44 protein-coding genes, 2 tRNA genes, 1 rRNA gene, 1 other RNA gene and 1 riboswitch are annotated in these 43,344 nt (G+C 36.0%); of the genes, 38 read left to right on the plus strand and 10 right to left on the minus strand.

The features are described 5' to 3' along the window. The first annotated feature begins 59 nt into the window (after positions 1–59). Positions 60–176: ribosomal RNA gene (rrf, locus tag L323_RS22950) — 5S ribosomal RNA — on the plus strand. 109 nt (positions 177–285) lie between these two features. On the opposite strand, the gene L323_RS22955 is transcribed toward rrf, so the two are convergent. Genes L323_RS22955 through dapA form a run of 3 tightly spaced genes read right to left on the minus strand, consistent with a single transcriptional unit; the run spans position 286 to position 2,466 of the window. Further along, the gene (locus L323_RS22955) at positions 286–756 is read right to left on the minus strand and encodes an ACT domain-containing protein (protein ID WP_020813985.1); all 471 of its coding nucleotides are present in this window, start codon (positions 754–756) and stop codon (positions 286–288) included. A gap of 30 nt (positions 757–786) precedes the next feature. After that, positions 787–1,551 (minus strand): 4-hydroxy-tetrahydrodipicolinate reductase, encoded by a 765-nt coding sequence (gene dapB / locus L323_RS22960; RefSeq protein ID WP_020813986.1) that lies wholly within the window; start codon positions 1,549–1,551, stop codon positions 787–789. A gap of 33 nt (positions 1,552–1,584) precedes the next feature. Next, positions 1,585–2,466, minus strand: a complete 882-nt coding sequence (dapA, locus tag L323_RS22965) for a 4-hydroxy-tetrahydrodipicolinate synthase (RefSeq protein ID WP_020813987.1) — start codon at positions 2,464–2,466, stop codon at positions 1,585–1,587. A 92-nt stretch (positions 2,467–2,558) separates the two neighbouring features. After that, positions 2,559–2,741: riboswitch (Lysine riboswitch) on the minus strand. Positions 2,742–2,918: 177 nt separating this feature from the next. Here dapA and L323_RS22970 point away from each other — a divergent pair. Further along, on the plus strand, positions 2,919–4,559 hold the full coding sequence (locus tag L323_RS22970; protein ID WP_020813988.1) for a SpoIID/LytB domain-containing protein: 1,641 nt from the start codon (positions 2,919–2,921) through the stop codon (positions 4,557–4,559). Between the two features lie 53 nt (positions 4,560–4,612). Here the strand turns inward: L323_RS22970 and L323_RS22975 are convergent, their stop codons facing one another. Beyond that, positions 4,613–5,977 carry an aspartate kinase gene (locus tag L323_RS22975; RefSeq protein WP_020813989.1) on the minus strand — a complete coding sequence of 455 codons (1,365 nt, stop codon included), beginning with the start codon at positions 5,975–5,977 and terminating at the stop codon, positions 4,613–4,615. 320 nt (positions 5,978–6,297) lie between these two features. Here L323_RS22975 and queA point away from each other — a divergent pair, with 320 nt between their 5' ends. The 9 genes from queA (at position 6,298) to secF (ending at position 14,002) form a co-directional block, all read left to right on the plus strand. Continuing rightward, the gene (gene queA / locus L323_RS22980) at positions 6,298–7,263 is read left to right on the plus strand and encodes a tRNA preQ1(34) S-adenosylmethionine ribosyltransferase-isomerase QueA (RefSeq protein WP_431602526.1); all 966 of its coding nucleotides are present in this window, start codon (positions 6,298–6,300) and stop codon (positions 7,261–7,263) included. 25 nt (positions 7,264–7,288) lie between these two features. Further along, positions 7,289–8,410, plus strand: a complete 1,122-nt coding sequence (tgt, locus tag L323_RS22985) for a tRNA guanosine(34) transglycosylase Tgt (RefSeq protein ID WP_020813991.1) — start codon at positions 7,289–7,291, stop codon at positions 8,408–8,410. A gap of 56 nt (positions 8,411–8,466) precedes the next feature. Further along, a complete protein-coding gene (gene yajC, locus L323_RS22990; RefSeq protein ID WP_020813992.1) occupies positions 8,467–8,748 on the plus strand; it encodes a preprotein translocase subunit YajC in 282 nt (93 codons plus the stop codon). Between the two features lie 101 nt (positions 8,749–8,849). Next, on the plus strand, positions 8,850–9,254 hold the full coding sequence (locus L323_RS22995; protein ID WP_020813993.1) for a TIGR04086 family membrane protein: 405 nt from the start codon (positions 8,850–8,852) through the stop codon (positions 9,252–9,254). Between the two features lie 81 nt (positions 9,255–9,335). Next, positions 9,336–9,476 carry a six-cysteine ranthipeptide SCIFF gene (gene scfA / locus L323_RS40715; RefSeq protein WP_004621760.1) on the plus strand — a complete coding sequence of 47 codons (141 nt, stop codon included), beginning with the start codon at positions 9,336–9,338 and terminating at the stop codon, positions 9,474–9,476. A gap of 139 nt (positions 9,477–9,615) precedes the next feature. After that, entirely contained in the window at positions 9,616–10,959 is a 1,344-nt protein-coding gene (gene scfB / locus L323_RS23000; RefSeq protein ID WP_020813994.1) for a thioether cross-link-forming SCIFF peptide maturase, read from the plus strand. Between the two features lie 11 nt (positions 10,960–10,970). Beyond that, positions 10,971–11,471 carry a gamma carbonic anhydrase family protein gene (locus L323_RS23005; protein WP_020813995.1) on the plus strand — a complete coding sequence of 167 codons (501 nt, stop codon included), beginning with the start codon at positions 10,971–10,973 and terminating at the stop codon, positions 11,469–11,471. A gap of 229 nt (positions 11,472–11,700) precedes the next feature. Further along, positions 11,701–13,029, plus strand: coding sequence for a protein translocase subunit SecD (gene secD, locus L323_RS23010; protein WP_020813996.1), 1,329 nt, complete (start codon positions 11,701–11,703; stop codon positions 13,027–13,029). Then, a complete protein-coding gene (gene secF / locus L323_RS23015) occupies positions 13,022–14,002 on the plus strand; it encodes a protein translocase subunit SecF (protein WP_020813997.1) in 981 nt (326 codons plus the stop codon). Before secD ends, secF begins: the two co-directional genes overlap by 8 nt. A 118-nt stretch (positions 14,003–14,120) precedes the next feature. Here the strand turns inward: secF and L323_RS23020 are convergent, their stop codons facing one another. Further along, the gene (locus tag L323_RS23020) at positions 14,121–14,405 is read right to left on the minus strand and encodes a hypothetical protein (protein ID WP_020813998.1); all 285 of its coding nucleotides are present in this window, start codon (positions 14,403–14,405) and stop codon (positions 14,121–14,123) included. Between the two features lie 305 nt (positions 14,406–14,710). On the opposite strand from L323_RS23020, the gene L323_RS23025 reads away from it, so the two are divergent. The 5 genes from L323_RS23025 to L323_RS23045 all read left to right on the plus strand — a co-directional run bounded on the left by L323_RS23025 (position 14,711) and on the right by L323_RS23045 (position 18,565). Then, entirely contained in the window at positions 14,711–15,001 is a 291-nt protein-coding gene (locus L323_RS23025) for a DUF6514 family protein (protein ID WP_020813999.1), read from the plus strand. 238 nt (positions 15,002–15,239) lie between these two features. Next, entirely contained in the window at positions 15,240–17,057 is a 1,818-nt protein-coding gene (dnaG, locus tag L323_RS23030; RefSeq protein WP_020814000.1) for a DNA primase, read from the plus strand. 25 nt (positions 17,058–17,082) lie between these two features. Continuing rightward, entirely contained in the window at positions 17,083–18,162 is a 1,080-nt protein-coding gene (gene rpoD, locus L323_RS23035; protein WP_020814001.1) for an RNA polymerase sigma factor RpoD, read from the plus strand. A gap of 246 nt (positions 18,163–18,408) precedes the next feature. After that, positions 18,409–18,484: transfer RNA gene (locus tag L323_RS23040), tRNA-Asn, on the plus strand. A 4-nt stretch (positions 18,485–18,488) separates the two neighbouring features. Beyond that, positions 18,489–18,565, plus strand: a tRNA-Ile gene (locus tag L323_RS23045). A 36-nt stretch (positions 18,566–18,601) separates the two neighbouring features. On the opposite strand, the gene L323_RS41235 is transcribed toward L323_RS23045, so the two are convergent. Then, positions 18,602–18,775, minus strand: a complete 174-nt coding sequence (locus L323_RS41235; protein WP_020814002.1) for a hypothetical protein — start codon at positions 18,773–18,775, stop codon at positions 18,602–18,604. Between the two features lie 131 nt (positions 18,776–18,906). Between L323_RS41235 and L323_RS23050 the strand changes: the two genes are divergently transcribed. The 4 genes from L323_RS23050 (at position 18,907) to zapA (ending at position 21,676) form a co-directional block, all read left to right on the plus strand. Continuing rightward, entirely contained in the window at positions 18,907–19,599 is a 693-nt protein-coding gene (locus L323_RS23050; protein WP_020814003.1) for a tRNA (adenine(22)-N(1))-methyltransferase, read from the plus strand. A gap of 26 nt (positions 19,600–19,625) precedes the next feature. Continuing rightward, on the plus strand, positions 19,626–20,420 hold the full coding sequence (locus L323_RS23055) for a Nif3-like dinuclear metal center hexameric protein (protein ID WP_020814004.1): 795 nt from the start codon (positions 19,626–19,628) through the stop codon (positions 20,418–20,420). A 61-nt stretch (positions 20,421–20,481) separates the two neighbouring features. Beyond that, positions 20,482–20,836, plus strand: an RNA gene (gene rnpB / locus L323_RS40520) — RNase P RNA component class A. Between the two features lie 183 nt (positions 20,837–21,019). Then, positions 21,020–21,676: a cell division protein ZapA gene (zapA, locus tag L323_RS23060; protein ID WP_020814005.1), complete on the plus strand. Its 657-nt coding sequence runs from the start codon at positions 21,020–21,022 to the stop codon at positions 21,674–21,676. A gap of 54 nt (positions 21,677–21,730) precedes the next feature. On the opposite strand, the gene L323_RS23065 is transcribed toward zapA, so the two are convergent. Next, positions 21,731–21,922, minus strand: coding sequence for a ferredoxin (locus L323_RS23065; protein ID WP_020814006.1), 192 nt, complete (start codon positions 21,920–21,922; stop codon positions 21,731–21,733). 176 nt (positions 21,923–22,098) lie between these two features. Between L323_RS23065 and L323_RS23070 the strand changes: the two genes are divergently transcribed. The 14 genes from L323_RS23070 (at position 22,099) to L323_RS23135 (ending at position 35,908) form a co-directional block, all read left to right on the plus strand. Next, positions 22,099–22,956: an amidohydrolase family protein gene (locus L323_RS23070; protein ID WP_020814007.1), complete on the plus strand. Its 858-nt coding sequence runs from the start codon at positions 22,099–22,101 to the stop codon at positions 22,954–22,956. Positions 22,957–23,103: 147 nt separating this feature from the next. Continuing rightward, positions 23,104–23,961 (plus strand): hypothetical protein, encoded by an 858-nt coding sequence (locus L323_RS23075; RefSeq protein WP_020814008.1) that lies wholly within the window; start codon positions 23,104–23,106, stop codon positions 23,959–23,961. 140 nt (positions 23,962–24,101) lie between these two features. Beyond that, complete coding sequence (locus tag L323_RS23080; protein ID WP_020814009.1) at positions 24,102–24,701, plus strand: flavodoxin family protein; 600 nt, start codon at positions 24,102–24,104, stop codon at positions 24,699–24,701. A gap of 53 nt (positions 24,702–24,754) precedes the next feature. Further along, a complete protein-coding gene (locus L323_RS23085) occupies positions 24,755–25,531 on the plus strand; it encodes a tRNA threonylcarbamoyladenosine dehydratase (protein ID WP_020814010.1) in 777 nt (258 codons plus the stop codon). 19 nt (positions 25,532–25,550) lie between these two features. Continuing rightward, positions 25,551–26,231: a P-loop NTPase gene (locus L323_RS23090; RefSeq protein ID WP_020814011.1), complete on the plus strand. Its 681-nt coding sequence runs from the start codon at positions 25,551–25,553 to the stop codon at positions 26,229–26,231. A gap of 59 nt (positions 26,232–26,290) precedes the next feature. After that, entirely contained in the window at positions 26,291–27,910 is a 1,620-nt protein-coding gene (locus L323_RS23095; protein WP_242835222.1) for a MutS-related protein, read from the plus strand. A gap of 131 nt (positions 27,911–28,041) precedes the next feature. After that, positions 28,042–28,248, plus strand: coding sequence for a 4Fe-4S dicluster domain-containing protein (locus L323_RS23100; RefSeq protein WP_004621910.1), 207 nt, complete (start codon positions 28,042–28,044; stop codon positions 28,246–28,248). Positions 28,249–28,476: 228 nt separating this feature from the next. Then, positions 28,477–29,535: a 3-methyl-2-oxobutanoate dehydrogenase subunit VorB gene (locus L323_RS23105; protein WP_014313185.1), complete on the plus strand. Its 1,059-nt coding sequence runs from the start codon at positions 28,477–28,479 to the stop codon at positions 29,533–29,535. A gap of 20 nt (positions 29,536–29,555) precedes the next feature. Then, entirely contained in the window at positions 29,556–30,302 is a 747-nt protein-coding gene (locus tag L323_RS23110; protein WP_020814013.1) for a thiamine pyrophosphate-dependent enzyme, read from the plus strand. Positions 30,303–30,306: 4 nt separating this feature from the next. Then, positions 30,307–30,840 carry a 2-oxoacid:acceptor oxidoreductase family protein gene (locus L323_RS23115; protein WP_020814014.1) on the plus strand — a complete coding sequence of 178 codons (534 nt, stop codon included), beginning with the start codon at positions 30,307–30,309 and terminating at the stop codon, positions 30,838–30,840. Between the two features lie 135 nt (positions 30,841–30,975). Then, positions 30,976–31,653 (plus strand): ABC transporter ATP-binding protein, encoded by a 678-nt coding sequence (locus L323_RS23120; protein WP_020814015.1) that lies wholly within the window; start codon positions 30,976–30,978, stop codon positions 31,651–31,653. Next, entirely contained in the window at positions 31,650–34,145 is a 2,496-nt protein-coding gene (locus L323_RS23125; RefSeq protein ID WP_020814016.1) for an ABC transporter permease, read from the plus strand. The genes L323_RS23120 and L323_RS23125 overlap by 4 nt, the downstream gene beginning before the upstream one ends. A 48-nt stretch (positions 34,146–34,193) precedes the next feature. Next, positions 34,194–34,880: a response regulator transcription factor gene (locus L323_RS23130; protein WP_020814017.1), complete on the plus strand. Its 687-nt coding sequence runs from the start codon at positions 34,194–34,196 to the stop codon at positions 34,878–34,880. After that, positions 34,880–35,908 (plus strand): sensor histidine kinase, encoded by a 1,029-nt coding sequence (locus tag L323_RS23135; RefSeq protein ID WP_020814018.1) that lies wholly within the window; start codon positions 34,880–34,882, stop codon positions 35,906–35,908. The genes L323_RS23130 and L323_RS23135 overlap by 1 nt, the downstream gene beginning before the upstream one ends. A 68-nt stretch (positions 35,909–35,976) precedes the next feature. Here L323_RS23135 and L323_RS23140 read toward each other — a convergent pair whose 3' ends face one another. Beyond that, positions 35,977–38,070 carry a glutamine synthetase III gene (locus tag L323_RS23140; protein WP_020814019.1) on the minus strand — a complete coding sequence of 698 codons (2,094 nt, stop codon included), beginning with the start codon at positions 38,068–38,070 and terminating at the stop codon, positions 35,977–35,979. A gap of 358 nt (positions 38,071–38,428) precedes the next feature. Between L323_RS23140 and L323_RS23145 the strand changes: the two genes are divergently transcribed. Further along, positions 38,429–39,634: a transglutaminase-like domain-containing protein gene (locus L323_RS23145; protein ID WP_020814020.1), complete on the plus strand. Its 1,206-nt coding sequence runs from the start codon at positions 38,429–38,431 to the stop codon at positions 39,632–39,634. 4 nt (positions 39,635–39,638) lie between these two features. On the opposite strand, the gene L323_RS23150 is transcribed toward L323_RS23145, so the two are convergent. Further along, a complete protein-coding gene (locus L323_RS23150; RefSeq protein WP_020814021.1) occupies positions 39,639–39,959 on the minus strand; it encodes a YmaF family protein in 321 nt (106 codons plus the stop codon). Between the two features lie 159 nt (positions 39,960–40,118). On the opposite strand from L323_RS23150, the gene L323_RS23155 reads away from it, so the two are divergent. The 3 genes from L323_RS23155 (at position 40,119) to L323_RS23165 (ending at position 42,588) form a co-directional block, all read left to right on the plus strand. Then, entirely contained in the window at positions 40,119–40,382 is a 264-nt protein-coding gene (locus L323_RS23155) for a hypothetical protein (RefSeq protein WP_020814022.1), read from the plus strand. A gap of 44 nt (positions 40,383–40,426) precedes the next feature. After that, positions 40,427–41,620, plus strand: coding sequence for a M24 family metallopeptidase (locus tag L323_RS23160; RefSeq protein ID WP_020814023.1), 1,194 nt, complete (start codon positions 40,427–40,429; stop codon positions 41,618–41,620). Positions 41,621–41,811: 191 nt separating this feature from the next. Next, positions 41,812–42,588 carry a polysaccharide deacetylase family protein gene (locus tag L323_RS23165; protein WP_020814024.1) on the plus strand — a complete coding sequence of 259 codons (777 nt, stop codon included), beginning with the start codon at positions 41,812–41,814 and terminating at the stop codon, positions 42,586–42,588. Between the two features lie 47 nt (positions 42,589–42,635). Here L323_RS23165 and L323_RS23170 read toward each other — a convergent pair whose 3' ends face one another. Next, the gene (locus L323_RS23170) at positions 42,636–43,124 is read right to left on the minus strand and encodes a restriction endonuclease (RefSeq protein ID WP_020814025.1); all 489 of its coding nucleotides are present in this window, start codon (positions 43,122–43,124) and stop codon (positions 42,636–42,638) included. Positions 43,125–43,344: the final 220 nt, after the last annotated feature.

Consider the following 43,344-nt stretch of genomic DNA (forward strand, 5'->3'; position numbering starts at 1 on the left):
ACATCTTCTTAAAAGGATAACATTAATCAGTTCTGAAGGTACAAAGTACCTAATAATTTTCTGGTGGAAATGACGAGATGGCCACACCCGTTCCCATACCGAACACGGCAGTTAAGCATCTCAGTGTCGATAATACTTGGCTGGAAACGGCCCGGGAAAGTAGATCTCTGCCAGATTTATATGAAAGCCTCAAGCTTATTGCTTGAGGCTTTGCTTATATTTTTACATATCAACAAACAAAAACCCCCATGTCGTTAAACAGGAGGGTTCTAGATATTGAACTCTTTACAGGTTAAATTCTTTTTTTAGCGCTTTAATAGCTTTATCAGCGTCCTTTTCATATATGAGATAGGATATGTCAACTTCAGAAGTTGTAATCAGCTTGATTTCAATTTCATTTTCAGCCATTAATGTAAATACTTTTGCAGCTACTCCGGGCTTATCCCTCATCCCTTCCCCAAAAACACTAATTTTAGTACTGTCTGAGTCTATTTCAATTCGCAGGTTGGGAACTTTTATTTTAAATGAGTTTAAAATGGCAATTACCTTTATTATATTTTCAGCAGGTATACTAAAGTAAATATTGATTTTTCCTTTATAGGGTGGACTTTGACTAATCATATCAATATTTATTTTTTCTTCTGCAATTTTATTAAAAATTCCCGCAATGAGAACCATATCATTTGGAAGATTATCTACTGCCACTAATGCTACATTGTATACTGTACTAATACTTGTAACTGGTAAAATGGTCATAATAATTCCTCCCTAAAATACTGACATAAACTAATTGGTTTCAGAAATAAGCTCTGACATTGAATACAATCCCGGTTTTTTTGATGCTATAAAGATTGATGCCTTTAATGCACCTACTGCAAATATTTCTTTTGATAATGCAGTGTGATTTATCTCTATTATTTCATCGTTTCCTGCAAAAATAACAGAGTGGTCACCTACTATTGTACCTCCGCGCACGGCATGTATACCAATTTCCTGTTTACTGCGTTTCTTCCTTCTGGAATGTCTGTCGTACATATATTCACATTTTTCATCAAGTGAATCATTAATAGCATCAGCAATGGCAAGTGCTGTACCACTTGGTGCATCGATTTTTTGATTATGATGTTTTTCAACTATTTCTATATCAAATTGGCCTTCAAGAACCTTAGCTGCTTTTTTCACCAAATCAATAAGTAAATTGACTCCGAGTGACATATTTGCAGAAAAGAAAACCGGTATTCTGCGGGAAACAGAAGTTTTTAGCATTGTCACCTGCTCTGTTGATAAACCAGTAGTAGCTAGTACCAGTGGTAAATGCTTTTCCTGAGCATACTCTACCAATGGTGTAAATGCTTTCGGGTTTGAAAAATCTATTATTACATCAACATTTACATTACAGTCTGTCAATGATGTAAAAACAGGGTATGGGTTATTCATATTATTATTAATATCAAACCCTGCCGCAATCTTTAATTCAGGAAAATTAACAGAAAGTCTAGTAATAACCTGCCCCATTTTTCCATTACATCCACTTAATAGTATATTAATCATTAGCTTTTCCACATCCTATTTTTTGTATTTTAATTATGGCAATAAACCATACTTTACAAGTTCCGTTTTAAGTATTTCCAGATTTTTATCTGACATTTGAACCAATGGCAGTCTGCATTCGCCTACATTCATTCCCATAAGGTTCATGGCAGCCTTAATTGGTATAGGGCTTACTTCACAGAATAATGCCTTAATAAGGTCAAGCGCTTTCAATTGCAGTTTTCTACTGCCTTCAATATTACCTGAAAGATATTTAGCTACAATATCGTGTGTATCCTTTGGTGCAATATTGGCTAAAACAGAGATAACACCTTTAGCACCCATAGACAAAAATGGCACTATTGCTCCATCCTCTCCGGAATAAACCGTTATATCATCCCCACACAGGTTGATGATATCTCCTATCTGAGAAAGATTACATTCCTTTAAAGCTACAATATTATCAATCTTTGAGAGGGCCTGTATAGTTTCAGGGGCTATATTAAGATTTGTTCTTGACGGAACATTATAAAGCACAACAGGAATTTTTATGCTGTCTGCAACCATCTTAAAATGTTCATATAAACCCTTTTGAGTGGTTTTATTATAATATGGGGTAACTGTGAGGATTGCATCAGCTCCGACATCCTCGGCATATTTACTAAGTGCTACGGCGTGAACAGTGTGGTTGCTTCCTGTTCCGGCAATAACCGGTATTCTTCCGTTAACCTTCTCAACTGTAAATTTGATTGCAGCCTTATGTTCATCATCATACATGGTGGATGCTTCACCTGTTGTACCGCAAATAATAATTGCATCAGTACCTTCTTTAATCTGATATTCAATCAGTTCTGATAATTTATTATAGTCAGTACCGTCATTTGTAAATGGGGTAATAATTGCTACACCTGAACCCGTAAAAATTGGCTTTTTCATTGTTCCCACCCTTTCATAAAACAATAATATAATTAAAAAACGTCGGCAGTCCCGCCGACGTCTGTTTAACCAATTATAGTAAAATATAATCAAAAACAGATAGCGCTCCACCATTTCTTAAATGATGACAGTCACAAGGCTATTGACCTTGAAACCAGGCATTACGATGCTCGGGGTACAGTACTGCCTTCGGCGTCTTTTCCTTTCAGAACAATTCATTAGACCCCAGAATCTTCATTGTCCATACTATTAAAAAACGCACCTCTATCTAGCATATATTCTTTTTTTCTATAATAACATTCTGTTATATCAAGTGTCAATTTATTTACATCTTATTTTTATATTATATGAACTATATTTCATTATTGTTACAATTCGGTAAACAAGGCAGGATGTACTTTTGAACTTGTCGAAGTTAAGAGAAAATGAAAAAGTGGGGGAGTTTAGTACGAATGAAAAAAATGTGTTTATTTTTATGCATTGTAATGATATTTATGATGCTGACCGGTTTCAACAACTTGAGTATATCAGCGGCTGAGGCAACGTCAGTAAAAATAGGTTTGTATTATGGGTCAACGGCCCAGAGCCAGATTAATATCAGTGGCGACAAGGGAGTATTATTCTTTGCTTATGATGTAAAAACAGGGAAGTACAATAATGTATACGAATCGGATGCTGGACAGACAATTACATTGAGAAAAGACAGCTACTTTATACAAAGTGGAACAAAGTTTACATCAGTCGCTTTAACCGGAAATCCAACAAGTGGTCCTTACCACATTCAGCTTAATGGTATATACAATACTTATAATGATACAGTTTCACTGATCCAAGGCTATAGTCAGAAAGGTGTTACCACATATCCTGTTTACACTGATTCAGGTTGGCAAATATGGACAGGTTTTTACGTTAGTAAATCTGCTGCTCAAGCAGCTGTGAATACTGTTAAATCAAAATTGGGAGAGAATACATATACCGTAATTGATGAGACTAATTCAAGAATTTACAGTACAGATCAAAATGGTAAAGTTTTATTTATGTACGCATCTTCAAATAGTCTTTTAAGAGGGCGATCAATATCATCAGTCAATCCAAATACGGTTAAAATTGGAACAACCTTATATCGAGGACAGGTTGAGTTTAATAGATTATCCGGTAGTGATATGACAATTATTAATGTACTGCCTTTTGAAGAATATTTATACGGTGTAGTTCCAAATGAAATGCCGGCATATTCAAATATTGAAGCATTAAAGGCTCAGGCTGTAGCAGCCAGAACCTATTCTTACAAATCAATTAACAAGCATTCAAAGTACGGTTTCAATTTGTGTGCTACAACCGACTGCCAGGTATATAAGGGCTATAGCTCTGAAAATGCCAATACAAACAAAGCCGTTGATGAAACACGTGATATGGTTGTAACTTATAACGGAACTCTTGCTGAAACTGTCTTTTCAGCGTCTACCGGAGGCAGAACTGAGGATGTTGTAAATGTTTGGGGGAACAGCATACCGTATCTTAAAAGTGTTGAAGACAATTATGAGTCAGGGAAATCCTATAACTACAATTGGACAATGAAGTTTACGGCAGATGAAATAAATACAAAATTAAAAAGTTATGGGTTGGGAACAGTAACGGGCATTGAAATTACCAAGTGCTCGGCGGCCGGAAGACCAATCGAGATGGTTATTACCGGAACATTGAAGCCTGAAGGTGTTATAATCACAAAAGACAAGTGCAGGACTTTTCTTAGTCTTCCAAGTCAAATGTATAACATTTCTTCTGACGCAAATATAAATGTTCAAGTCAATAATAAAATAGAAAATGTTTCGCTGAGCCAGATAAAGGTTATAACCAGTAGCGGAGAAAAATCTTATACTGATCCTAATCAGAAAGTAACTATTGTGGGTGCGGATGGTAAAGAATCCACTGTTTCTGCAAGTCCTGCCGAATATGTTTTTACAGGTAAGGGCTGGGGACATGCGGTAGGTATGAGTCAGGAAGGTGCCATGGGTATGGCAAAAGCCGGCTTTACTTTTGAACAAATACTGACTCACTATTATACCGGAACTAAAATTGAGATTAAGAAATAGGTGGTATATAAAAAAGGGACTCATAAAAATGGGTCCCTTTTTTATGTAATTTGTTATTTGTATTGAGTGTTAAGGAAAAATTCATTGTAGAGGGATATAACAGCTTTGTGTGCTTCATTTTCCCTTACAGCGAACATCATTGTTATTTCAGAAGAACCTTGATTAATCATTTCCAAACTGATGGATGCCTTGGCTAAAGCAGTTGTGGCCCTTGAAGCGGTTCCTACGGTATTCTTCATACCTTCGCCGACTATTATTATCATTGCAAGGTCGTGGTCAATAGAAACATCATCAACCTTCAATTCATTTTTAATACGGTCAATTATTTTTTGCTCCATACCTTCCTTCAGTTGGTTCTGTTTTAGTATTATGGATATGTTGTCAATGCCTGATGGAGTATGTTCATATGATATACCTTCATCTTCGAGAATTTCAAGGAGCTTTCTTCCAAAGCCTACTTCTCTGTTCATCATAAACTTGCTCACATAGATACAGCAGAAACCTGCATCACTTGCTATTCCGACAACATGGTTCGGGGAGTAATCTCTTACTAGGGATATTTTTGTTCCCGGAGCAGTTGGGTTATTTGTATTTTTTATACAAACCGGAACTCCGGCCATAAAAACAGGAACCAGTGTATCTTCGTGTAATACTGAGAAACCGGCATAAGATAGTTCCCTCATTTCACGGTAAGTCAGTTCAGGTACTGCAACCGGATTGTGAACTAACCCCGGATGAGCTGCATACACTGCATCAACATCTGTGAAATTTTCGTATAGATCAGCCTTTAATGCGGCAGCCAAAATGGAACCCGTTATATCTGAACCTCCACGTGGGAAAGTTGCAACTTTTCCGTCTTTAGTGTAACCAAAGAAACCCGGGAAGATAACAATTCCTTCTATACTGTTAATCATTTTAAGGTTCTCATAGGATTCAGGCAAAACCTGTGCATTTCCAAATTCATCACTCATAAGTAGCCCTGATTTTTTAGGCGATACATATTCTGCCTTTTTACCTATACTGTTCAAATATGCAGCTACCAATTTAGCACTGTTATCTTCTCCGGCAGCTTTCATGGCATCCATGAACATACCGGTATGAGAAGTGTCAAGTTTAAGTCTTTCTTCCAAATCAGACTTGATCATTTCAACAATTTCGTCATCAAGTCCAAGTTCATCTGCTATATCCTTGAACCTCTTTACAACAGCTTCAAGTTCTGCTTCTGCATTTCCCGTCTGCAGGTGTTTTTGTGCACAAGCAATAAGTAAATCAGTAACTTTGGTATCTGAACTATCCCTTTTACCGGGGGCAGATACAACAATAACCTTTCTCTCGCTATCAGCAAGTACGATATTGCAAACTTTTTTAATCTGTTCTGCATTAGCTAAAGAGGTTCCTCCAAATTTTGCTACTTTCATTTTGAATCCTCCATCCATTTATATTAAAAATTTACTCTCAAAACACGGGGACTTGGTGTCCCTAAGTAAATATAAGAGCATATGGAACTTCATACGATTATCTCATAAATTATACAAAAAAAGATTATGTATGGCAATAATATTTGTAATATAAACAATTATAATGTATGATATTTATTGGTTTATTTTATGCTGTAAGTTTTATGATTGTTATTTATAATAAACAGACATAATAATAGAAGAAAAATTGGAGGTTATTTTAGGTGAACTTGCACGATTTCGATTATTACCTTCCGGAGGAACTTATCGCACAGCATCCCATGGAAAAAAGGGACATGTCCAGGCTAATGGTGCTGGATAAGGAAACCGGAGAGATTAAACATAAATTATTCAAGGACATAGTTAACTATCTGGATGAAGGTGATTGTCTGGTTCTGAACAATACCAGAGTTATACCTGCAAGGCTTTTAGGCGAAAAAGAGGGTACGGGCGGAAAGATAGAATTTGTTTTGCTAAAAAGGGTTGAAGGAGACACGTGGGAAGTAATTTTAAGACCCGGTAAGAAGGCAAAACCGGGGAGCAGATTTGTTTTTGGAAACGGAGAGCTAAAAGCAGAAATTCTGGAAGTACTTGAAGAAGGAAACAGACTTGTCAGGTTTATATATGACGGCGTTTTTGAAGAAATACTGGACAGGGTAGGTATAATGCCATTGCCTCCGTACATTACTGAAAAGCTTGAGAACCCGGAAAGATACCAGACTGTATATGCCAAGGTTAATGGCTCCGCTGCCGCACCAACTGCCGGACTACATTTTACCAAAGAACTTTTGGATTCCTTGGAGCAAAAGGGTGTAAAAATAGCATATGTTATGCTTCATGTCGGTCTAGGTACATTCAGACCTGTCAAAGTTGACGATATAACTCAACATAAAATGCATTCAGAATACTATTCAATAAGTCAGGAAACATGTGATATAATAAACGATACACGACAAAAAGGTAAAAAAGTTGTAGCTGTTGGTACTACCAGTTGTAGGGTACTTGAAACTTTAGGTAAGAGCGGAAGTATTGCTCCCTGCGATGGTTGGACAGACATTTTCATATATCCTGGCTACGAGTTTAAAGTGGTAAACAGGCTTATTACAAACTTTCATTTGCCCGAATCAACACTTATCATGCTGGTAAGTTCTTTAGCCGGTAGGGATAATGTGCTTCACGCATATAACGTAGCTGTAGAAGAAAAATACAGATTTTTCAGCTTTGGAGACGCAATGTTTATTAAATAAACTAATTAATAGAAAGGTAATTACTATGGCAGCAGTTACTTATGAATTAATAAAAACTTGCAAGCAGACAGGTGCAAGATTAGGTAAGGTGCATACACCTCACGGCTCATTTGATACCCCAGTTTTTATGCCTGTTGGAACCCTTGCAACTGTTAAAGGTATGTCTCCTGAGGAACTCAAGGAGATAGATGCGAGAATTATTTTAAGCAACACATATCATTGCTACCTTAGGCCCGGCCAGGAAATAGTAAAGCAGGCAGGAGGCCTTCATGGTTTTATGAACTGGGACAGACCTATACTAACGGACAGCGGTGGTTTTCAGGTATTCAGCCTGAGTGGACTCAGAAAGATTACAGAAGAAGGTGTAACCTTCAGATCTCATCTGGATGGTTCAAAACATGTATTTACACCGGAATCAGTAATGGGAATAGAGAATGATCTGGGTGCAGACATAATAATGGCTTTTGATGAATGTGCACCATATCCTGCCGAATATGATTATGTTAAGAAGTCCATGGAGCGTACCACAAGATGGGCAAAAAGATGTAAGGAAGCTCATACAAATACGGAAAAACAGTCACTTTTCGGCATAATTCAGGGTGGTATGTACAAAGATTTGAGGATAGAAAGTGCTAACCAACTAAAGGAATTGGATTTTCCGGGTTATGCAATAGGAGGATTAAGTGTTGGTGAGCCTGCTGAGATTATGTATGAGGTACTTGACTATACAGCTCCTCTTATGCCAGCCGATAAACCCAGATACCTGATGGGGGTTGGTACACCGGATTATCTTATAGAGGGAGCTATAAGAGGTATTGATATGTTTGACTGTGTCCTTCCTACAAGAATCGGAAGAAACGGAACGGTACTTACAAGCAGGGGTAGAGTTATTATCCGTGATGCAAAATACTCAAGAGATTTTTCAAAGCTGGATCCGGAATGTGATTGCTATGTATGCCGAAACTATTCAAGAGCTTACATCAGACACCTTCTCAAATGCGGAGAGGTTTTGGGCTTGAGGCTTACAACCTGGCACAACTTATATTTCTTAATAAACTTGATGAAACAAGTAAGACAGGCTATAATGGATGGTAGGCTTGCCAGCTTCAGGGATGAATTTTATCTGAAATATGGCTATACTAAATAATATGGATAATACAGTTTAACTGTGTTAAATAAAATAATTACAGGAGGTTTTTAGTAATGGCAGTAGCAGCGTTAGTTCAATTAGTATTACCTATGGCTTTAATTCTGGGACTTATGTATGTAATGCTTATTCTCCCACAGAAAAAAAAGGAGAAGAAGACCCAGCAAATGCTTAATTCAATTCAAGTTGGATGGGATGTAACAACTATCGGAGGTATAGTAGGTAAGATTATAAACATAAAAGATGACGAAATATATATCGAATCCGGCGTTGATAAAAACAAGATACTTGTAAAGCGTTGGGCAATTAAAGATGTTATAAAGCCTGTTGAAGGCTAAGAAGTAAAAATTTATTTAATTCTTACCAACTGTTCTAAGTGGACTACCTCAAAAATATGATATACAAAGAACATTTTATATTATATTTTTGGAGGTACACTATGGGCGTACAGACACCTGGATTTAAAAAAACACTGGATGAACACATAAACCTGCTAAGGGTAGTAAAAGGCTTAATAATTGCTTTTCTTATAACGCTTCCGTGCTTTTTAGGGTTTGCATTATTTTTAACATATACGGATTTCCCTGAAAAACACACTTATATTGCAGTTCTTATTACAACTGTATTGAGTGTACTGGTGGCATCAGCTTACTCCACAAAAAATGTTAAGAGTAAAGGTTGGATGAACGGCTGCTTTGTGGGAATCCTTTATGTGGCTTTACTTTACATTGCCAGCAGTATTGTGTTCCTAAATTTTAAAATTGATGTTCAGGTGATATTATCCGTGGTTATCGGTGCCATTGTGGGGTGTCTGGGAGGCATTTTTGGAATTAATTTGCGATAACGGGTTTTCTAAAAAATGGCTTTTCAAAACTAAATAGATATGCTATAATCGGCTAAGAAAATTGATGGGGGGGACTACATAATGAAACATATAAAGACTATTAACAATGCTACTCTTAAAAACAGCCTTGCAAAGGGTGGATGTGGCGAATGTCAGACTTCTTGCCAGTCAGCTTGCAAGACATCATGCACAGTTGCTAATCAAAGCTGCGAAAATAAGTAATATTAGATATGCATATTGATTTATCTTAATATGTATGAATTTATAAATTAGTGAAAGGTGAATTAACACTTTTCACTTTTTTAAATGTTTTAACCCGGTGTTGTATCCAGGATTCTTTAGCTTTAGGAGGTCACTTTAAATGATTCACAAGTATACTATGTATGATACCAATATAGTCTTGGACGTAAACAGCGGTGCTGTACATGTATTTGATGATGCTGCTTTTGATGTAGTAGGTTTATATAAGAATGAAACAAGGAAACAGATAATTGAATCACTATCAGAAAAATACTCAGGACAAGTTATAGAAGATGCCTATGAGGAAATCTCTGAACTTGAATCCAAAGGCTTGCTTTTTAGTGAGGATGCATATTCCGATGCTTTAAATAAGTGGGAAAGAAAACCTGTAGTAAAGGCTTTATGTCTACATATTTGTCATGACTGTAACCTGAGATGCAAATATTGTTTTGCCTCCACAGGAAGTTTTGGCGGTCACAGAACTATGATGGATCTTGATACAGGCAAAAAAGCAATAGATTTTCTGATTGAAAAATCTGCAGGCAGACGTAATTTGGAAGTGGACTTTTTCGGCGGTGAGCCACTAATGAACTTCGACGTAGTAAAAGGTATAGTTGAGTATGCCAGGATCAGGGAAAAAGAATCTGGCAAGAATTTCAGATTTACTATTACTACAAATGCTGTATTATTAAATGAAGAAATAAAAGATTTTATTAATAAGAATATGCATAATGTGGTTCTTAGTATCGACGGACGTAAGGAAACAAATGACAAAATGAGGCCAAGAGTCGATGGCTCAGGAACTTATGACAGAATACTTCCTAAAATCCAGGATATGGCTGAATCAAGAAATCAGGATAATTACTATGTAAGAGGTACTTTTACCAGGGAAAATCTTGATTTTTCCGAAGATGTACTTCATCTGGCAGATCAGGGATTCAAGCAAATTTCTATAGAGCCTGTTGTTGCTGCTAAGGATTCCGGTTATGACATCCGTGAACAGGATCTTCCAAAACTTTTTGAAGAGTACGAAAACCTTGCAAGGGAATATGTAAAAAGAGATAGTGAAAAGTGTGGCTTTAATTTCTTCCATTTTATGATTGATTTACAGCAAGGACCCTGTGTCATCAAGAGACTTGGTGGATGTGGTTCAGGGCATGAATATCTTGCGGTTACGCCGGAAGGTGATTTATATCCTTGTCATCAGTTTGTGGGGGATGAGAAGTTTAAAATGGGCAATGTTCATGAAGGTGTATTCAATAGTGATTCTCAGAAGGATTTTCAAAAGTCAAATGTTTACACAAAAAAGGACTGCGCTGAATGTTGGGCTAAATTTTATTGCAGTGGTGGGTGTGCTGCAAATGCGTACCAGTTTAATAATGATATTAATGTTCCATACAAAATTGGTTGCGAACTTGAGAAAAAGAGAGTTGAATGTGCAATCTGGATAAAAACTCAAGAATAGAGGGGTTCATTGTGATAAAGGATTTTAACAACATCACACCTAAAATCCACGAAACTGCGTTTGTTGCACCGAACAGTACAGTTATTGGAGACGTAGTTTTGGGTGAAAATACAACTATCTGGTACAATGCAGTTTTAAGAGGAGACATCGATAGTATAGTTGTCGGTGATAATACAAATATACAGGAAGGCTGTATATTACATTGCAAAAAGGGTATCGAAGTGATACTGGGTTCTCATGTAACAATCGGGCACGGAGCAATTTTGCACAGCTGTCGTATAGGTAATAATACACTTGTAGGAATGGGTGCAATAGTACTTGACAGTGCGGAAATAGGCAACAATTGTCTTGTAGCAGCCGGAAGCGTAGTTACACCAAGGACTAAGATACCTGATGGCTGTCTTGTTGCAGGCAGTCCGGCAGAAATCAAAAGGACACTGTCAGAGCAAGAAATTGCTGAAATTAAATGTAATGCAAATGAGTATATCAATCTATTAAAATACTACAAATAATATTTTTTTAGCAAAAGTGAATATCCTAAAATCACAGGATATTCATTTTAAATTCATAATATATCTTACAAAGGATGACAATGTTTAAATTGATTAGTTGAATAATAAACTAAAATTAATTACTTAATTTGTAAATTTCTGTTTAATATTGAGACTTATTTATTGACTAGCTTTTTTGTAAGTTATATAATGGCGTAAGTGGATTATAATTTAAGGGGGAATACTACAAATGAGAGGAAGCAACGCGGTTAAATTTTTCTCGATATTGCTTATCATCGGAATTTTAACCTGGATAGCAGCTTATGGTTCTATCCTGGGGTTTGAAATACCTGGTGTTAAGGATATTAGAACAGGTATTGATATTCAGGGAGGCGTGGATGCTAGACTATATGCAGTAACCAAGGACAACAGCAAGGCAAAAGCTGAAGATTTAGATGCTGCAAGAATTACCATAGGTAAGAGATTGGATTCTAAAAATATCTTTGATAGAGTTATCACTGTAGATAAAGATAAGGGATACATTCTGGTACAAATACCACACAAAAAAGGTGAAGCATTCGATCCACAGAAGTCAATAGAAGAAATTGGTAAAACCGCATTATTAACCTTCCAAGAGGTTGACGAAAGTAAAAAAGATGCAAATGGGAATTATCTTCCAACCAACAAGATTATTCTTGAAGGTGGAGATGTAAAGGATGCCACTCCTGAAGTTGATGGTGAAAATGGTGGTTATTGTGTTTCACTGAAACTTTCATCAGAAGGTGGCAAAAAGTTTTCAGAAGCAACAGGAAGACTTATTGGAAAACCTATAGCAATCTTCATGGATAATGATTTAATCAGTGCTCCAAACGTTCAGACACAAATAACCGGTACTTCTGCAAGAATTACTCTTGGTGGTACTGCAAGTGATGAACAAAGGGAAGAAGCTAAAAATCTTGCTGGTCTTATTAAGTCAGGTTCATTGCCATTTAAGTTAGAGGCCAGACAGGTTAATAATATTAGCCCTACCCTTGGATCTAACGCACTTAATGTTAGTATAAATGCATTTATAGTTGCACTTATACTGATTTGTTTCTTTATGATATTCTATTACAGATTGCCGGGATTAATAGCAAGTATTGCCTTAATTCTCCATACAGTTATGGAATTACTGGCATTGTCCTGGACTCATATAATTGTTACTTTGCCGGGTATTGCGGGTCTCATACTGACAATAGGTATGGCCGTTGATGCCAACGTTATAATATTTGAAAGAATCAAGGATGAACTTAAAAACGGAAAAACTCTTCATGCTGCAATTGATGTTGGATTTAAGAGAGCATTCTCAGCCGTGCTTGATTCTAACGTAACTACTCTTATTTCTGCCATAGTTTTATGGAAATTTGGTACAGGCCCTATACAGAGTTTTGCATATACTCTGGGAATAGGTGTTGTGTTAAGCTTTATAACCGCTGTAACTGCTTCCAGAATAATGCTGAAGTCGATACAGGATATAGAAGTTGCAAAACACCATTGGTTATATGGCGTAAGCATGAGAGGAGGAAAAGCAAATGGTTAATTTATATGCTAAGAGATACTACTTTTTTATACTCTCAGCCCTAATTATTTTATCAGGTGTTGTTATGTATCTAGTTGAAGGCTTTAAACTGGACATTGAGTTTGAAGGCGGAACAATAATAGAAATGAGAGCAAATGATAAAATGTTTACTGAGGCAAACACTCAGGATTTACAGACTAAAATCGCAGATTTTGTTACAAATACAATAAATAAACCTGCAAAGGTTCAGAAGTCAACTTCATATGATGTAAACGGCACAAACACTAAGAGCTTTGACATAATAACAATAAGCATAGGAAGTGAGAATACACTTTCAAACACTGAATTGACTAAGGTTGAAGAAGCAGTTGTAAAAGAGTTTAAGCTCAACGCTAAAGACGCTGTTGTCAGTGAAGAAAGTGTTGAACCATTCATTGGTAAGGAAATAATGAATAACGGCTTGAAAGCTGTTGTTATAGCTTTTGTATTGATTATATTATATGTTTGGTACAGATTCAAAGCTATGTCTGGATTATCAGCCGGTGTATTTGCGGTTGTGGGAGTTTTGCATGACTTGCTGATAATGCTCTCTGTATATGTTATTTTCCAGATACCTTTAAATGAATCATTTATTGCTGCGATACTGACTGTTGTCGGATACTCAATGAATGATACAGTTATAATTTATGACCGTATCAGAGAAAACAACAGATTACTTAGGAAAGTGCCACTTCCTGAATTGGTAAACAGCAGTATAATTCAGACTTTAAACAGATCAATAAATACAGTTGTGACATCGTTAATAGCAATAACTACTGTATATATATTCTCTAGAGTAAACGGAATCAATTCAATGGAACAATTCAGCTTCCCGTTGATTATTGGTATTTCAGCAGGATGCTATTCATCGATATTTATTGCAAGCCCACTGTATGTAATGTGGAAGGAAAGTCAGAAAAAGAAGAAGATTTCCGGAAAACCTGCAAAAGCTTAATAAATAAAAATAGACTGTTGAACATTCACTTGTTCAGCAGTCTTTTTGTTTGCCCTGATATGAAAAATGCGGGCCCCGAAAGGGACCCGCTAAGCGGTTGTTAAGCTATGTGATGAACTTAAGCCTTTTTTTTGATAACAATATCAATTACAAATGCTGCTATGAGAAATTCACACAAAACATAAAAGCTATTAATAATAAAAGATGTTGCTGTACTATCAAAAATACTGCTATAGCTATTACTCATTCTGTTAATTATAAAAAATACCGTGCCTAATATTATCAATAAAAGTGCAGCCGGAGTGGCATATTTAATCATCTTTTTCGGTAAATCAGCCATATTGCATATAGCTGAACTTATCATACTAAGTTTGGCTTTTTTATCTTTTTGATTACTATTCATCTATTACCCCCCTAAATATTTAGACCTCTGACTATAAAGAAAAATTTTAAAGAGCATACATATACTTGTTTATAAGTACTTGTTTTATAAGATAAAAATGATTTTACGTACAAATAAAATAGTAACACTTAAAATTTAGAACAGCAATGTTAATAATTGATAATAATCCATTTTTCGACAAAATACATCAATCTGAGTAAATTTTTTATGTAAAGTTGGTCGAATTAGAATAAAACTTTTGTATAGTTTAATATATTCCAATATATTATAATTACCATAAAAAGATGCGAAGGAGGAGAGCGGGAATGAGAGATTATGAAACAAATCTTATTTACTCAAAAAAAGTTGTTGTCTCCGAAGGTAAAGGAAAGGAATTATATCTCAAGTACTATCTTATCGCAAGCGAACAGACTAATTCCACTACTACGTATGGTATACAGGTAATTATGGAATATGATAGAGGAGGAATTGAAAAGGCATTTATTCCGGATGTCCTCCCATCCAAAACAGGTATAAATAACCTCATTTACTTGCTATACTCAAATTCAGTTACTTCGGTAAGCGTTTATGATGTTATATATGACTGCATAGCATAAAGATCAGTTGCTTTAATTGGATTATAAAGTATGTTCTAACAGAACATGCTTTTTTTGTGCGATTTAAGGCTTAAATGATTGAATTTGTTATTAAAAATATTATTAAAAAAGAAGGATTATTAATAATAATGTCGAACACATATTAAGTGATTTTGGCTAGGTTTAAAATAAATTATAGCAGATATGTCTATAATATTTGCATACGAGTAAAAATAAGTAGATAGGGATATTGAGCATAATGGCAAATTTGTTTCCAGACGACCTTATTGAAGAAATAAGAGTAAGTAATGACATTGTCGATGTTATATCGGAATATGTCAAGCTGGAGAAGAAAGGAAAGAATTTTTTTGGTAAATGTCCTTTTCATAACGAAAAGACAGCATCATTTTCTGTTGAACCTGTAAAACAGATATTTCATTGTTTTGGATGCGGTAAAGGCGGAAACGTTATACACTTTATTATGTCTATTGAAAATCTGGAATTTCCGGATGCCTTGAGGCTTCTTGCTGATAGGGCCAAAATTCAGATTCCTGATATAACTGAAGGTGTTCGTAATGACGAAAAAGCCGGATTAAAAAGGGAACTCTTGGATATAAACCTTGAAGCAGCGAGGTTTTTTAGAGATAACCTTAATAACGAAAAGAATACTCTTCCAAATTCATACTTAATGAGCAGGAAGATACAGAAACAAACTATAGCCAAGTTTGGTATAGGTTATGCCGAGGACAGATTTGATACACTTTATAAACACTTAAAGTCTAAAGGCTTTAGCGATTCATCCATTATAAAAAGTGGGCTCGTTATATATAAGGAAGAAAGTGGTAAAATTTACGATAGATTTAGAGGCAGGATTATGTTTCCCATATTTGATATAAGAGGAAATGTGATTGCCTTTGGAGGGAGAGTTCTTGATTCGTCTCAGCCAAAATACATGAATTCTCCTGAAACTGAAGTTTATCAAAAAGGTAAACACTTGTATGCCTTGAATTTTGCTAAAAGTGCTTGTTCCAAACAACTGATTTTATCTGAAGGTTACATGGATGTTATATCATTACACCAAAGTGGAATAATAAATTCAGTTGCTCCGTTAGGAACAGCATTAACAGAAAATCAGGGCAGACTTTTGAAGAAGTACACTGAAGAAATAGTTCTTTCCTTTGATTCTGATTCAGCTGGCCAGGCTGCTGCATTCAGAAGCCTTGATTTATTGAATGAAATTGGCTGTAATGTTAGGGTTTTAACAATCCCATCAGGCAAAGACCCTGATGAGTTTATTAAAGCTCATGGAGTTACAGAGTTTAAACGACTTGTTGATAGATCCAAAGGTTTGCTTGATTTTAAGCTTGGTTCGCTAAAAAATGATATAGATACCTCAACAAATGAAGGAAAAGTTAGGTTTCTTGATAAAGCTGTACTTATATTGGACAAAATTGACAATAATGTAGAAAAAGAACTTTATGTAAAAAAATTATCTGAGGAGTTGGGTGTAAGTACACAATCAATTTTATCAGAAATAGCAAAGCAGCAAAGAGACACAGATACAAATTTTAGAAAACAAGTACCAAGTAATAATAACTTTAGCCGAAATCCAATACGAAAGAGTACAGTTGTAAAAAATCAGGAAGAATGGTTAGTCAGACTGCAATTAATGCTGTTGGCAACTATATGCATCGATAATAGTGTATACTTTAGCATTAAAGATGTTGTTGATTGGGACAGATTCGAATCAGATGAAGTAAAAAATGCATTCGATTTTGCAGTCGAAAGAATTGAAAGTAAGGCAGGGATATTAACGGGTGAAATATTAAATAAACTTTCTCCCGGAATGGCAGAAAGTTTTGCAAATATAGTGCAGTCTCAGAGCATATTTGAGGATAATAAAAAAGCGGCTTTGGATATAATTAGAAAGATAGACCTGTTTAGCTTGGAAGAAAGAAAAAATGAAATAATCGAGCTTAAAAAGAGAAGTGATCTGACAGAAGGAGATGTTGAATTATTAAATCGGGAATTAAGCAGTATTGTATCGAATATAGCTATAAAGAAAAAAGGTTTGTAATTGAGCTCGAAAGGAGGGGAAATAAGTGAAACATAGTCAGGAAAGTAGAAAGGCATTACTAAAAGAACTAATAGATAGAGGAAAGCAAAAGGGAATGCTAACCTACAAAGAGATTATGGATGCCTTTGAGGAAATCGAGCTTGAGCCGGAACACATTGAAAAAATTTACGAAACCCTTGAAACAATGGGAGTTGATGTTGTTGGCGATATTGAAGCTGAAATGGAAGAGATTCAGCTTACGGACGAGGAACTTGATATTAGTATTCCAGAGGGCATAAGTATAGATGACCCTGTACGTATGTACCTTAAAGAAATTGGTAAAGTCCCCCTTTTATCAGCAGATGAAGAAATTGATCTTGCTCATAGAATGGAAAATGGTGATATAGAAGCAAAAAGAAGATTAGCAGAAGCCAACTTAAGACTTGTTGTTAGTATAGCTAAAAGGTATGTTGGTAGAGGAATGCAGTTCCTTGACTTGATTCAGGAGGGCAATCTTGGATTAATTAAGGCAGTTGAAAAATTTGATTATAGAAGAGGTTTCAAATTCAGTACCTATGCTACATGGTGGATAAGACAAGCTATCACAAGGGCAATTGCTGACCAGGCAAGGACTATACGTATTCCTGTTCATATGGTAGAAACCATCAATAAATTGATTAGGGTTTCAAGGCAATTGTTGCAGGAATTGGGCAGAGAACCACAGCCTGATGAAATTGCAAAAGAAATTGGTATGTCTGTAGACAAGGTTCGTGAAATTATGAAAATTTCACAAGAGCCGGTATCGCTGGAAACTCCTATAGGAGAAGAGGAAGACAGTCATTTGGGTGACTTTATTCCCGATGATGATGCTCCTGCACCTGCTGAAGCTGCTGCATTTACTTTGCTTAAAGAACAGCTTATTGACGTGCTGGACACTTTAACAGCACGTGAAGAGAAGGTTCTGAGGCTAAGATTTGGTTTGGATGATGGAAGGGCAAGAACTCTTGAGGAAGTTGGTAAGGAGTTTAACGTAACCAGAGAACGTATTCGTCAAATAGAGGCAAAAGCGTTAAGAAAATTAAGACATCCAAGCAGAAGCAAAAAGTTAAAGGATTATTTAGACTAATCTATTGACCCGCTATCCTCAATAATTCTAGGATAGGGGGTTTTTTTGCACCTTGATAGCCATAATTTAGAAAACTAAAAATAATAGATATTGTTCGATTGGTTTAATATAAGTTAGAAAAACGACAATAAACTATTTAAATAGTCTATTTATGGTTATTTTGGTGTTGACCAGTTTAGAGTTCGTAAGTATAATAGTTTATGTGCTCGCGAGAGCAAAGCCCTCAGATGAGTGGCATAGAGATATTCCTCAATAGCTCAGTCGGTAGAGCATGCGGCTGTTAACCGCAGGGTCGTAGGTTCAAGTCCTACTTGAGGAGCCAATTCGGGCCTTTAGCTCAGTTGGTTAGAGCAACCGGCTCATAACCGGTTGGTCCGGGGTTCGAGTCCCTGAAGGCCCACCAAATAAAAAGAACACGCAGATGCGTGTTTTTTTTATGTTACTTAATTCTGCTGGTATAGTCTGTACTTAACTTTTCATCCTGTAAATCTATAGTAGTTTTATTTAATACAGGGTTATTCGGATTAACCCCTAAAATGTCCCTTCCCAAAAGAGTGCTTGATATGGGAGTTTCAATATCGTTTACCCCGTTTTTATTTTTAAAAAAGCTCACTGCAGATACCTCATTTCATATTTAATGTCCTACTTTCAAATCAAACATTGATTAATTATCTTTAGTATGTGTATAATTTAATCTGGTGATACAGAAAATGACCAAATTAGTTACAATATTTGGAGGAAGTTTTGATTTTAAATTTAAAGGGAAGGCTAAAACTAATCGCGGATAAAGTTCCAGAATGCAATGTATTGGCTGATATAGGAACTGACCATGCATATATTCCTATATATCTGGTTCAGAACGGTGTTTGCCAAAAGGCAATCGCATCAGATATTAAAATAGGGCCTGTAAAGATGGCTAGTAACAATATTTCTTTATACAAATTATCTGAAAAGATCGAAACAAGACTTGGCAATGGTTTGGATACTATAGAAATTAACGAAGCGGACTCAATAATTATTGCTGGAATGGGCGGAACACTTGTGACAGAGCTTTTGGAGGCCAACAAGCCAAAAACGGTTAATACTAATGCACTGGTATTACAGCCTATGAATGATCTTCACGTTGTACGAAAATGGTTATATGACAACGCTTTTGAAATATATGATGAAGAAATGGTTGCGGAAGGCCCGAAACTTTATTGTGTGTTGTCTGCCAAGTTCAGTGGAAAAAAGAAAGATTACTCTGATTTTGAACTTCATGTGGGACAAAGTCTTATAGAAAAGAAAGATCCATTGCTTAGTACTTATTGTAGAATGAAGGTAAAGCAAATTGACAGGGTACTTGAACAGTTGGAAGATATGAAAGAAAATGATGTGCTTAAAACTCAATACGCAAGACAAAAAATAGATTATATAAACCTGATTGAGAAACTATAAATATATTATCTGTAAGGGTGAAAAAAATGAATGTAGGAGATATAATTAATTATTTAAATGAAATTGCACCTTGGCGGTATGCTGAGGAGTGGGATAGTGTAGGACTGATGGTAGGCAGCAGGGACAGTAATGTAACAAAAATACTCCTGTGCATGGATGTAACATCTGACGTTATTTTGGAAGCTGCAAGATGTGGTGCTCAGATGATTCTTTCGCATCACCCTTTTATCTTTTCAAAACTAAAATCTATAGATATGGAAACATTTAAGGGAGATCAGATTGCAAAGCTGATAAAAAACAATATTACAGTTGTTAGTGCACATACAAATCTTGATACAGCTCCAGACGGAGTTAATGATACTTTGGCAGAGTCTTTACACCTGACAAATTGCCAGAATCTGAAACCGTATATTCCAAAAGGATTAAATTGTGATTTAGGAATGGGTAAGATAGGAGAATTACTAAATTATAAGAGCTTTGATGAATTTGTTAAAGACATTAAGAAAAACTTAGGTATAGAGAATCTAAGGATAATCGGTAAAAAACCTGAAAAGGTAAAAAATATTGCAGTGTTTTGTGGCAGCTTTGATGACGATCTGGAGAACTTAAAAAGCCGCAAGGTGGATGTTTTGGTAACAGGTGATATCAAATACCATACTGCAATAGATGCAGCTCAAATGGGCCTTTGTATCGTTGATGCGGGGCATTATGCAACTGAACGAATGATTCTCCCTAAATTAATGGATACACTAAACAAGAGATTTAAGGAACTTGATATAATTTGTAGTAAAATGGAAGCTGATCCATTTACTTTTGCTTGACTTATATTGATTCAACAACTATAATTAATAGTCCTAAGAGAATTTTAACGTTCTTAATTTATGAGTAAGCCAGATGATCGCAGATACTGCCTGAAAAGGCGTAGATGAGGAAAGTCCGGGCTCCATAGGGCAATGGTGCCGGGTAACTCCCGGTGAAGGTGACTTTAAGGAAAGTGCAACAGAGATATACCGCCATATTAGGGGTTACCCAATATGGTAAGGGTGGAAAGGCGAGGTAAGAGCTCACCAGCGACTTGGCGACTTGTCGGCTATGTAAACCCCACCTGGAGCAACACCGTGGAGGGACGCAATGACTGCCCGTCAGTCCCGGGGAGGTGGCTTGAGCCATGCAGAAATGTATGGCCTAGATAGATGATCATCAAATACAGAACCCGGCTTACAGACTTACTCATAGTTTATCAAAAAAACTGGCTTTTAAGGCCAGTTTTTTTGTGCTTTTTATCATACAAAAACATTTAATAGTCTGTAAATTTGGTATTGAGTTTAATATGCGAATCATGTAATATTAAATCCAAGTGTTTTTCTGATTTATTTGTTATGGTAACTTATATTTTTCTATTTTATTGGGGAGACGGGTAATGACAAACAAGAATAAAACTGAAGTTTACATATATGGAAGTAGGTACACGGTTTCAGGAGCAGAATCCGAAGAATATATGCATAAGCTTTCTCTGTACGTTGATAAAAAAATGAGGGAGTTTTCTGAAGTTAATAATGCACTTAGTTCTGGGATGATTTCAGTACTGGCTGCAATTAATATTGCAGATGACTATTTTAAAACTTTAGATAAACTAGTAAATATCACAAAGAACCAACATATCCAAACTGAATTAATGGAAAAAGAATACAAACAGAAAGTAGAAGAACTGACCTTACAAATACAAAAGTTTCAGTCTGGTGCAGTTACTATGGAAGAAGCTCTGACTTCTCAGGCTAATGAATTTGAAAAGAAGGAAAAAAGTCTTAAAGAACAAATAGAACTATTGAGGGTTGAATCTGCATACAAGGATGAAGCTATTGCGAATCAGCTGGAGGAACTGGCAAATGAGCATACTCAAAATAAGGAGGAACTTAAAGATCAGATAAATAAGCTAAAGGATGAGAACGTTGCAAAAGAACAGTCAATATCCGAATTAGTGAGAAAGTTTGAACAATTAGAATCTGAATACAAGCAAATGGAAGAATTATATCAGGAAGAGTATAATCGAATTAAAAGCGAATATGGAAAGCTATAAAATAAAAAGACATCCCTTTGATTACTTGCCTAACGGGATGTCTTGTAATATGTTCTATTCTTCCAGATCAATAACGCTTACCGGACAGGCATCTCTGGCATCCTCGGCTTCCTGAAGGTTTTCTTCCGGTATATCTTCTTCAATAGCTTCGGCTTTATTGTCCTCATTCATACTAAATACTGCGGGGCATATAGAAGTACATAATTCACAACTTATACAACCGTCCTGGTCTACAGATGCTTTCATTTACAGTCCTCCTTAAATTATTAATCCATAACTATAAACTATTATTCTCCCAAAACAAATATATATACAAAAAATGTAAGAGGGAATTTAGTTGTAATATTATGGAGCTTGATTATTGATTTTACAGGGGACATGAGTTATATTAAATACAAATATAAATGGAGAAATACAAAAAAATGAATGATAAATTTGAGATAATTGACTGCCATGTTCATACATTCGCCAATGATGATATAGCAGCTAAAATTATGACTTCCTTTAATAAACTATACGATATTGAGTTTAAAAATCCCGGTAACGGAACGATACCAAATGTATTAAAAAATATGGACGAAGTTGGAATAGACCGGACGGTAATGGCGAATTTTGCACCACCAAAGATTTTAGACAGTAACAATTTGTGGACTATAGATACTGCAAATTCGTCAGAAGGGCGACTTGTACCACTGGTGAATTTTCACCCTGATATGGAGGGGCGGCTTGCTGAGAATTTTGAAAAGTATGTGGGGCTTGGAGCAAAAGGCATAAAGCTTCACCCAATGGCACAGGGCTTTGATATCAATGATTCCAGAATGGACGAACTTTATAAAAAGTGCAGTGAGACCAAGTTTACTATCCTTATACATTGTGGTAGGGTTTCAAATGCGAGACTAAATGAATTTTCAGATTTTGAGTCCATAGTTCCTATAATAGAAAAATATCCGGATATTCCAATAATCCTTGCTCATATGGCGGATGGAGACAAGGAATGTGTTCTAAAAGTGTCAAAACAATATGAAAATGTATACTTTGACACATCCATAGTTATAACAGGCTATCCTGAAATAGCCCGTGTCAATGAACCAAGCTGGTTGGATGACAGTGAAGTGGTTGATATTATAAATGAAGCAGGAGAGGATAAGATACTTTTTGGGTCTGATTTTCCATGGGGAAGCTCAGTACATGACGTAAAAAGATTTATGAAATTACAATTGAGTGACCAGCAGAAAAAAACTATTCTTAGTGAAAATTCTAAACGTCTTTTTAGACTATAAGTATTGGATTTTGATATAAAAAATAAATATGTACCATTACGCACCTCGCTTAATATAATAAAAAGCGGGGTTTTTTTGTCAAAAGGTATACAAGAAACATTTTTGTACAAAATATCATCAAAATGGTATCCAAAGAGGAGGCAGTATATGAAGAACAAAAAGCTATTTCTTTCAATTTCATATGTAGTATTGCTTTCGCTGTTGATAGCAGGTGCAATTTTATTTAGCAAGCCATCAAATAACAGTAATACACCGCAAAAAAAATCGTTAACGGAGGAAAATTTCACTAACGGTATTCTTGCATATAAAAGTGAAATTAACGGTAAAGAGGATATAAAAATTGTAAATAGCCCCCAAAAACTAGATTTACAAGCCAGCCTTATTGAAAATATGAACGGTGAGGTTACTATAGATATTTCATATAAAATAGAAGGAAAGAAATTAAATAAAACAATAGATACTTCGAAAGTACCTGAAATAAGAAATCTTCTAAGATTCAGGGAAAAATTTAAGAAAGGATATCAAATTGATAAAATACTGGTAAATGATAAGGCAGAAAAATTATACTTTTATGTTAGGGGAAGAGAAGATAACAGGCTAACTCAAACCTGGATATACACTTATAACCTAAAAACTTCGAAGGCCAATAAGTTGTTTTATGACATAGGTGTGTTTAGTGATTTTCACCTGTCACCTGATGGTAAATATAATGCTTTTGCATATCAGAATAATTTAGCTAGTCAAAAAAACGAAAGTATAAAAAATAAGGTAGTAATAATACGATGTGAAGACGATAAGATTATTCTTAATGGGGACAAGGATGTAAACGGTAAGACGATTGGTCAGGACAGCGGTTTATATATTTACAATTATGATTTTATTAAATGGGAAAATCCTAAAAACTGTTTATTGAAACAGATTTCAGAAATAAAGGACGGTTCGAGTAAAACACATGAACAAAATGTTTATTACAATGTAGTAGAAAATAAAATACAAGTTAAGTAGGTTATTGTTTTGGTGTTAAGGCGGCAGGCATATCAAGATGCTTACCGTCTTTTTTGATCTTTTTCCTCGTCTTGTTTTAATAGAGCATTTAGTGTATCCTTTTAGTAATGTTAATTTTTTAAAGTTTTGGAGTGATGAACGTGTATATAGTAGGTTTGAATGGAAGTCCCAACGTGGAAGGAAACACAGGTTTCCTGGTTAAAAAGGTTCTGGAGGAATGTGAAGCAAGAGGTGCAAAAACCATTCTTCTAAATGTCGGGAAAATAATGCAGGAGCAAAAGTGTGGTTTCTGTACGGTTTGCTCAAATCCATGTACTGGAAATTGCTATAAGGGTACAAAGCTTGAAGAAGCTTTTGAAATATTAAGAAATGCAGATGGTGTAGTGGTTGCCAGTCCCGTTTACTTTGGCAGTGTTTCCGCACAGCTAAAGGCGATGTTTGATAAAACAAGGAAGGTCAGGGCAAACAAAGGTTTGTACAATAAAGTTGGACTTTGTATGGCAGTGGGAGCCTCTCAATATGGCGGCGAAGAAACAACAATAAAAGCGATGCATGATATGATGCTTATTAATGGAATGATAATAGTAGGAGACGGTTATATTGACGATAATTGCGGACATCAGGGTGTTTGTGCTACCCGCCCGGCGAAAGATGATGAAGAGGCAGTAAAAAGAGCAGTAATGTCTGCAAAAAGGCTTATAGAAGTATGTAGCGCAACTGAAAGCATAAGACAAAGCTGATTTAATATAAATTTTTCACCGCAGGTGCGGATTACGGAGGATATGACAATAATATGTTGCACGAGTTTTCCAGAAGTGAATTAATTATCGGAACAGAAGGACTAGAAAAACTAAAAAACAGCAAGGTAGCAGTATTTGGCGTTGGAGGAGTGGGTTCATTTACTGTTGAGGCACTCACCAGAACAGGGGTGGGACATCTTGTGCTGATAGATGATGACTGTGTATGTCTTACAAATCTAAACAGGCAGCTTCATGCTACCAGAAAAACCGTAGGCAAGCCCAAGGTTGAAGTTATGCGAGACAGAGTTCTTGAAATAAATCCAAAATGTGATGTTACTATCATTCAGAAGTTTTATATGCCGGATGTAGCTGAAGAGATACTGGATAGTAGCTTTGACTATATTGTAGATGCAATTGACACTGTAACCGCAAAAATTGATCTGGTAGTAAGGGCAAATCAATTGGGGATACCCATAATAAGTGCAATGGGAGCAGGCAACAAGACTGATCCGACCCGGTTTCAGGTTTCAGACATATTCAAGACAACAGTTGATCCTCTGGCAAAAGTGGTAAGAAAGGAACTTAGAAACAGGGGAATTAAAAAATTAAAGGTGGTCTACTCCACAGAAGAACCTGTAAAGCCTGTTGAAACTGAGACTTCCAGCTGTAGTGCGGGTTGTATATGTCCTAAAGGAACAGCGAGAAAGTGTACTTTGAAGCATCAAATACCGGGAAGCCTTTCATTTGTTCCTTCTGTTATGGGCCTAATTATTGGAGGAGAAGTAATTAAGGATTTGATTGGATTTAAAAAGGATACAAATAGTAATTAATTAAGAGGAGAATTTACAAATGTTTGATAAACGTATCAACATATTTACCGGTCACTTCGGAAGCGGAAAAACAGAGGTAGCAGTCAATTATGCCATGAAAATGGCAGAAGCCGGGTATAGAACAGCTATAGTAGATTTTGACATAATAAACCCCTATTTCAGAACAGCGGATGCAAAAGACGCACTGGAAGAACAAAATATCAAAGTAATTCTTCCTATGTATGCCAACACCAATGTTGATATACCTGCTATCCCACCGGAAATATACTCATTGTTTGAAGATAAAAATACAAAAGTGGTTTTGGATGTGGGAGGAGACGACCTTGGTGCTAAAGCTGTATCAAGGTTCAAGGAAGAAATAGTCAGCGATGACTACGAAATGTTTTTCGTAGTAAATACAAAAAGGATTATGACAGATTCACCTGAAAAGATAGCAGAGATGATTGCTATTATTGAAGACGGAGCAAATATAAAGGTTACAAAATTGGTAAATAATAGCAACTTGTTGGAGGAAACTACTCCCGAAATAATTCTTGAAGGAAACCATATTATATCTCAGGTTTCAGAAAAAACAGGAATACCAATTGCTATCACTGCAGGTATGGAAGAAGTTATAAATAAAATACAAAAAAGTGAAATTGGTAAAACAGAAATATTATCCATGAGGAAACAGATACATCTTCCATGGAATAGAGGTTAGGCGAGGACGTTATGACATTTTTTTATATTATTCTAGCAATAGTTGCGGGATGTATAATTATGAGTTTAACCGGAAAAATATCCCGTACAAATAAAAACAGAAGACAAATTCGAGCCCAATGGGGGAAAGCTCCTAATACAAAGTATACAGAGGATATATATAAATCGGTTAGAAATTATTTTGATAACCATAAAGAACAGGGAAAAAGCTTCTTTATAGACGACATAACTTGGAATGATTTAGATATGAACAGGATTTTCTCCAGGGTGAACATAACCAGAACGGATGTAGGAGAAGAATATCTATACAACATGCTGAGGGAATTAGTCTATGATCAGAATGAGCTGGCAGAGAGGGACAGGCTAATAGAGTACTTTAGAAAAAACCCTTTTGAACGTGAAAAGATTCAGTTAATTCTATCAGATTTGGGAAAACTCAGGTTTTTAAGTATATCAGAATATATGAACGGTAAAAGAAGCGGGGGTGGCATAAAGGGAATATACTATAAGATTTTATCATTAATCTTCATAGCATCAATATTTGCCACAATATTTTTTCCCGGAGCAATAGTTATTTTTATGATATCACTTGCTGTTAATGTAACAGTTTATTTCAAGGCAAGGGATCAGATTATCGGTCATTTGCAATCTCTCGGATATATTGTGAATATGCTGGGAATTTCTCGAAGAATATCAAAGTTTAATATAAAAGAACTGGATACATATTTAACTGAATTGAGAAAATGTACTGCTAAAGTAAAGGGAGTTAGCCTAAATGCTTTTTACTTTCTATTCTATACAAGTGAGAACTATTTATTTGAGCTTATAAAAATATTTCTTCTTGGGGAACCGGTTGCATTTCACAGTATCTTTAAAATTGTAACAAAACACAGGCAGGAAATTGAATCTGTATTTAAGACGGTTGGACTCCTTGATAGTCTGATATCAGTGGCATCCTACAGAGATAGCCTTGATTACTATGTAACGCCTGTACTGGTAAAAGGGAATATCAATAGCAAAAAGATAGAATTTACAGATATGTATCATCCCTTGATAAAAAATCCTGTTACAAATTCCTTTTCAGTAGCAGGAGGGGCATTGATAACGGGGTCAAATGCAAGCGGAAAATCAACATTTCTCAAATCGATAGCAATAAATGCAATTTTTGCTCAGACTATTTACACATGTCTTGCAAGGGAGTATTATTCCAGCTACTTTAATATTTACAGTTCTATGGCTCTGAGCGACAATCTTGAAATGAATGAGAGCTACTACATTGTTGAAATAAAATCACTTAAACGTATTTTGAAGGGACTTAATGACCAAGTTCCATGTCTCTGTGTCATAGATGAAGTGCTGAGAGGTACAAATACTATTGAAAGAATTGCAGCATCGTCTGAAATACTGAACTATATTGCAGGTAATAATTGTATATGCCTTTGTGCTTCCCACGATATAGAGCTTACTCAAATATTAGCAGATAAAGTTGACAATTACCACTTTCAGGAGTTCTTTGAGGATGACAACATAAAGTTCGACTATAAAATATATCCGGGTAAATCAACTACCCGTAATGCTATAAAATTATTAAGAATACTTGGTTATGATGAAAGCATAGTTGACAGTGCTGAACAAAGAGCCTGTAAATTTAACCAAAACGGATATTGGTCAAAAGTGTAATAATTGAAGTTTTTGGTCACACAACTTGCAAATAAATACAAAGAGTTTTATAATAAAACAATAGTTTTAGTTCTCTAAATTACTAAAAATCATAAGTAATTAAGTTAATAAAATAAAGTGAGGTTTTGATAATGGCAAAAGTTATATTCCACGAGGAAAGATGCAAAGGCTGTAAACTGTGTGTTACAGTTTGTCCTAAAAAAATTGTCATAATGAAATCTGATAAATTAAATCAGAAAGGCTTCCATCCTGCAGGAGTCGAAGAAATGGACAAATGCATCGGATGTGCATTCTGTGCTACAATTTGTCCCGATTGCGTTATAGAGGTAGAGAAGTAATAATTAGTAATTAAATTACACCCATTAAGCTATAACATAATAAAATTAACTCAAATGTGTCACATGGAAAAATATTATTCGGAGACATATGCTCATATGAGTTTAGCTAAAAAGTCATTAATCGGTTTTGACTGATTAGCCTCCTTTATTAAGCGAAATAAACAGCTGATAGAGGAAGTAAAAATACAATAAAATTTGGAGCCACTATTGTGGCTCATGGAGGTTAATATGGCAGAAAAATTATTAATGAAGGGTAATGAGGTAATAGCAGAAGCTGCCTTAAGAGCCGGCTGTAGGCATTATTTTGGATATCCTATCACACCTCAGACTGAAGTAGCACATTATATGGCAAAAGCAATGCCAAAAATAAACGGTACATTTGTTCAGGCTGAGAGCGAGGTTGCAGCAATTAATATGGTTTACGGTGCAGCAGCAGCAGGAGCACGTGTTCTGACATCATCTTCAAGTCCGGGAGTAAGCTTGAAGCAGGAGGGTATTTCATACATAGCTGGAGCAGAGCTTCCGGCAGTAATGGTAAATATCGTTCGCTGCGGTCCCGGCCTTGGCGGTATACTTCCTGCACAGTGTGATTATTTTCAGTCAGTCAAGGGCGGAGGACACGGGGACTACAAAAACGTTGTTCTTGCTCCATCAAGTGTTCAAGAACTGTATGAGTTGACAGTAGAAGCCTTCAATATATCTGATAAATACAGAATACTTACCATAATTTTGGGAGACGGTATGCTGGGGCAGATGATGGAGGCAGTTGAATTCAAGGATAAGGAAGATATTTATCAGGATGACAAAAAGTGGGCCTGTACAGGAACAAAAATGGAGAGGGAAAGTAATGACGTTACCTCCATATATATCCAACCTGAAATCCTTGAAAATCATAACCTTAAGCTTCAGGCTAAATATAAGAAGATTGAAGAGAATGAAACAAGAGTAGAAACATACAATTGTGAAAATGCAGATATAATTGTAACAGCATACGGAACTGTAGCAAGAATAGTAAAGAATGTAATAAAAATGGCTGAAAAAGAAGGCATAAAAGTGGGATTGATAAGACCTATCTCATTGTGGCCATTCCCGACTGCTGAATTTGAAAAGTATGCGGAAACACCAAAGGCATTCCTCAGTGTAGAACTGAGTGCAGGACAGATGGTTGAGGATGTTCGCCTTGCTGTTAACGGAAAACGACCTGTTCATTTCTATGGACGTATGGGTGGTATGGTTCCAAGCCAAAAAGAAGTTCTTGATAAAATAAAGGAAATCTTAAATAAATAAGATTCAGATGGAGGGGAAAAATGGCAACTGTGTTTAAAAAACCACATGCTTTAAAGGATTTATCTCTTCACTATTGTCCCGGTTGTACTCACGGTATTATTCATAGGATAATAGCTGAAGTAATTGATGAATTAGAAATAGAAGGTACTACAATAGGTGTTTCACCTGTAGGATGTGCATACAATAATTATGAGTATTTTCATGTAGATATGGTACAGGCTGCTCACGGTAGAGCTCCGGCTGTTGCAACAGGAATAAAAAGAGTACATCCTGATAACTACGTATTTACTTACCAAGGAGACGGAGACCTTGCTGCTATTGGAACAGCTGAAATAATTCACGCTGCTACAAGAGGAGAAAAAATAACAACTGTATTTGTAAATAATGCAATATACGGTATGACATCAGGCCAAATGGCTCCAACAACACTTATGAATCAGGTTACAACTACTTCACCATTTGGTAGAAAACCTGAGATTCACGGCTTCCCTATAAAGGTTTGTGAGCTGCTTTCACAATTGGAAGGTGCTGTATATGTTGAAAGAACATCAGTACATGATGTTAAAAATATCAGAAATACTAAAGAAGCCATTAAAAAGGCTTTCAAGGTTCAACAAGCAAACAAGGGATTTTCAATAGTTGAGGTTTTGTCAACATGTCCTACAAACTGGGGATTGAATCCGATAGATTCACTAAAATGGCTTGAAAGCAACATGTTGCCCTTCTATCCTTTGGGTAATTTCAAAGGAAAGGATTTGGAGGTGTAGAAAAATGAAGCAGCTTGAATTGATAATTGCAGGTTTCGGAGGACAAGGGATATTATCCGCAGGAAGATTGTTAGCATATGCCGGAATGCTTGAAGGAAAGAATGTCTCCTGGCTTCCGTCATACGGACCGGAAATGAGAGGCGGTACTGCAAACTGCAGTGTTGTTATTTCAGACGAACCCGTTGGTTCTCCTATATTGGATACAGCCAACGTACTGGTTGTAATGAATGGCCCATCCCTTGAGAAGTTTGAAAAATCAGTAGTAAGCGGTGGGTTAATCATATCTGACAGTTCTTTGGTAGAAGCAAAACCCAAGAGAACTGACGTAGATTTTGCAGGTGTTCCAGCAACACAGATGGCTTCTGATATGGGCAATTTTACATATGCCAATATTATTATTCTGGGTAAATTGTTAGCAAAAACCGGAATTGTTTCAAAAGAAAGCTTTGAGGCTGCTTTGAAGAAAGTTCTTCCTCCAAAGAAGCATCATATGATTCCTGATGAAATGAAAGCCCTTGAAATGGGACATGATTATTAAGAACTTAACAAAATGTATGCTCTAATTTTATATATTTTGTCACAAGATTGTAAGAAGTGTGCGTTATAATTCAAGCTATAGACTATCTGATTGATCAGTGTATAGCTTGAATTTTTTTAGTTTGGAGATGATTTTATGAGTATATTGAAAACAGAGGGATTAAGAAAATACTATGGCAAGGATGAAAACCTTGTAAGGGCCCTTGATGGTATAAATATGGAAATCCTGGAAGGAGAGTTTGTAGCGATTGTCGGCACATCCGGAAGTGGCAAATCAACGCTTTTACATATGCTCGGTGGCCTTGACAAGGCTACGGAAGGTAAAGTAACGGTGGCAGGTAAGGAAATTTTTGATTTGAATGATGAGCAGAAAACTGTTTTTCGCAGAAGGAATATTGGTTTTATATTTCAGAATTACAATCTGGTCCCTATCCTGAATGTTTATGAAAACATAACTCTCCCTGTTGAACTGGATGGAGGAATCATTGATAAAGCCTTTATAGACGATATTATAAAAACCCTTGGACTTTGTGGTAAGCTTACAAACCTTCCAAACAATCTTTCGGGAGGTCAGCAGCAAAGGGTAGCCATAGCAAGGGCCCTGGCAACAAAACCCGCCATAATTCTTGCAGATGAGCCAACAGGCAATCTTGACAGCAGAACCGGGCTGGAGGTAGTAGGCTTGCTTAAAATGACCAGCAAAAGATTCCATCAGACAATCGTAATGATTACACATAATGAAGAGATTGCCCAGCTGGCTGACAGGGTCATTCGCATTGAGGACGGTAAAATAGTCGGGGGTGAAGGCAAATGATGTTTCCTACTGATAACAGGCTTGTAATAAAAAAATTGACTGTAAGGACTATAAAAGCAAACAAAGTTAGAAATATATTTGTTATAACTGCAATAGCATTAACCGCTTTACTTCTGTCAACTATCTTTAGCATAGGAATAAGTGGGACAGAGTCTATTCAATTACAGAAAATAAGAACTATGGGAACAATAGAGCATGGGGGCTTGACTTTTCCCACTGATAAACAAGTAAAAAAGCTGAAATCATTGGATTATATTGAAGATGTAGGTATAATGGCACATGCCGGAGATATAATAGAAACTCCTGACATGGGAAATTTGTCTCTGTCGTTGTTCTGGTTTGATAAGACAGAATGGGAAAAGCTCAGAGTTCCTGCCATGAGCAATATTAAAGGGAAATATCCTCAGGCATATAATGAGATAATGATACCTGAATGGATCCTTAAAAGAATGGGGATAACCAATCCTGAAATAGGAATGGATATAACAGTTAAGTATTTTAAGGCTGGCAGTCCGGAGTCTGAAGCCATAAGTGAAAAATTTAAACTTTCGGCATATTACACAGAATACTCTAATCTGCGTTCTGGAAATATGGGAACGATGTATGTCTCAAAAGCTTTTGTTGATAGTAAGGGAATTACTCCTGAGAATTCAGGTACTGTATCTGTACGTTTCAAAAGTAATAAGAATATTGGTGATCAATTCGAAAAACTCAGCAGGGAGGTCACTGTATCTCAAACACAGAAGTGGAAAGTAGTTCCATTGTACGAAACAGTCAATGGAGACAGGCTGTCAACAATAATAGGCCTGTCAGGACTTATACTGTTCATAATGCTCAGCAGCTATCTGCTTATATATAATGTTCTATATATTTCGGTATCAAAGGACGTACGCTTTTACGGGTTATTAAAAACGGTGGGTACTACTCCAAGACAGATAAGAAGAATAGTAACGGGTCAGGCAATGAGGCTGACTGCCTTGGGAGTACCTCTCGGACTTGCTCTGGGGGCAGCAGTTTCTTTTGTTGCCGTTCCATTTGCACTAAGTGGGGCATCAATAGAGACAGGTATAAAAATATCCTTTAATCCTATCATATATATTGGAGCAGCGGTTTTTTCACTTGTAACAACACTTATCAGCAGTATAAAACCCGCTGGAATGGCTGCTTCAATTTCACCGATTGAGGCGGTCAGATATACCGGAACTACTGTATCCCGTAAACTCAGAAAAGGGTCAACGGGAGGCAAGGTACAAAAAATGGCTTTCAGAAATGTTTTTAGAAACAGACGAAGGGCAGCAGTTGTTTTCTTATCGCTGTTTATGGGAATAACGACCTTTATGCTGGTAAATACACTTGTTTTGAGCATGGATACGGAAAATTACGTAAACAGCTATATGGATAATGATTTTACGCTAACCAATAATACATTTTTTCAAAATGGCACAGGAATAAAGCAGAAGTTTGATAATGATTTTATATCAACACTTAAAAGCATAGAAGGAATAACAGAAATAAGGAAGGTATCGCAAAAGATAGTTACTCTAAAATACGATGAAAACCTATATAAGGAACATCTTGAGGAATTCGCAAAAAGGTTTAATACACAAATGCCCACAAGTGGCGATATAAAGAAAAACCCAAGGATTTTCTGGTCAAATCTGGTGGGACTTGACACGGAATATATAAAGAAACTAAATAAAACACTTGCAGAACCTATTGATGAGGAAGCTTTTGAAGCAGGTCGGATAGCTTTATTTTCAACAAATAATCCAAAGCTTTTCAAGGTAGGTTCCGATGTTGTTTTTACGGCTGATGAAAAAGAATATTCCCTTAAGCTGGGAGGATTTTTGCCTGAAAGAACTGCATTTAACGGAGGTATGGGGCCGGCACCCCTTGTTTATATAAGCAATGTCTACATGAAAAAGTTATTTGATGACCCTGTGCTGTGTTCTATAACAATGAATGCCGAAACGGACAAAGAGTCACATGTATTAAAACATCTAAAGGAAATGACGGCAAATGATAATGAAATATCAATTGATTCAAGACTGGAAACCATGGAGCAATTTAAAAGTTCAAAAACAATGCTGTATATTCTGGGCGGTGGAATGTCCTTTATATTGGCACTTATAGGTATTCTCAATTTTGTAAACGTTATGGTGACGGGAGTAAACACAAGACGGCATGAGTTTGCCGTTTTAGAGAGTATTGGTATGACTCCCAAACAGGTGAAACATATGCTGTCCCTAGAGGGACTCACTTATGCCATTATTTCCTGTGGACTTGTGGCTACTTTGGGAGCTGCACTAAATATATGGATATTCAGCTTATTTAAGAAGCAAGCTGATTATGCTATTTTTACCTTCCCTACAATCCCGTTGGTTTTATCTGTAGTTATTGTTTTTGCAGTGTGTATTTTAGTACCAGTGGCTGCATACGTTCCAACTACAAAAGATACAGTTACGGAGAGGTTGAGAAGAGTTGAAGGTTAAGATAAAATAAATATATGCATCGACATAAATTTCTTTTGGAGAGGTAATATGGCAAGAATACTTATTGTTGAAGATGATAAGCTTCTCAATGACGGGATATCAATTGCACTTAAAAAGCGTGGACATACGATTCTTTCGGGTTATTGCTACCATGAAGCATTTTGTTTATTTTTGAATAACAGCTTTGATTTAATACTGCTGGATATAAATCTTCCTGACAGAAGTGGACTTGAGCTATGTAATGAAATCCGCAAAAAATCTGAAGTTCCTATTATATTCATCACGGCAAATGATACGGAGCAGGACATTGTTAATGGTTTTACAAACGGCTGTGACGACTATATTGCAAAGCCCTTCTCGCTGGAAGTGATGAATCGGCGTATTTATGCGGTACTCAGACGGACAGGAACTGAAGAAAAAAGCATTTTCCGCTCTGGTGAAATATCAATAAATTATGAAAAAATGATGGTTTCAAAGGGTGAAGTATTACTTAAACTGACTGCTACAGAGTACAAATTGCTGACACTTCTTACTAAAAACAGCGGGCAGGTACTGACCAGAGACATTTTTCTTCAGAGGCTTTGGGACACTAATGAAGCATTTGTTGATGAAAACGCCGTAAGTGTTAACATGAGGAGGCTTCGTCAAAAAATTGAGGATGACCCTAAAAATCCGAAATATATAAAAACTGTTTTTGGTATAGGCTATACCTGGGGAGAGGAGTCCTGCAGGTAATGAAGGGGATAAAAAAAAGAGAAGCCGTTTTGATTGCAGCAATTTATTGTATTTGTATTGCTTTTACGACATACCAACTTCTGGTTGCAAAAAATATTCAGGCGGTAATATTCTGTATTATATTTACAGTACTGTTAGCTGTCATGATTACAGCACTTATATTATTGCTCCACAGATATATGCAAAGTGTAATACTCCGACTTTCCGACATGGTAGCGTCACTTATAGACATGAGGGAAACAGAAGTGTTTTCAGTGCTCAACGATGATTTACTGTCAAAGTTGCAATCACAGGTGCTTAAGCTTTCAAGAATACTAAAGTCACAAAACATAAAGCTGCGGAATGAGAAAAATGAAATAAAATCCCTGATTTCAGACATATCCCATCAGTTAAAGAACCCGCTTGCAAATCTTAAAATATATGTATCATTCATAATGGACGAAGATATTGATCCGTTAATGAGGATGGAATATTTGAAAAATATCGACAATCAATTGGATAAGCTGAATTGGTTGATGGAAAGCATGATAAAAATGACTAGGCTTGAAAGTGGCATCATTCAGTTGAACCTTGAAGAGAACGGCTTAAATGATGTGTTGCTGACATCCTTAAAACAGATATACCAAAAAGCATTAAAAAAGAATATAGATATAGTATTTGTTCCTTCAGAAAAGGATATAGAGCTATCTATTGACCTGAGATGGACGGCGGAGGCTATAACCAATATTTTGGACAATTCTGTCAAGTATACACAGGAATCGGGGAAAATAAAAATACAGGTCCATAAATACGAGTTATTTGCCAGAATTGACATAGAGGATAATGGTGCAGGGTTTGATGAAAAAGAAGTAAATGATATATTCAAGCGCTTTTACCGGGGGGAAAATTCTAATGGGATAGACGGAGTTGGCATTGGTCTTTATCTCACAAGAGAGATAATCTCAATGCAGGACGGATATATAAAAGCAAAGTCCGAATCAGGCAAAGGAAGTACATTTTCAATATTTTTGCCTCTTAAAAGCCGATAAAATATTGTACCCGGGTATACCAATTGTATATTGGGTATGCCCGGGTGTTGAATAGTGTCTGTCTTAAATTATATATTGAATAGAATATCCGCATAAGTTGGGATAGGCCAGATATTTGAATCTACTATACGCTCGAGCTCGTCGGCAACTGTTCTTAATGTTTCCATTCTTGCAAAAACATCATTTCTATAGAACATAGCTTGCTCAAATGTATCTTCAAAAGAATTCTGAGCCTTGCTTAGACTATTCTCCAATAGAGAAATTTCCTTTTTAAATTGCGAAACAAAGGAAGCTGTTTCCTTAAGCAAGTCTGTATTAGCACTTAAATCTGCTTCAATTCCACAGTTCTTAATCTCATTTATAGATTTTGCAATTTCAGTTTCAAATTTGATGCAAGCCGGAAGAAGCTGCCTTTTTGCCATTTCAAGCATTGTCATAGCCTCTATATTAATTGACTTGATATATTTCTCAAGTGAGATTTCATATCTGGAATGCATTTCAACTCTTGAAAAGACCTTGTGCTTTTCCATAACTGTCATGTTCTTTTCCTTTAACAGGCAAGCAATTGCTTCAACATAACTCTTAATATTTGGAAGACCTCTTTTTTCAGCTTCTTTTACCCATTCATCGGAATATCCGTTACCATTGAATATTATTCGTCCGTTTTCTTTTACCACATCTTTAATAATACTGTTTACTTCTTTTGAGAAATCCTTTGCCTTTTCAAGTCTGTCAGCAAACTGTTCCAGTACATGTGCAACTATTGTATTCAGGAAGAAGTTTGGTGATGCAATGGAGGCAGAAGAACCAACCATTCTGAATTCAAATTTATTACCGGTAAAGGCAAACGGTGAAGTTCTGTTCCTGTCTGTGGTATCCTTTCTGAGTGCTGGGAGTGTTTTAACACCGACCATGAGCTTTTCAATACTATTTGATTCAATATCTTCTCCAGATACAATCTGATCAAGAATTCTTGTAAGCTCATCTCCAAGGAATATGGAAATTATAGCAGGTGGAGCTTCATTTGCGCCTAACCTGTGGTCATTTCCAGGGTTGGCAGCAGATAATCTTATCAAATCCGCATATTCGTCTACGGCTTTTATAACAGCACACAGGAAAATCAGGAATTGAACGTTTTCATGGGGGGTCTTACCCGGGTCAAAAAGGTTCTGACCATCATTTGTAGAAAGTGACCAATTATTATGTTTGCCGGAACCGTTAACTCCTGCAAAGGGTTTTTCATGAAGCAGACATACTAAACCATGTCTTAGGGCAACTGTTTTCAAAAGTTCCATAACAAGCTGATTATGATCGGTTGCAATATTGGAAGTTGTAAAAATAGGAGCAAGCTCATGCTGTGCAGGAGCCACTTCGTTATGCTCAGTTTTTGCTGAAATACCAAGCTTCCATAATTCACGGTCCAGATCTTCCATGAAAGCTGAAACTCGTGGCTTAATACTTCCATAGTAATGGTCATCCATTTCCTGTCCCTTTGGTGCTTTAGAGCCAAAAAGAGTACGTCCTGTAAAAATCAAATCTTTCCTTTTATCGTACATTTTCTTATCAATAAGGAAATATTCCTGCTCAGGACCAACTGTTGGAGTAACTTTAGTAACGTTTTCATTACCGAAAAGTTTTAGTAGCCTTACTGCATTTTTAGAAAGGCATTCAATAGATCTTAAAAGAGGTGTTTTCTTATCAAGCGTTTCACCTGTATAAGAACAGAATGCAGTTGGAATGTACAAAGTGTTATTTTTAATAAATGCAGGTGAAGTACAATCCCAAGCGGTGTAGCCACGTGCCTCAAAGGTGACTCTCAAACCTCCCGAAGGAAAAGAGGAGCCATCTGCTTCACCTTTAATCAACTCTTTGCCGGAGAATTCCAATATTACTTTTCCATCATCAGTAGGATTAATGAAGGAATCATGTTTTTCGGCAGTAATGCCTGTCATTGGCTGAAACCAGTGAGTATAATGGGTAGCACCCTTTTCAATTGCCCAATCCTTCATTGAGCTGGCAACCACTTCAGCTATTTCGAGATCTAAAGGAAGACCTTCGTCAATAGTTTTCTTCAATACCTTGTATGTAGCTTTAGGCAAACGTTCTCTCATTACGGAGTCATTGTATACATTTGAACCGAATATTTGGCTTATCAGACTCATAAATCACCTCATAAAATATTTTTAAGGCAACCGGCTGTATTCCGGATACCAATAATTATTAATATTACCTAATAAAGATACAATTTTTCCATACTAATTGCAAGCATAAAATGGTCAGGCGTCTTTTCTCAAGCTAAATATTTATAAATTCTTTTAAAACTATTATATTCTTTTCTTTCAAAGGTAAAAATTGCATTATCCTAAAAGTTTTAATTCAAAAAAATGAATATTTATCCGGTGTAATTTGAGGTGGTAATTTAGGGAAATTGAGAAAGAAAACTGCCGCTATGATATAATACAATTAGCACACTGCTTTACAGAATTATTTTGAAATAATATTTATTACAGGCATAGGTAGGTGACCCATTTGATAGATATACTTACAAATCCAATTAATATAATAATAATTCTACCTGTTTTAATTACTCTTGTAAGTTCTTTGGTAACAAGATATAACAGAGAAAGAGTTATTAAAAGTTTTTATTCAATAATAAACAGTGTGGAGTTAATCACAGGATTATTAATTGCGCTCTTATTAACAAGGGGAATTCTATTTGACAATGACAATAAGTTTTTCGTATATATTCGTAACCATATGCCTGAAACTGCCAAAGCAAGTCTGGCAGCAAATAATATATATACCTACTTATGTGTTGCTTTTGTTGTACTATTGATTGTGGTGCTGATAATCAAGCTAGTAATGTATCCTTTGTATAAGCATGTATTTGGAGCTATGGCTCAGGGAATATACAAGGTTATGAGCTCAATGAGCTCTGTGACCCGAAGAATCATTGCCTTTGTCTGCAGTATACCGAAGGCAGCAGTTTCACTAATTTGTATCAGCTTTGTACTATATTTCTTTTCGTACTATTTTACAGTACCCGGTTTATCAGTTTGGATAGACGATTCAGTAGTACTCCAGGGAGTTTATAAAACGGCTCTGAAACCGGTAATTGAATCTGAAATTGCAAAGAAAATACCTGTAATAATTAATGATCGTTTTGTAAGCGCCACAATGAATGGGCAGGAAGTAAAAATAGCTGAAAATATCAGAGATACTCTTGACAGTTACAATATAAAGGTTATTCAGTACTTTAACGGTGTGACTCTTGATGACGCGGTAAAATCAAATGATGAAATAGATAAACTGGCCCTTGATTTGACTGAGGGAAAGTCAGGAGAATATGATAAAGCAAAGGCAATATACAAATGGATAACTAAAAATATAAAATATGATTACCCAAAAGCAAAACAGATTGCTGTTAAGACAGAAGGAACAAAATCCGGGTCTATAATATGTTATGAAACGAGGAAAGGAATTTGTTTTGACTACTCAAGCCTCTTTATTTCAATGTGCAGGGTAAACGGGATAAAGGTAAGATTGGTTACGGGTCTTGGCTATAGCGGACTAGCCTGGGGAGATCATGCATGGAATCAGTTCTACGATAGTAATGAGAAAAAATGGATAAATGTAGACTGCACCTTTGGTGTCACCGGAAACTATTTTAATTCTTCAAAATTTAATTTGGATCACAAAGGGGATCGAGTACAGGAAGAATGGTAAACTATTAAGATAACACCCTTTTTAGAATTTTTCCTCCCGTATATTCTATGTTTTCATGGGTATAATTTTCATAGTAATGACTATGTAAATTTGCCATATTGAGCCTTCCTGCAATTTTATGCTTGTGTCCGTGAGCAGTTTTTACCGGAAGTCCTGTTATACCTGAATATACATGGTAATGCCCGTTAAAGGAGGTTGTTCCAAAATATACATGGAAGTGGAATGACCCTATACCAAACATGTATTCAGTATATCCAGTAAGCCTGTGAGAGTGTTTTTCACCAGTTAAACTATTAAATTTGTAAAAATGATAGTGATTAACCATCAACTTTCTCCCTTTACCCATTATTCACTTATTATTGTGCATGACTGGCCAAGAATTTATTATGAAAAATAATGGAATTAATATAGGGGTTTACCAGATATGTTATAATACTTTTAGGTTAGCAAGTTGTTAAAACTGGCGGGAGGAGGGCGGAATAAAATGGAACCAATAATTGCAATTGTGTTACTTGTAGCTAATATACCGGTTTATAGGAAAATTTTGCGGCTTATATTTCGTGATAGAGAGGATATAAATGACTCGATAAAGTACTCATTTACCCCAGATTTGTTTTCCCTTTTTAAAGGGAATTATTGGAAGGATAGAATAGGTGAAGCCAAACTTTCAGTATTTATATTCAGTTGTGTTGCTGTCGTTGTAATTGAACTTTTAATAATAAAATGGATAATAGCCATTTTTGCATAAGTAATAAAATAGAAAAGCAATTAATAAACAGGAGTTTACATAATATGAAAGAAGTTTTGACCCGACAAGAGCTGGAGAATAGGGCTAAGCAGCTGTGTGCCATAGCTACTGATAAATATCCCGACTGGGATACAATAATAATATTAGGGCGTGTTAATCAATATTATTTCACGGGGACTATGCAAGACGGAATACTCATAATTAAAAATGGCGGAAAATTAATGTATTTTGCCAGAAGGAGCTATGAAAGGGCGAAAATAGAGTCGCCTATATCCGATTGCATATATCCTATGGAGAAATACTCTGATGCTGCAGAGGTTTGTGGTATGTTGTTTGGAAACACACTTATAGAAACTGATATTGCAACTATTGAAGTACTTGAAAGACTTAGAGGCCAATTTGAGATAGGTAGAATCTATTCCATAAAAAAGATTTTGTCTGAGGTAAGGGCAATTAAAAGTCCATATGAACTTGAAGCTATAAGGGAGGCCGGAAAACGACACAAACACCTGCTTGAAGAAGTTGTACCAGGCATTCTAAGAGAAGGGATGAGTGAGGTAGAATTATCTGCAGAGTTGTTTGAAAAAATGCTGAAACTTGGACATCAGGGTGTTTCACGGTTCAATAGCTACCAGACTGAAATGATAGTAGGACAAATTGCATTTGGAGCAAATTCTCTATATCCTACCAATTTTGACGGACCAGGAGGCATGAAAGGTTTAAGCCCGGCAGTACCATTGTTTGGCAGTAAAAGTACTTTTCTCAAAAAAGGTGATTTGGTTTTTATTGATGTAGGCTTCTGTATTGATGGATATCATAGTGATAAAACCCAAGTTTATATGTTTGGAGCGAAACCTTCGGATGAAGTAGAAAAAATACACAGGCAATGCGTTGAGATACAAAAAAAGACTGCTTCTCTTCTAAAGCCCGGCAATATACCATCTGAAATATACAGCAGTATAATAGGTTGCCTTGATTCTTCGTTCTTGGGAAACTTTATGGGCTTTGGGGATAGAAGAGTTAGATTCTTGGGTCACGGAGTGGGTCTTCATGTAGATGAACTGCCTGTAATTGCAAAAGGTTTTGATAATCCATTAAAAGAGAACATGGTTTTTGCCCTTGAACCCAAAAAAGGTGTACCGCAAGTGGGCATGGTAGGCGGTGAGGACACATATATTGTTACTCCTGACGGTGGCGAGTGTATTACAGGAGGCGAAAAAGATATTATTTCTGTATAGGGGTGGCATACATAGGAGCTTGAAACTGATCGCAGTGGAAGATACACTTAAATAATAATGTGGTTGGTTTTTATTTATTGAATAATTAATCAGGAGAGACAGGTTATCATATTTTTAAATTTCAAAAATAAACATATATAGAGCTTGAAAGCACTTTTTCAGAGCAAATCTATATATGGGAGTGTTTGATGATGAAAATAAGATTGTTATTGGTAAAGGCAAAAAAAATACCTAAAAAAGTTTTGATAATATTTATACTGACATGTACACTGTTTGTTACAATAGGTTATACGGTCAACTCAGTTGGAGTTTTTAATCCGGCAAAGCACCTTCCGATTTACAGTGTTGAAACAGAACAAAATGCTGTCTCAATTACATTTGATTGTGCTTGGGGAGCAGACGACATATCTCAAATACTTGATACCCTTAAAAGAGAAAATATAAAAGCAACATTTTTTATGGTTGGCCAGTGGGCTGAAAAATTCCCGGATGCCGTTAAGCTTATAGCAAATGATGGTCATGATATTGCCAACCACGGGTATTCACACCTGCGTATGAGTACAATCAGTAAGGAGAAGTGCAAAAGTGAAATAGAATTATGCAACAAAAAGCTGGAAGAAATATCAGGAATAAAAATTAATCTTTTCAGGCCGCCGTACGGTGATTACAATAATACTGTTGTTGATACTTGTAATGAAATGGGATGTTACCCAATTCAATGGAATGTTGACAGTCTTGACTGGCGTAAGGAAATGAGCAGGCAGGCTATATTGGACAGAATTCTCAAGAGAACCAAGCCGGGGGCAATACTGCTTTTTCATAACGATACCCAGTATACTGCGCAGCTTCTCCCTGAGATTATAAAAGGACTAAAATCTCAGGGACTTGAATTTTTACCTGTATCCCAGCTAATAATGAAGGAAAATTATTACATAGATGATCAGGGAAGACAGCAGAAGAATAAGTAACACTATTTAAATAGGAAACATAAAATTTCAAATAATATAATTATGAGTTATTTTGCAGGCTGCAAGATAACTTTTGTTTTCTGAACAGCTTTACACATATTTAATAGCTGGTCGCCATTTATACATTCAATTACATTTCTATGGCAAAAAACCTTTGTGCATGGCTTGAAATCACCTAAAGTTATAATCATTCCTCTATATATAGAGTTCTTCTGCATACATTTAGCCAGATTCATAGCAAGTTCGACATCTATAATCTGATTCAGCCCATGCTTCCATATCTCGGAAAATTGTATATTATTCAGTATAAGACCGCTTCCATCAATCCCACAATCACGGGTTGACTTAATCTTATAACCGTTCCTTTTTAAAACTTCAACTATAATGGACATATAATCACGAAAATTTAAATATAACAAATCCTCTTTAGAGTTGATAACTTTCAAAAGTTCGTTTATCTTCCTTTTATATAGACAATCTTTTGTAATAAGAAATACTTTAAATGAAATAAGTAAAATCAAATAAAATAACAGCATAATTAATCACCCGATACTATTGTTTCTATAAAATAGATTTAATATTCTTCAATATTTAAAATGCAGGAATTTACAGTTATAAAGGTGTTGACATGGGGATAGCAGGCATGTTACTATAGTCAAGCTGTCGCTGAAAACAACACTTAAATAGTTAAGGTAGTATGAACTACCAAAAACTGAAAGTAAAAAAGTGTTGACAACAAGATAGCAAAGTGTTAAT

It is taken from the genome of Ruminiclostridium papyrosolvens C7 (assembly GCF_000421965.1).
Classification (GTDB): Bacteria; Bacillota; Clostridia; order Acetivibrionales; family DSM-1351; genus Ruminiclostridium; species Ruminiclostridium papyrosolvens_A.

Coding starts and splice junctions, on each gene's coding strand:
- L323_RS23090 (WP_020814011.1), top strand. CDS start 25,551: ATGTTTGATAAACGTATCAACATATTTACCGGTCACTTCGGAAGCGGA.
- L323_RS23165 (WP_020814024.1), top strand. CDS start 41,812: ATGAAAATAAGATTGTTATTGGTAAAGGCAAAAAAAATACCTAAAAAA.
- dapA (WP_020813987.1), bottom strand. CDS start 2,466: ATGAAAAAGCCAATTTTTACGGGTTCAGGTGTAGCAATTATTACCCCA.
- L323_RS23105 (WP_014313185.1), top strand. CDS start 28,477: ATGGCAGAAAAATTATTAATGAAGGGTAATGAGGTAATAGCAGAAGCT.
- L323_RS23020 (WP_020813998.1), bottom strand. CDS start 14,405: ATGAATAGTAATCAAAAAGATAAAAAAGCCAAACTTAGTATGATAAGT.
- L323_RS23095 (WP_242835222.1), top strand. CDS start 26,291: ATGAGTTTAACCGGAAAAATATCCCGTACAAATAAAAACAGAAGACAA.
- L323_RS23130 (WP_020814017.1), top strand. CDS start 34,194: ATGGCAAGAATACTTATTGTTGAAGATGATAAGCTTCTCAATGACGGG.
- secD (WP_020813996.1), top strand. CDS start 11,701: ATGAGAGGAAGCAACGCGGTTAAATTTTTCTCGATATTGCTTATCATC.
- secF (WP_020813997.1), top strand. CDS start 13,022: ATGGTTAATTTATATGCTAAGAGATACTACTTTTTTATACTCTCAGCC.
- L323_RS23075 (WP_020814008.1), top strand. CDS start 23,104: ATGAAGAACAAAAAGCTATTTCTTTCAATTTCATATGTAGTATTGCTT.
- scfB (WP_020813994.1), top strand. CDS start 9,616: ATGATTCACAAGTATACTATGTATGATACCAATATAGTCTTGGACGTA.
- L323_RS23055 (WP_020814004.1), top strand. CDS start 19,626: ATGAATGTAGGAGATATAATTAATTATTTAAATGAAATTGCACCTTGG.
- L323_RS23135 (WP_020814018.1), top strand. CDS start 34,880: ATGAAGGGGATAAAAAAAAGAGAAGCCGTTTTGATTGCAGCAATTTAT.
- zapA (WP_020814005.1), top strand. CDS start 21,020: ATGACAAACAAGAATAAAACTGAAGTTTACATATATGGAAGTAGGTAC.
- yajC (WP_020813992.1), top strand. CDS start 8,467: ATGGCAGTAGCAGCGTTAGTTCAATTAGTATTACCTATGGCTTTAATT.
- L323_RS23125 (WP_020814016.1), top strand. CDS start 31,650: ATGATGTTTCCTACTGATAACAGGCTTGTAATAAAAAAATTGACTGTA.
- L323_RS23065 (WP_020814006.1), bottom strand. CDS start 21,922: ATGAAAGCATCTGTAGACCAGGACGGTTGTATAAGTTGTGAATTATGT.
- scfA (WP_004621760.1), top strand. CDS start 9,336: ATGAAACATATAAAGACTATTAACAATGCTACTCTTAAAAACAGCCTT.
- dnaG (WP_020814000.1), top strand. CDS start 15,240: ATGGCAAATTTGTTTCCAGACGACCTTATTGAAGAAATAAGAGTAAGT.
- L323_RS22995 (WP_020813993.1), top strand. CDS start 8,850: ATGGGCGTACAGACACCTGGATTTAAAAAAACACTGGATGAACACATA.
- L323_RS23025 (WP_020813999.1), top strand. CDS start 14,711: ATGAGAGATTATGAAACAAATCTTATTTACTCAAAAAAAGTTGTTGTC.
- L323_RS22975 (WP_020813989.1), bottom strand. CDS start 5,977: ATGAAAGTAGCAAAATTTGGAGGAACCTCTTTAGCTAATGCAGAACAG.
- L323_RS22970 (WP_020813988.1), top strand. CDS start 2,919: ATGAAAAAAATGTGTTTATTTTTATGCATTGTAATGATATTTATGATG.
- L323_RS23120 (WP_020814015.1), top strand. CDS start 30,976: ATGAGTATATTGAAAACAGAGGGATTAAGAAAATACTATGGCAAGGAT.
- L323_RS23085 (WP_020814010.1), top strand. CDS start 24,755: ATGTTGCACGAGTTTTCCAGAAGTGAATTAATTATCGGAACAGAAGGA.
- tgt (WP_020813991.1), top strand. CDS start 7,289: ATGGCAGCAGTTACTTATGAATTAATAAAAACTTGCAAGCAGACAGGT.
- L323_RS23140 (WP_020814019.1), bottom strand. CDS start 38,070: ATGAGTCTGATAAGCCAAATATTCGGTTCAAATGTATACAATGACTCC.
- L323_RS23155 (WP_020814022.1), top strand. CDS start 40,119: ATGGAACCAATAATTGCAATTGTGTTACTTGTAGCTAATATACCGGTT.
- L323_RS23170 (WP_020814025.1), bottom strand. CDS start 43,124: ATGCTGTTATTTTATTTGATTTTACTTATTTCATTTAAAGTATTTCTT.
- L323_RS23150 (WP_020814021.1), bottom strand. CDS start 39,959: ATGGTTAATCACTATCATTTTTACAAATTTAATAGTTTAACTGGTGAA.
- queA (WP_431602526.1), top strand. CDS start 6,298: ATGGAAAAAAGGGACATGTCCAGGCTAATGGTGCTGGATAAGGAAACC.
- L323_RS23110 (WP_020814013.1), top strand. CDS start 29,556: ATGGCAACTGTGTTTAAAAAACCACATGCTTTAAAGGATTTATCTCTT.
- L323_RS22955 (WP_020813985.1), bottom strand. CDS start 756: ATGACCATTTTACCAGTTACAAGTATTAGTACAGTATACAATGTAGCA.
- L323_RS23100 (WP_004621910.1), top strand. CDS start 28,042: ATGGCAAAAGTTATATTCCACGAGGAAAGATGCAAAGGCTGTAAACTG.
- L323_RS23160 (WP_020814023.1), top strand. CDS start 40,427: ATGAAAGAAGTTTTGACCCGACAAGAGCTGGAGAATAGGGCTAAGCAG.
- dapB (WP_020813986.1), bottom strand. CDS start 1,551: ATGATTAATATACTATTAAGTGGATGTAATGGAAAAATGGGGCAGGTT.
- L323_RS23070 (WP_020814007.1), top strand. CDS start 22,099: ATGAATGATAAATTTGAGATAATTGACTGCCATGTTCATACATTCGCC.
- L323_RS23115 (WP_020814014.1), top strand. CDS start 30,307: ATGAAGCAGCTTGAATTGATAATTGCAGGTTTCGGAGGACAAGGGATA.